The following is a 55670-nucleotide window of genomic DNA, read 5'->3' as shown; positions in this document are numbered from 1 at the left end:
GCGTGGGGCGATACGCCCCCAGGGTCGGCCGCGGTGTGCCCTCGTCCCGGTTCTCGTGCGCCTGATCGCCATCGCCGGATTCGCGTTCGCGGGCTGGCTCGCCCTCTCCGCGCTGAGCGAATCCGCGTCCGCGGCACAGCAGCCTGTGCGCCCGGACGACACCACCCGGAACGCCGCCCCCGCACTCCACGACTCCGAGTCGCGGGGACGCGACGCCTCCGGCGTACCGGAGCGCATACCGCAGCGCGTGCAGGAGCTCGGCGGCCGTCCGTTGCGGCATGTCGGCTCGTGGGACGACGACCTCCGCGGTGTGCCGGAGCATGTGCAGGAGATCGGGGATCACCCCGTCCGGTTCCTCCGGGCGCGGCGGCATGACGTGTTCGAGCGCAAGGACCGGACCGTCCGCCAGGTGAGAGAGCTGGCCGACGCGGCCGGCGTCCCGCGCGTGCGGCTGCCCGCCGTCCGGACGGACGCGCCCATCGTGGACGGTCTCGTCCATGACATCGCGGACTCGCGACCCGGCCTGGACCAGGGGCTGCTGTCAAGCGCCCAGGAGCAGCCGGCGGCGGACGACGAGGCACAGGCGAGTGACGAGGCGGCGTCCGGCGCCGGCACGGCCGCCCGGAGCGGTCATTCGCCGCACGCGCCCGGTCCCTTCGCGGGAGACCGGGAGCAGCGCCACTGCCACGGGTGCCAGGGGGACCAGCACGGTCCCGGGCCCGTCCTGCCGTCGGGGCAGGACAGCCCGCGGAGCGGCGGCAACGGCGGTCATCCGTTCTCGCCCGTCGCCGACCTTCGCGGCGGCCGGTATCCGGCGGCGCCGCCCGCCGCGGAGACCCGCACGTTCCACCGCACGGCGCTGACCGACCTGTCCGCGCCCGGCGGCCCGTCCGTCGTCCCGGACTAGGGATCCCCGGCCGGCCGTAGCGGCCGGCCCCGGCGGCCCGCGCGCGATGAGGCGCGCCGCCCGCCCCCGATCACCCGAGTGATCACTTCCATCGGACTTTCCTCGATCGGCAACGGCCTCGCCGGCCGCTGCCGGCTGCGCTCACCCGGACGGTGCCGCGCAGCGACCACCACCGATTCACCGAATCGCGAAACAGGACAGGAGCAACACCAATGCGCATGTGGGCAAGGAACACCGGCCGCGCCGCCCTGGTGGCCGCGGGCGCCGTCGCAGTCGGAGCCGCCTTCGGCTCCGGCGCGGTCGCGAGCGCCGACACCACGTCCGGCAACTTCAGCGTGCTGGGCGGCAACCAGGTGCAGATCCCGATCTCCATCCCGATCGAGGCGAGCGGCAACGCCGCCGCCCTGCTCGGGGCGTCCCAGGCCCAGTCGATGGGCGGGGCCACGGTCGAGGGCGCCCGGCACGGCGGCGGCGACGGCATGCAGACCTCCGGCAACTTCTCGGTCGGCGGCGGCAACCAGGTCAAGGCGCCGATCAGCATCCCGGTGGACGTCTGCGGAAACGCCATCGCGATCATCGGGCTCAGCAAGGCCCAGTGCAAGGGCGGCGCCATCGTCTCGTCCGGCGGGAAGGACTCCCACCACGAGTCGGGTCACGGCTACCGGACCTCCGGGTGGGGCGACGACGGCGGCTGGGGCGGCAACGGCGGCGGGGGCATGCAGACCTCCGGCAACTTCAGCATCCTGGGCGGGAACCAGGTGTACGCGCCGATCAGCGTCCCGGTGAACGTGTGCGGCAACTCCGTCGCGGTGCTCGGGGCCGCGCGGGCGCAGTGCAAGGGCGGCGCGTCCGTCGAGCGCGGCGGCGGCCGCGACCCGCAGATGAGGACCTCCGGCAACTTCAGCATCCTGGGCGGCAACCAGGTGTACGCGCCGATCAGTGCGCCGGTGAACGTGTGCGGCAACGCGGTCGCGGTCCTGGGCCTGGCGCAGGCGCAGTGCAAGGGCGGCGCGTCGGTCGGGGACGGGCACGACAAGCTGCCGCCCACCCTGCGGACGCCGCCGAAGAAGAAGCACAAGGTCTACAAGCCGTCCAAGGACAGGCCCGCCGCCGGGAAGAAGAAGCTGCCGTCGACGATGCGGGCGAGCGGCTACCGCATGGCGCGGCCGGCCAGCGGCTACCGGAGCGCGGAGGGCCTGCCCGCCGTGCAGGGATTCGTGGACTCGCTCAAGCGGTCCGCGCCGTCGACGGTGCCGGGGGTGGACGTCAAGCCGGGCCACATCGGCCCGAAGCTGCCGATGGACGGGGGGCTGCCGGTCAAGGTCGGCTCCCCGGTCCTGAACTCCTGACGGCACCGAATCGGCGCGGGTGACGATTCGCGGCCGATGAGCTGAGGCGAGGGGGGCGGCAGACGTGCCGCCCCCTTTCCCGTCAGCGGAACCTTCCCGTCAGCGGAACCCAGATCGATGGAGGCGCACCATGCTCGATCGCAAGTCCCTCGCCGCCGCGGCGCTGGCCGCGTGCTGCGGTCTGCCGGTCCTCGGCGTCCCGCAGGCACAGGCGGAGACGCGGGCGCGGGCGGAGACGGCGGCCGTGTCCGCCGCTCCCGCCGGGCCGAGGAAGGGCGCGGTGATCGCACGCATCCGGATCAAGCGGATGGGCTTGAAGGCCAAGGTCAGTGAGGGGGTCGGCGGCTCGGTGCTGCGGCGTGCGGTCGGGCACTACCCGGGGACGGCCCTGCCGGGACAGGAGGGCAACACGGTGCTGCTCGGCCACCGGACGACCCATCTCCGCCCGTTCAACAAGCTCGACATGATGCGGCGCGGCGACCGGATCGTCCTGCGGGTCGGCAGGACGTCCTATGTCTACAAGGCGCGGAGCATGCACGTCATCAAGCCGAGGAACCGGAGTGTCCTGGAGCCGGTGCCCTTCAAGCGGCGCAGCGCGCCCGACGGCGAGTACGTCACGCTGATCACCTGCACCCCGAAGGGGTCGGACCGGCTCCGCCTCGTCGTCATCGGCACGCTTCACCACAAGAAGCGCATCCGCTGACCCCGATCGTCATGGCCGGACGCTGGACGGTGCGCCGACCGCCGCCGCTCAGCGTCCGCCGTAGAGGGCGATGAGCCCGTCGTAGTCGCCCTTGCCGAGGGTGGCGGGGCCGTTGTCGCATGACGCGATCGACGGCGCCATCGTGAGGCCGGCGTGGTCGGCCCCCTCGACGTGAGCGAGGCCGAGGACATGTCCCGCCTCATGCGTCGCGACCGCCTCGGCCGAGTAGCTCCCGGACGGGCACGTGCCGCCCGACCACCACTTCTTCCCCTGCTCCTGCAGAGCCATGTCGGTCTCGACCGTCGTCTCGCCCCGGAACCAGATGCAGGTCGCCGCGAGGACGTCGACCTCTGCGCCGGTCATGGCCAGCCAGCCGAACGTGTTGACCCGGTTCCGGTTCCCGCAGGCGGCCTCCGCGGTGATGTTCGGGGCGCCGTCCGATCGTCCCGCGTAGTGCCGGCCGATGTCCGGCGGTGGCGTGAACCGCCCGTCGTCGTCGCAGTCGGTCCGGGCATCGACCATGTTGGAGATGCCCCGGGTGATGCCGGTCATGGGCAGCCCGCTCGTCCCCGGGTGGTAGCGCCACTGGACGGTGGCGCCCTTCGGCCACTTGCTGGGTTCGAGGCGGTGCACGCCGTCCTCGCAGGGATCCAGCGGCGCACGGGATCCGCGCGGCCTGCCCTCGGGGATCCGCCCGCCCCGCGCGGTGATGGTGATCTCGCCCGCGCGGTCGTCGACCTCGATGCGCAGTTCGGCGCCGCCGGTGGTGCGCAGCGCGTGCGCGACCAGCGAGGTCCCGTCGGCCGGGACGGTCGCGGTGAGCCCGTTCGCGCCGCGGACGGTGCGGCCGCGCAGGTCGCAGTCGGCGATCTCGACCCGCTGCGGCATCGCGTGGGCGGACAGGGTGCCGCCGGGCTTGCACCAGGCGGGAGGACGCCCGGCCGCCAGGGCGGTCCCGGCCGTCACCGTGCACGCGAGGGCGGCGGTCACCGCCGCCGCCACCGCGGCCGGCCGGCACGCGCGTGAGAATCGGTGCATAGCGTTTCTCCGATGTGTGGGAACGTCCTTTCGCAGTGTTTCGCGGTCCACGGAAAGGGAAACCGCCGCTTTCTAAAATGATCACCATCATGGGCATTGTGTCGTCCGCAAATAGGGGGCAATGGGTATTTGCCACCGAAAATGCCGGACGTGCCGCCGGGAGGTGGAAGTAAGTCTTCGGTAAATCATTTACCACAATCGCGTAAACGAGTTTATCGACGGCCTATTCGGAAATGCAGCAAGTAATCCGGCAACTCGGGATCAACAGACCAAGGACTCCGGTGCCGCCGGTGTCCGACCGAGATCCACCGCTACCGAGTGGCGGGCACCACCTCCTCCCCCCGATCCCCCGCCGTCCGGCAGCGTTCACGGAAGCAGAGGTGTTCAACGTGCAGGCGCAGACACAGGTGCGGGAACTGATGGGCATGAGCGTGACCGACACCAACGGCACGAAGGTCGGCACGATCAAGCAGGTTTACCTCAACGATGACTCCGGGACTCCGGAGTGGGTGACCGTGCACACCGGATGGTTCGGGATGCGAGAGAGCTTCGTCCCCCTGTCCGGGGCGCGCAAGAGCCAGGACGTGCTGCAGGTTCCGTACGACAAGGAGACCATCAAGGGCGCTCCGAACGTGGACGCGGACGAGCACCTGTCGCATGCCCAGATCGTGGACCTTTACCGGCATTACGGTGTGCGTCCGCCGGGCGGCCGCCGTACGGGCGAGACGGGCACCCAGGAGGGGACGACGGGTGAACGCCGCTTCACCGGCACCGAGGGCAAGGCCGCCGCCGGCACGTCCGACACGTCCGGCACCGAGGGCGCGGCCGGCACGCAGGGCAAGGTCGGTGCGGCGGGCGTGGCCGGCACCGCGGGCGCCGCCGGGATGGCCGTCCGCCCCGAGAAGGGCAAGCGGGAACGGCAGACCATGCCGCCGCAGTCGGCGCGCGAGGGCGCGGAGGCCCCGATGACCGAGATCACCCGGTCGGAGGAGCAGATGCGCATCGGCACCGAACGGCACGAGTCGGGCCGCGTCCGGGTGCACAAGTGGGTCGAGACCGAGACGGTCGAGCGCACGATCCCCGTCTCTCACGAGGAGATCAAGATCGACCGCGAGCCGATCACGGGCGGCGAGCCGAGCGCGGACGTGTCGCTCTCCGAGGACGACCAGGAGATCATCCTCTACGAGGAGCGCCCGGTCGTGGCGAAGGAGACCGTCCCGGTCGAGCGCATCCGGGTCCGCACCGAGCAGGTGCAGGACGAGCAGACGGTCCGCGGCGAACTCCGCAAGGAGCGCATCGAGGTCACGCGCGACGAGGAGAGCGGGACCGGGCGGGAGACCGGCCGCGGCGAGCGCGGCGACCTGCCCAAGTAGCCTCTCGCCGCACCGGAGGCGCACCGGAGGACGACGCGCCCGGCCGGTCGCTCACCCGCCGACCGGCCGGGCGCCCGGCGCCCCGCGCCGAGGGTGCCGGAAGCGCGGCCGGGTGTGGCCATGGTGCCGGATGGGGCCGCCGCCCGGCCGCACGCGGGGCGCCCGGCGGGCGCCCCCGGCGGGGCCGGGATGATCTCCACCCGTCTGACCAGCGCCGTCCGGGGACGTGACGGGACGTGTGGAGTCGATCACCGTCAACCCTGTGTTTCAGGGTCTTCCACGGCTGCGGACATCATTAATTAGGTTTCTTGACAGATAAGCGGGAGCGGTAGAGGTTCCTGGGTGACGACGTCACCGGCGCAGGGGTCATGGCCGTCCGGGCGAGCCATGACCCCGGGCCCCGGCGCGCGGTCCGCCGGGCCGCGCGGCGTCCACGAAGCGACCCAGGAGGGACGACTTGCGACACCCCCACAGACGCGTCATCAGCCCCCGGATCGGGCGGTCACTGGTCGCGATCGCGACCATCGCCGCCCTCCCGTCGGCCGTCGCGGCGCAACCAGCGCTGGCCGCCGCTCCCCAGGCCGCCCCGGCCGACGCGGCCTACCTGAACCCGCGGCTCCCCGTCTCCAAGCGGGTCGACGACCTGCTCGACCGCATGACCTTGGAGGAGAAGGTCGGCCAGATGACGCAGGCCGAACGCGGCGCCATCGACGGAGACCGCGACCAGATCACGGAACTGGCGCTCGGTTCCGTCCTGTCGGGCGGCGGTTCGGTGCCCGCCGACAACACGCCCGAGGGCTGGGCCGACATGGTGGACGCCTACCAGTCGAAGGCGCTCGCCACCCGGCTGAAGATCCCGCTGCTGTACGGGATCGACTCCGTGCACGGCCACAACAACCTCGTCGGCGCGACCGTGTTCCCGCACAACATCGGGATGGGCGCGACCCGCAACCCCGGCCTGGTCCGACGGCAGCAGGAGATCACGGCCAAGGAGACCAGGGCGACCGGCCCGCAGTGGGTCTTCGGGCCATGCGTCTGCGTCGTCCGCGACCTGCGCTGGGGCCGTGCCTACGAGGCCTACGGCGAGGACCCGAGGCTGGTCATCGAGATGGAGACCGGCATCGAGGGTTTCCAGGGCCGCCACGAACGGGACCTGAAGAGCCCCAGGCACGTCCTGGCGACGGCCAAGCACTACGCCGGTGACGGCGACACGGTGTTCGGCTCCTCCACCACCGGCGACTACACCATCGACCAGGGCGTCACGGTCACCGACCGCCGGACGTTCGCGAAGGTCAACGTGGCGCCGTACGTCACGGCCGTGAAGAGGCACGACGTCGGCAGCATCATGCCGTCGTTCTCCAGCGTGGACTGGAAGGAGGACGGCGTCGGCAACCCCGTCAAGATGCACGCGCACAAGGAACTGCTGACCGACGTCCTGAAGAACAAGATCGGCTTCGACGGCTTCCTCATCAGCGACTGGGCGGCCATCCAGCAGATCCCCGGCGACTACGCCACCCAGGTCCGGACGTCCGTCAACGCCGGCGTCGACATGTTCATGGAGCCCTACAGCGCCCCGCAGTTCATCGAGACGCTGCTCGCCGAGGTCCGCGCGGGACGCGTGAAGGAGTCGCGCGTCGACGACGCCGTCAGCCGCATCCTGAAGGCCAAGTTCGAACTCGGCCTGTTCGAGAAGCCCTACACCGACCGCAGGTACGCCGGGACGATCGGCTCGCCGGCGCACCGCGCGGTCGCCCGCCGTGCCGTCGCCGAGTCGCAGGTCCTGCTGAAGAACTCCGGCCGCGCGCTGCCGCTGAGGCGCAACGAGGAGATCTACGTCGCGGGCACCAACGCCGACGACATCGGCAACCAGGCCGGCGGCTGGACGGTCACGTGGCAGGGGGAGTCCGGCGACATCATCCCCGGCACGACGATCCTGGAGGGCATCGAGCAGAACTCCGGGAACGTCACCTACAGCGAGGACGCCTCGGCGCCGATGTCGGGCAGTGACGTCGGCATCGTCGTGGTCGGCGAGACCCCGTACGCCGAGGGCGTCGGCGACGTCGGCAACGGGCACACGCTGAACCTGTCCGACGCCGACAAGGCCAACATCGACAAGGTGTGCGGCGCGATCGAGACCTGCGTCGTCCTCGACGTCGCGGGCCGGCCGCAGATCGTCACCGACCGGCTGCCGAAGATGGACGCGTTCGTCATGTCCTGGCTGCCCGGCAGTGAGGGCGCGGGCGTCTCCGACGTCCTGTTCGGCAAGCGTCCGTTCAAGGGCCGCCTCCCGGTGAGCTGGCCCCGCAGCGAGGACCAGGAGCCCGTCAACATCGGCGACCGGAACTACGACCCGCTGTTCCCCTACGGCTACGGCCTGCGGACCCGCCGAGGCCACCACCACTGAGTCACGCCCATCCCGCTGACGGGCCGGCCGTCCACCACCCCGGGCGGCCGGCCCGATCCCTCCGGGTTCACGCCGTTTACCGACGGTCTCGCTGGAGAGGCTGCCCTCAGCATCCGAAGGAGGGCGTGTGGATCCGAAGCCGCGGGTCGCGTTCGTGCTCGGGGGCGGCGGTGTGCTCGGCGCGCACGAGGTCGGCATGCTGCGGGCGCTGCAGGAGCACGGCGTCCGGCCCGACGTCGTCGTGGGGACGTCGATCGGCGCGCTGAACGGCGCGTTCGTCGCCGCCGAACCGGCCACGGCGGTCGAGCGGCTCACCGGCCTGTGGGCGGAGGACTCCGTCCGCGACGTGTTCGGCGCCCGGGTCTGGGCGCGGCTGTGGACGCTCGCCCGCTCCGGTACCCACCTGCACTCGAACGAGCAGCTGCGCCGCATGCTGGACGAACTGCTGCCCGTCCGGACGTTCGAGGAGATGGCCGTCCCGTTCCAGTGCGTCGCCGCGGGAATCGAGACGGCGATGGCGCACTGGTTCACCGGCGGGCCGCTCATCCCGGCGATGCTGGCCTCGTCCGCCGCGCCGGGACTGCTCCCGCCCGTCCGGATCGGCGACCGGCACTACTTCGACGGCGGGCTCGTGGACAGCATCCCGGTCGGCCGCGCCGCCATGCTCGGCGCCACCACCATCTACGTCCTGCACGTCGGGCGCATCGAGCGCGACCTGACGCCGCCGCGCCGGCCGTGGGAGGTCGGCATGGTCGCGTTCGAGATCGCGCGGCGGCACCGCTTCTTCGAGGAGATGGCGAGCCTGCCGGACGGCCTGGACGTGCACGTCCTCCCCGCGGGCGGCGGAGCGCAGAAGGCCGGGATCGACCTCGCCCAGATGCGGTACCGGAACATGTCGGGAATCCGGGCCCACATCGAGCGGGCCTACCAGGCATCCTTGGGATACCTCAAAGAACGAGCGTGAGATGCTTCCACCTCCCTTCGTGCGCCGTCTCCTCCTCACCCCGCTGCTGTTCGCCCTCACCCTCCTGATCATCGTGGTGTTCCCGGTCGCCTACCCGGTGGCGTTCGTCCTCGGCCGCGACCGGGGGCGCGCCGCCCGGCTGCTGTGGTTCGCGCTGACGTGGGGGACGCGGGAGTCGGTCGCCGTCCTGGAATGCGGATGGCTGTGGTGCCGGCGCCGCGCCCATGACGACCGGCACTACGACATCATCCGCCGCTACGTCGCCGCCCTGTACGCGGTGGCGGAGCGGCGCCTCGGCCTCCGCGTGCGGATCGAGGGCGACGCCGAAACCGGGACGGGCGGCGACCGCCCGCTGATCGTCCTCAGCCGGCACGCGGGACCGGGCGACGCGCTCCTGCTCGTCCACCACCTGCTCACCGACTACCGGCGGCGGCCCCGCGTGGTCATGAAGTCGCAGCTCCAGCTCGACCCCTGCGTCGACATCGCGGCGAACCGCATGCCGAACGTGTTCGTCTCACCCGGAGGCCGCGCCATCGACGACATCAGCTGCCTCGCCACCGGCCTCGGGCCCCGCGACGCCCTCATGATCTTCCCCGAGGGCGGCAACTTCACCCCGGAACGCCGGCAGCGCGCGATCCGGCGGCTGACCCGGCTCCGCCGCGCGGACGAGGCGGAACGCGCGAGCCGCATGCCGAACCTGATGCCGCCGCGCCCCGGCGGGGTCCTGGCCGCCCTCGAAGCCGCCCCGTCCGCCGACGTCGTGTTCGTCGCCCACATCGGGCTCGACGACATGACCACCGCCGGCGACATCTGGCGGCGCGTCCCGCTCACCGGCGTCGTCCACGCCCACTGGTGGCGGATCCCCGCCGAGGACGTCCCCGGCGACCGCGACGCCCGCACCGACTGGCTGTACACGCAGTGGGAACGCGCCGACGCCTGGATCACCGCCAACCGGGCACCCGAGCCGAAGTGACATCATGGAACACATGGGCGACGAGGGAACGGTGCGGGTCGATCTGTGGCTCTGGTCCGTGCGCCTGCTGAAGACCCGCTCGATGGCGACCACCGCCTGCCGCGCGGGGCACGTCCGCGTGAACGACGAGCGCGCCAAGCCGTCCACCGCGGTGAGGCCCGGTGACGAGATCCGGCTCCGCCACGACGGGCGGGAACGGATCGTCGTCGTACAGAAGATCATCCGCAAGCGGGTCGGGGCGCCCGCCGCCGCCGAATGCCTCATCGACAAGAGCCCGCCCCCGCCGCCGCGCGAGGCGCTCATCCCCGTCGGCCGCCGCGAACGCGGAGCGGGGCGTCCCACCAAACGCGACCGGCGCGAGCTGGAACGCGTCCTGGACCGCTACCGCACCCTCAACAACCCGCCCAAATCGGACTGACCGCCCGGCCGGCTGCAGACCGGCCGCGCGGCCCTCAGACCGTCCGGGGCGCGGAACGGCCGAGGGACGACCCGTCAGCCGCGAGTCCCTCCGCGACGACGATCTGGGACCTCCGCAGCGTGGCGGCGGTCTCGAAGCCGGTCCGCCGCACGGTCCCCGCCACCGCCAGCCGCGACGGGTCCGGCCCCGTCCGGAACCTCCACGCGACCACGTCGGTGGCGCCGTTCCAACTCACATGGACGCGCATCCGGTCGCCGCCCACCGGCGCCACCGCCACGGCGGGGCCCGCCGCGGGCCGCGCCGACCAGGCGGCACGGTAGGCGCGGTACGAGCCGTCACCGACACCCGTGATCTCCAGGACGGGCCTTCCCCCGGCGGTGAACTCCGTCATCGCGGACGTCGAGCCCCATCCGACGAGCGCGTTCCCGCCCGGCAGCATCTGCATGTTCCCCATGTACAGCCCGAAGGTCTTGCCGTCGCCGAACTCGCTGACGAGCGTCACCTTGCGGGCCGTCTCGTCGACCTCCAGGACGAGCCCCCGCGAAGGGCCGTCGCCCACCTTGGCGATGTGGTTGTCGAACAGCGAGATCGTCCCGTCCGGCTGCCGCCTCGCGTCGTGCTGCCAGGCGAACGCCGCGTCCTCGGGGACCGTGAAGTCGCTGCGGTTGCCGCCCATCCGCCAGCGCACGGCGCCCGTGTTCCGGTCGAGGGAGTAGAGAGCGCACGAGTTGCGCGCCGACAGCAGCAGCGTCTCCCCGTCGTCCTGGACGGAGTTGAGGTGAATCGGGTCGAACGGCTTGCCCGCGCTGCCGTCGGCGTTGTCCGCCAGCGGGGTGAGCGTCTCGCCGATGTCCAGATGGTCGAGGGCGCTCCAGTCGAGCAGCACCTCGCCCGTCTTCACGTCGATCTCCTGGACCCGGTTGTCGAGAACACGGCCGTCGCGGGGACCGCCGATCGGGCGCATGTCGGCGGTGACCTCCGGGTAGGCGATGAACAGCGCCGTGCCGCGCTCGGTGAGCAGGAACTCGTGCAGGTCCCCCCGGACGCCGTTCCCGGCGTGCACCTCGGCGACCCGCCGGTAGTCCCGCCCGAGGACGACGCCGACCCCCACCCCGTGCCCGCCCGGTCTGCGCTCGCCCTCCCAGTAGGTGAGCACCGGCTCACCCTCATAGGTCTGCACCCTCAGATCGGTGACGAGCCGGTCCGACCGGTGGATCCAGACCGGCTCGCCCCGGTCGTCCACGATGAGGGCGTCGGCGGCGTCCTTCCCCCGGAACGGCCCGAGGAACAGCAGGCCGGGCGCCGTCCGGCCGAGACGCCGCGCCTTCAGCCCCGGCGGCCGCACACCCGGCAGCGTGACGTAGCCGCCCGCGTCCGTCCCGGGTTCCGCGGCGCCGCGACCGCCGGCCCCGGCACCGCTGAGTAGGGCGGCCCCACCGACCAGGCCGGACATGAAAAAGCCGCGACGTGTGAAGCTCATGCGGCCTTTCTACCCGGTGCATGTAAGAACTTCGTTAGCGCGCCGTAGGAGACGTTCACGAGCCACCGGCGTGCCGCTGCCTCCGCCCGGAGAAGACCCCGACACCGCCCCTCGCCCGCCTGACCGCGTCAGGAAAGAATTCCGGCCGCTCGGGCGGTGACGAGCCAGGACGGGAACTCGTCCATCAGAGAGTCGTAGAGGTCGCTGTCGGCGATGGCGCGCGGGTCGGCCCCGGCCGGGAAGAACGCGGCGTTGTCGATCGCGCGCTTGCGCGGCACGGGGAGGTCGTCGAGCTTGCGCAGGAACTTGCCTCTACGGCACCGATCAATGCACAGGCCCCTGACAGAGCAGCCACGACCACGTCCTCGGCATTAACGACCACGAAACGTATTCAAGGATGGTCTGACTGTTCGATCGGGCCTGATGCCCTGCTGGCCGAATGGCTGGATCGAACCGGCGACGGCCCGACCTCCCCCAGTGCCCCCGGCTGAGACCGCGATCAGGTGCAGTCCGGACGGCGTGCGCGTCAGGTGGGTGTGCCGGCTTTGCGCGCGAGGATGAGTCGGTAGCGCGGGCTGCCGTCCTGGCGTCGTCCTAGGGCGGTCAAGGGGGTTGTCGTCACGGTGAATCCGGCTGCTGTGAGGTCGTTGCGGACCGCGTGCAGCGGGCAGGTGCGGTAGTACATGACGAACGGGGGACGCCACACGGCGTTGCGGGCCCGCATGGCAAGGTCGAATCCGAGCAGCGTCCAGTACCAGCCCGAGGTGACGGGTGGGGGCGCGCCGATCGGGAAGGCGAAGAGTCCGCCGGGTCGCAGCGCGCGGTACACCCCGGCGAACAGGGCGGGTCGTTCGGCGGGCAGGAAGTGTCCGAGGGCTCCGAAGGTGACCGCGAGGTCGAAGGCCTCGGTGAAGGGCAGGGCCCGGACGTCGGCCCGTACCCAGTCGGCGTCCGGGTGTGTGGTGCGTGCTTGGGTGAGCATGCCGGTGCTGAAGTCGACGCCTGTGGCGCGTTCTTGACATAGGGGTTGGAGGACCCGCATGCCCGCGCCGGTGCCGCAGCACACGTCCAGTCCGTGGCGGAACGGTCCGAGCGGGCGCAGTGTGTCGGCGGTTGCGTCGAGGACGCTGTCGGGGGTGCGGAAAGGCGTGTGGTCGAATTTGGGTGCGAGGAGGTCGTAGCCGCGCTCGACCGAGGACAGCGCCTGGATCGCCAGTTCACGCAGAGACGGGCCTTGAGTCGAGAACACGCGCCAAGGGTACTTCTGGATGCCGGGCGGGCCGTCAGTTCCGAGATCGCGATGCTCGGTTCGGTTGCTGGTTGTGCCGATCCTGCTCGAAACCCGAGGGTCACCCACCGATGCGGTGCTAGGCCGAGGGGGTGATGAGTTCGTCGGTGACCCACTGTGCGACGTTGCCGGGGTACGGGTCCGGTAGTCCGAGGACGATGTGCTGGAAGCCGGCGTCGATTGCCTCCCCGATTGCGTCCAGCGTCATGCTGGGCTGGTCGTAGGAGACCAGCAGGTGGATCGAGCGGGTGACCGAGGCGGGGTCTCGGCCGATCTCGGCGCAGTAGCGGTCCAGCAGTGCGCTGCGGCGGATGGCGTCGTCGATGTCCCCGCCGGGGATGTTCCACAGGTCGGCGTGCTCGGCGACCACGCGCAGCACCGGGGCCGACCGTCCGCCGATGAGGATCGGCGGGCAGGGGCGGGAGCCTGCGCCGATACCGAAGTCGAGCCGTCCGCCGGAGACGATGTCGACGGTGGCGGCGATCTTGGCCAGCATCGCGGGCGGCCGGAAGCGGTTGCTGGTCACGAGCAGGCCGAGGCGCAGTCGCCGGGTCTGTGCGGCGAGGGCCGAGAGCATCGTCCAGCCTTCGTGGGTCGGTCCGCTCGGGTCGCCGCCGATCGGCATGAGGTGATCGAACAGCCACGCGTGCTCGATCTCCGGGATCGTGTCCGCCTCGCGCCAGACTCGCAGGACGTCGTGGTAGTCGACCTGCGACGGGGCGGTCATGATCCCGAAACGAGGCCGGGGTGTGTGCGGCGTGGGCGGTCGGTCCTTTCAACACGGGTGGGACACGCTCCAGTTCGGGAGCGGCAGGGCCTTTGAGTCTTCGAAGCTGCCTTTGGGACGGATCAGGCGGCAGGGGGCGCTGCCGCCCGCCTGCCTCCTGATCGCTGACGGGACGAGCGGTCAGCGACGTCGCAGCGCCGCGTCGAGCAGGGCGGGCGGCGTGTCGAACTTCTCGTGCGGGGCGAGGTCGACACCCGGAGCGACGATCGCGTCGATGGCGTCGAGCACGTCGGCGGGGAGCACGGTGTCCGCGGCGGCGAGCTGGGAGTGCAGGTGGTCCATGGTGCGGGGGCCGATGATCGCGCTCGTCACGGCCGGGTGTGCGGTCACGAAACCGAGCGCCAGCTGGATCATCGTCAGACCGGCCTCGTCGGCGACCGTGGCCAGCCGCTCGACGGCATCGAGCCTGGCCCGGTTGGAGGGGATGGCGGTGTCGAAGCGTTGCGGCATGAGTGCCGAGCGGCTGGTGGCGATCTCCCTGCCCTCGCGGACGGCGCCCGACAGCCAGCCCGAGGCCAGCGGACTCCACGCCAGCACACCGAGCCCGTACTCCTCGGTCACGGGCAGGACGTGGGTCTCGATCCCGCGCTGCAGGATCGAGTAGCTGGGCTGCTCGGTGACGTAACGGCTCAGGTGGTTCTCCCGGGCCGCCCATTCGGCCTGCACGATGCGGTACGCGGGGAACGTCGAGGAGCCGAAGTAGCGGATCTTTCCCGCGCGCTGCAGGTCGGTCAGAGCCGACAGCGTTTCCTCGTCGCCGGTCCTCGGGTCCCACCGGTGGATCTGGTAGAGATCAACATGGTCGACGCCCAGGCGGCGCAGGCTGTTGTCCAACTCGGTGACCAGCCAGCGGCGCGAACTGCCCTGGTGGTTGCGTTCGTCCCCCATCGGCATGCCCGCCTTCGTGGCCAGGACGAGGTCGTCGCGGCGGCCGGCGATGGCCTTGCCGACCATCTCCTCTGACTCACCCTGGCCGTACATATCGGCGGTGTCGATGAAGTTGATCCCCTCGTCCATGGCGGTGTCGACCATGGCGGTGACCTCGTCCTGGGTGGTACGTCCCAGACCACCGAAGTTCATCGCGCCGAGCACAAGGGTGCTGACCTGCACACCAGTGCGGCCCAAGGTGCGGTACTGCATGAGTGTTCCTCCCTAAGAGGGGAAGCGACTACGTGGCTGGCTTCGGCTCGCCTGTTCTGGCATCCTGAACAAGCGGAACCTTGTTCCGTTAAATCAACCATACGGAACATGGTTCCGTTTGCCAAGTGGAGTGACGGAGGTAGTGGCGCAGTGGTGGACACCGGTGGCGGATCAGGGTCGTCAGCCCCGCGGAAACGCGCCGACGCCCGGCGCAACGAGCAGACACTGCTGGACGCGGCCGCCGCGGCCTTCGTCTCTTCCGGCGTCGATGCGCCCGTGCGCGACATCGCCGCGAAGGCCGGCGTCGGCGTCGGCACGATCTACCGCCACTTCCCGACGCGGGCCGATCTCATCGTCGCCGTCTACCGGCACCAGGTCGAGGCATGCGCTGAGGCCGGCCCGACACTGCTGGCGAACAGCAGCACGCCGCACGCCGCCCTGGCCCGGTGGATCAACCTCTTCGTCGACTTCCTGGTCACCAAGCACGGTCTCGCCGAGGCGCTGCGGTCCGACGATGCCGCCTTCGAGACCCTGCACGCCTACTTCCTCGACCGCCTCGTCCCCGTGTGCGCCCAGCTGCTCGACGCCGCCGCCGAGGCGGGCGAGATCCGCCCCGACACGGACGCCTACGAACTGCTGCGCGCCGTCGGCAATCTCTGCATCGGTGCGGACAACGACCCCCGCTACGACGCGCGTCGCATGGTCGAACTCGTCATCACGGGCCTGCGCCGCCAGTAGGGAGTGTCACCCACAGGCCCCTCACGTCCGTCGCGCCGCCACCCCGTACGCAAACGGAACGAAGTACCGAAGCCGCGGACGAAGGGGGGCCGGGCCGCGTGCGGACCACCCCCCGGCGGAGCTCCATCCGATCGGACCTACTCGAGGACCGCCTGGTCGCTCTCCTTGCGCAGCGCGACACCGAGCAGCGCCCATAGGACGCCCCAGCCCGCGATGGCGAACAGCGGCGGTTCCGGGCTGGTCGCCGCGAAGGGGATCATGAAGAGGAACGGGTACACGCCGATGCCCAGCGGCACCAGGCGGTGCCACCCGGCCCAGTGACCGGAGCGCAGGACGGCGATGCCGACCAGGATCGTGCGCCGGCATGGGTGATTCGAAGTCGGCCTTGGGGTCATCGTCGATCAACGCGTCGTGGACGATGAGCGCGCCGCCCGGCGGCGGAGCCCGATGAGCGGACCGGGCCCGGCCGGGGAGCGGGCGACGAGGTCGGCGGCGCCCGGGCCGGTGAGACCCTGCAGGACGGTGTACCGGCCGGTCAGCACGAGCAGCAGGGTGGCGATGGGGGCCCGGATGTCGGTGCCCTCCCCGGCCGCCCAGGACACGTCGGTGGCGGTCAGCCGGAAGCCGCGCAACCGCCGGTCGGGGTGGAAGGGAAAGCCTCTCCGCCAGATGTGCTCGGCGGAGACGCGGGCAGCCTCCAGTGGAGAACCGGGTGTTCGCCGCGCTGGCCGCGGCGGGGCACGACGACATCACCCTCGCCCAGGGCAGGCTCCTGCAGCGTGTCGACGACGGCGGCTCCCGGCTCAGCGAGCTCGCCGAGGCCGCCCAGGTGACCAAGCAGACCGCCGGCTATCTCGTCGACCAGCTCGAACGCGCCGGATACGTGGAACGCACCCCCGACCCCACCGACGCCCGGGCCCGGCTCGTACGGCTGACCGACCGCGCCCGGTCCCTGAAACCCATCGGCGACGCGGCGGTGGCCGAGGTCGAGGCCGAGCCGCCGTCTTCGCGGCGCTGGGCCTTGCCGTGGCGCTGTTCGTCCTGACCCGGAACCACCCCGCGGAGGTCGCCGACGGCACCGCGGTCGCCGAACCCGTTCCCACCGCTGGAGAACCCGCATGAAGGCATACCTATGCCGGCGGACTGATTCCCGCCCGCCTCCATGCCTGCCGCCCGTCCAGCGCTCCCGATGCTGGACGGGTGGCTTCCGCCGCACTCGGCCCGCCCACGAAACGACCGAATACCCGCCCGTCAGCGCCGTGAGCGAGAACCAGCCGGATCACCGGGCAGACTTACCGTGTACGGGTAGAGTGCGCCGGGAGGAAGATCCATGACCCCACGAACCGACGCCGACGAGTTGACCGAGGAACCCCGTATTCCGCTGAGCCGGAGGCGGGTGCTGCGGGCGGCCGTGGGGCTGGCCGACCGTGACGGTCTCGACTCGCTCACCATGCGCCGGCTCGCGCAGGAGGTCGGGGTCGAGGCGATGTCGCTGTACCACCACGTCGCCAACAAGGAGGCCGTCTTCGACGGCGTCGTCGAGGTGATCCTGGGGGAGATCATGGCGGCGGTGGACGAGGTCGAGGCTCCGTCCCCGGAAGAGGACTGGCAGGCGGCGCTGCGCGCGCGGATCCTCGCCGCCCGGGAGGTCTTCCTGCGCCACCGCTGGGCCCCGCAGGTACTCGAAACCCGCACCACCACGAGCCCGGTCGTCATCGCGTACTACGACAACGTCGTCGCCATCCTCCGGGCCGGCGGGTTCTCCTTCGATCTGGCCCACCGTGCGCTGCACGTCCTGGGCAGCCGCGCCCTCGGGTTCACCCAGGAGTTGTTCCAGCCCGACGGAGCCCAGACCGCGGACGCCGAGGCCGCCGCGATGATGGAGCAGATGGCCGACCGGTACCCGAACATCGTGGGGATGCTCGCGGACGCCGTCCACGACGATCCGGACGGCACCCTGGGCTTCTGCGACGACCAGTTCGAGTTCGAGTTCGCGCTCGACCTGATCCTCGAAGGGCTGGAACGGCGCCGCGCCGCCGCTTCGTGACCCCTTCCGGATACGACTGAGCGCACCGGACGTCCCGTCACTTCCGGTCAAGGCCGCGCCCGTTTCCGCTGCAACCCTTGACTCCCTTACGGCGTACGATTACCTTACGACGTACGATAGCCTTACTGCGTACGACGGCTGGAGCGACCGGGAGCCGCATGTGAACACCAGCGCAACCGGTCATACCGGGCCCGAGTCCGGCGAACGCACGCAGGAACCGGAACTGAGATCTGAGCCGTACGGGCCGTCCTGACCGACCCCTGTCCCACCCGGGGTGTGAACACCCACCGAAAGGAAGAGGCCATGAAAGCCTGGAGCTGGGACCGCTACGGTCCGCCCGACGTGCTGACCCTCAAGGACGTCGACGAACCCGGCATCGCCCGGGACGAAGTGCTCGTACGGGTGCGGGCGGCGTCGGTCAACCCCTACGACTGGCGCCACGTGCGCGCCGACCCGAAGCTGGTACGGCTCAGCAACGGCCTGCGACGGCCGAAACCGGGCCGGATCCTCGGCGCCGACCTGGCCGGCGTGGTCGAGCGGGTGGGCGACGAGGTGACCGGACTGCATCCCGGCGACGAAGTGTTCGGGGAGGTCCGGCTGGGTTCGTTCGCCGAGACCGTCGCCGTCCCGCACGACCGGCTCGCCGCCAAGCCCGCCCGCCTCACCTTCGAGCAGGCGGCGTCGGTGTCGATGGCCGCGCAGACCGCGCTGCAGGGGCTGCGGGACTCAGGGAGGATCTCCGCCGGGCAGCGGGTCCTGGTCAACGGGGCCTCCGGCGGCATCGGCACGTTCGCCGTCCAGCTCGCCAAGACGTTCGGAGCCGAGGTCACCGGCGTGTGCAGCACCCGCAACGTCGAACTGGTCGGCTCCCTGGGCGCGGACGACGTCGTGGACTACACCCGCGAGGACTTCACCGGACGGGAGGGGCGATACGACCTGCTCATGGACATCGTGGGCGACCGGTCGCTGGCGGGACTGCGGCGCCCCCTGACCTCCCGTGGGACGCTCGTGATCGTGGGCGGCATCGCCTCGCCCCGCGGCGGCCTGCTCGGCCCCGCAGCGCAGATACTCCGCGGGGCCCTGGCCTCCCCCTTCGTAAGCCAGCGCATCGTCGCCGTCAGCTGGAAGCCCAACTCCACGGACCTGCGGTTCCTGGCCGAGCTCATGGAGAAGGAACAGATCGCACCCGTCATCGACCGGACCTACCCGTTCACCGAGATCCCCGAGGCGCTGCGCTATATCGAGCAAGGCCACGCCCGAGGCAAGGTCGCCATCACGTTCTGATCGTCGCGCCCTGCCCGTCGACCTCAGCGGGTAGTACGCGACCTCGACCGCATCCGGCCGCGGATTGCGGAAGAAGACAAACGATTTCCCACCCACTTGGTAGATCGGATTGTCGTCGGGCATGGCCTCAGCGTAGGCGGCACAGCACCCGAGCTCAGCGCGCTGCGAGGCTGTCACCTGCGCGGTACTGCGTGGGTGATACTCCGCGGATGCGTTTGAAGGCGACGCTCAAGGCGAACGCGTTGGCGTAACCGACTCGGTGGGCGATTGTCTCGATGGTGTGGTCGGACGTCCGGAGCAGGTCGGCGGCGAGCGCCATCCGCCAGTGGGTCAGGTAGGTGATGGGCGGTTCGCCGACCAGTGCGGTGAAGCGGCGCGCGAGGGCGGCTCGGGAGCAGCCCACTTTCGCGGCGAGGGCGGCGATGCTCCAAGGGTGGGCGGGGTCGTCGTGCATGAGCCGCAGCGCGGGACCGGCCTGCGGGTCGCTTTGCGCCCGGTACCAGCCCGGTGCCCGCGCGTCCGGACGGGCGAACCACGCGCTCAACGTGGCGACGAGTGCGATGTCGAGCAGCCGGGCGAGCACGACTTCCTGGGCCGGGCCGTCGCGGCCCACCTCCTGAGCCAGCAAGGTCATCACCGGGTTCTGGGCCTCGGCCGCAGGCACCAGCACGATGTCGGGCAAGGCGTTCAGGAGTCGTTCGGTGACGTCGCTGCCGATCTGGTAGGTGCCGCTGGCGACGATCGCCGAGCCGTCGCGGGTGAGTCCGCTGGTACGCGGTCCGAGTCGCAGAGCGTCGGTGACGTCGGTGCCGTCCATGGTGGTCAGGCGATTGTCGTGGTGGACGACGATGTCAGGGACGGTGGCCGGATCGTCACTGACGGTGTAGGGGTGCGGGCCCTTGATGATGGCTACGTCTCCGGTGCGCATCAGTGTCGGTTCTCCGTGGTCCGGCACGATCCATGCGTGCCCGTGCAACGCGGTGGCCAGGGCTAGGGCGGCACCGTCCGCGATACGCAAGGCCCACGGCGGGTCCAGGATCGCCTGGCAGAACGCCGCGGTCCGTGCGCGGACGCCTTCCAGGAGATCGCTCAGGGGATCCACGGCACCCATGGTAGACGCACAGACATGGAAACGCGCGAATCAGATATGGATCGCCTCAGCTGGTGCCGCTTGGCTGGAGAACGAACGACCACCCGAAGCGAGCATGGGAGGAACCGATGTACACGATCACAGGCGTCACCGGGCATGTCGGAGCTGTGACCGCCCAGGAGTTGCTGGACCGGGGCGTACCGGTGCGGGCCGTGGTCCGTGACGCGACCAAGGGTCTGGCCATCGAACAGCGGGGAGCGCAGGCCGTGGTCGCCGACTTCGGTGACCGGGCGGCACTGGCCGAGGCGCTGCACGGCGTGGACGGGGCATTCATCATGCTGCCCACCATCCCGACCGCCGGTGACGCCGCGCATCGCCGGCTGGCCGATTCGATCGCCGGTGCGGTCGGCGACAGCGGTGTCACTCATGTCGTCATGCTGTCCTCGGTCGGTGCCGACCTGGCCGAAGGCACCGGGCCGGTCCGCTGGCTCCACCATCTCGAGAACCGGCTGCGGCAGACCGGCGTGCGGCTGACCGCGCTGCGTTCCCCGCATTTCCAGGAGAAGGTCGAGACGGTGCTCGATGCCGCTCTGGGCGCCGGGATCTATCCCGTCTTCGGCGAGAACGCCGACGTCCCCACCCCGATGATCGCCACTCGCGACATCGGGAAGGTCGCCGCCGCGACACTGCTCGCGCCTCCCTCGACCAGCGAGACCGTCGACTTGTCGGGGCCCGAGTACACCGAAAGGGATGTCGCCGAGCGACTGGCGGCCGTGCTCGGCAAGCCGCTCCAGGTGGTCACCATCCCCCAGGCCGGTTGGATCGGCGCGATGCTCGACGCCGGCCTGCCCGCGCCGTTGGCGCACGAACTCGCGGCACTGTACGACGCGGAACAACGCGGCCTGTTCCACCCTCGCGGTGACCGGGAACACGCGTGCACCACCGAGATCGACGAGACGCTGCGTCACGTCGTCCAGACCGCCACCGGCAGGCCCGCGACATGACACCGCCGACTCCCGCCACCGGTTCGGGAGGCGGTGGCGTGTCCACGATCGTGATGACGGGCGGAACATCGGGATTCGGGGCGATCACCGCGCAGCGGCTGGCGCGCTCCGGCGACACCCGCCTGATCCTGGGGGCTCGCCGGCCGGCACCGGCCGGCGAGCCGATCCCGCTCGACCTGACGTCACTCGACTCGGTACGCGCGTTCGCGGCATCGATCCGCGAACGACTCGGCGGCGCTCCCATCGACGCGCTCGTGCTCAATGCCGGGGTCATCCTCCCCGACGCCGCCGGCCGGACCGTCGACGGCTTCGAGACGACGTTCGCCGTCAACCACCTCGCGCACTATCTGCTGCTGCGACTGCTGTCACCCGCCCTCGCGGACCGCGCGACCGTCGTGCTGACCACCAGCGGCACACACGATCCCGCCACCGGCGCCGGGCTCGCGACCCCCCGCCACGCAAACGCCGAACTGCTGGCACATCCTGACCGGGACCCCGACCGGGCCCCCCGGCCACGCACGGCGGGCCAGCACGCCTACACCGCCTCGAAGCTGTGCGCCGTCCTCACCGCACGGTCGCTGTCCGGACATCTCGACACCAAGCGCCGGCGACTGACCGTGATCGCCTACGACCCCGGCCAGGTGTTCGGCACAGGACTGGCACAACACCTGTCGTTGCCCTTGCGGACGGCCTGGTCACTGCTGGGCACCCCCGTGCTGGGACGACCGCTGCGCAGGCTCAATCCCACGCTCAACGGCCAGACCGCCGCGGGCGACGCCTTGGCCGACCTGGTCCTCGGCCACTTCACGACGCCCCCGCACCGATACTCATACGCGGCTCTAAGACGAGGTCAGCTCACCTGGACCGACCCCTCGGCCCTGGCACGCAGCGATGAGCTGGCCCACGCGCTGTGGAACGACAGCGCCCGGCTCGTCGAGAAGAACCGACTGCCGGCCGCGCTCCACGGCCTGGACGCGTGACACAGAATTTTGAGGGGCCGGTGCATCCTCTCTGCCGCAGAGGCGCTGATGCTGGTTCCTCTCCGGTGGTCAATGGTCGATGATTTCGACGGTCACGGTCGCGATGTCACCGGGGCCGAAACCTTCGGTCGTGCGGACGGCACGCTTTATCGGCAGCACGTAACTGCTTCGTGTGCTGTCGGGGAAGATCGCGGCTGTCCGCAGGATGCCGGTGATCTTGTGGCGCGCAAGAAGGACAGCCCCGCCGAAGGAGCCACACCCGAGTCAGTTGGCGGGCTTGCCGAACCAGCGGGAGAGGTGGTCGTCCAGGTCCTGCTGATCGTCGCCGATCCAGGCGACGTGGCCGTCGGGGCGTAGCAGGACGCACGGAACATCCAGTACCGCAGTGGGATCCGCGAGGTAATCGACCCGGTCTGACCAGCCGCCGGCGGTCAGGCGTTCGGTGCGGTCCAGCAGCAGGCCGCGGCCGCGATGCAGCAGACCGTAGAGATGGCCCTGTTTCACGTCGATGTCGCGCAGGCGGCGGCCGAGCAGGTCGGGGCCTTCGCCGAGGTCGTAGCGGACGCCGATCGCGGTGATCTTCTCGATCAGATGGCGGTTCACCTCGTCGAAGTCCATCAGTTCGGTGAGCAGCCTGCGCAGGGCCTGCGGGCCCGGTTCGGTGGACAGCAGTTCCATCTGGGCGCGGGTGTTGTCCAGCACGTCCCCGGCGACCGGATGACGTTCGGCCTGGTAGGTGTCCAGCAATGTTTCCGGCGCCCAGCCCCGGATCTGTGCGGCCAGTTTCCAGCCGAGGTTGAATGCGTCCTGAACGCCCAGGTTGAGGCCCTGACCGCCGATGGGCGGGTGGATGTGCGCCGCATCGCCGGCCAGCAGCACCCGACCGACCCGATAGCGCTCGGCCAGCCGGGTGGCATCGCCGAAGCGGGACAGCCAGCGCGGGGAGTGCACGCCGAAATCGGTTCCGGCGATGGTGCGCAACTGTTGTTTGAAATCCTCGAGTGTGGGCGGTTCCGCGCGATCGCTGACTCCCGCGGCGGGGACTACGACGCTATGGATTCCTTTGCCGAAGGGCCTGAGCCAGAATCGCTCATGGGTCCCGCTGATTTCGGTCACCCTGGCGGCGATCTCCTCCTGCGGCACCCCCACTTCCATCTCGCCCATCAGGGTCTCGGTCCGCGAGGGCTCGCCGGGGAAGCCGACGCCGAGCAGTTTGCGCACCGTGCTGCGCCCGCCGTCACAGCCGACGAGGTAACGCGAACGCAGCTGTTCCCCGTCGGCCAGCTCGACGGTCACACCCTCGTCGTCCTGCTCGAAATCGGCCACCGCACAACCGCGCCGGACCTGCGCCCCCAGTTCGATCGCATGTTCTTCGAGCAGGCGAACGATGACCGGCTGCGGGATGCCCAGCAGATAGGCGTGCGCGGAATCCAGGCCCTCGGGCGCTGGTTTGGTGATGGCGGCGAAGAAACCGCCGGCCGGACGCTGTCTTCCGTGTTCGAGAATGCGCTCCAGCAGTCCGCGCATTTCCATCAGCTCGAGACTGCGAATATGCAGACCGACTATGCGGACGAACGACACGGGCTCGGTCTCCTTCTCCAGAACGAGTACCCGCACATCGTGCAGCCGCAGTTCGGCGGCCAGCATCGCACCAGTCGGCCCGCACCCGGCAATGATCACGTCGAACATGAGGGGCGCACGATCGGCGCCGGAGGCCGGCGACCAGAGTCCGGGGACGTCGCCCACGGTGAAGTCGCGCTCGACCGTATCGTTGGACGACGGCTCGGCGGTGAACTGCGGAGAGTGCATAGGTGTTGCCTTTCGGGAGTGCCTTGTTGGCGAGGCGCTCCCGGCGACACCTACGTCAATCGCCCGACCGTGACGGGAAGGGGGAGCACCCACATCGATACGGCGTTCATGGGTCTCACCTCCTCGGGCGTGTCACGTTCAACCGCAAGCTACAAGCCCGAGCATCACCCGTCCAATCCTTTTCCAGCCACGTGATCAGGACTCCGAACGGGGATGGCGTGCACGGCGAGACGGTTTACACGGGTGCGGGTTCCGTTGCCCGCAGGCGGCCGGGACTCGCGAGACTCCGCTTCACGGTTCTCTTCCCTCTGAGGGGGAGGGCATGGATGGCTCGCGTGATGGATGTGCGGTCGGTGTGCCGAAACCTATCGTGGCCGTTCATGATCACAAGAAACTCGATGTTCCGGCGTGCGGCGACGGTGGTTCTGGCCTTGACAGTGGCGGCCACGGCCACCCCGGCGGACGCGGCCGGCCCGGCGGAGGCGGCCGGTCACGCCCGGCTGCGGCCGGTGGTGGAGCGGCTCACCGGGCCGGACGGGGCTCCCGGGGCGCTCGCGGAGGCCAACGACCGGGACGGCCGCCAGGTGGCCACCAGTGGCGTCGCCGACATCCGGACGGGCGCACCGGTGAATCCCCGCAGCCGCTTCCGGATCGGCAGCGTGACCAAGCCGTTCACCGCCACCGTGGTGCTCCAGCTCGTCGGCGAAGGGCGGATCGAGCTGGACGCTCCGGTGGAGCGGTACCTGCCCGGGGTGGTGCGCGGCGCCGGCAACGACGGGCGGGAGATCACCGTCCGCCAGCTGCTCCAGCACACCAGCGGGCTGCCGGACGTCCTGGACCACCTGTCCCCGATGGAGGTCCTCGACGACCCGCTCCGGCACTGGGAGGCGCGGGAACTGGTGGACATCGCCCTGCCGCACCCCCGCGAGTTCGACCCGGGCGAGGAATGGGGCTACTCCAACACCAACTACCTGCTGGCCGGAATGATCATCGAGAGTGTGACCGGACGCTCCTACCGCGGGGAGATCCGTCGGCGCGTGATCGTTCCGCTCGGGCTGCACGACACGTTCGTGCCGAGCGACGCGCCCGGCATCCCCGGGCCGCACCCCCGAGGATACGTCCGGCCCGAGTCCGACCTGGTGGACATCACGCGCCTCAACCCGACCGTCGCCGGAGCCGCGGGCGGCATGATCTCCAGCGCCTCCGACCTCAACCGCTTCCTGGCGGCGCTGCTGCGCGGACGCCTGCTGAAGCCGGCGCAGCTGCGGGAGATGCTGGACGGCCGCCTCACGGGAAGCGCATCAGGGTCCAAGTACGGCTTGGGGCTGCAGTGGCTTCCCGCCAAGGATTCCCCCACCTGCGGTGACGGGTTCTGGGGGCACGACGGTGACATGCTCGGCTTCAGCGTCCGCTCGGGTGCCACCATGGACGGCAGGCAGGCCACCGTCATGGTCAACCTCAACCCGGGTGGCGGACCGGCCCTGGATGACGCCATGGCGGAAGCCCTTCCCACGGCCTTGTGCGGCGACTGACCCGTGATCTGTTCAGCGTGCTCGTGGATGGGCTCGCTGCGAGAATGAATTGTTCGTCAAGTCCCTCGCCGGTGCGGCGACGCTGCCGGGATCCCCTCGTGGTCGCAGAGGCGGCCACGAGGGGAGTTCCTCTTGCTCTCGATAGGTGCGCACGGATCCATGACGGGCGAGGGACGGCCGCGGCCTTGCTGTCAAGGTGCGGCGTCTCCATGCTGAGAATGCGCCGGTGCCGACGCCTTCGTGGACAGGAGCGGACATGGAAGCCAGCCCTTGGTACATCGTGGGTCTCGACAATGGCGGAACGACCAACAACGCGACCGTCCTGGACGCTGAGGGCCGCTTCCTGGTGTCGGGGCTGATGGAGTCCGCCAGTTGTGTTCGCGAGGGACCGGAGGCGGCGCTGCGGGCGCTGGGCGCGATCCTGGACGAGGTGCTGAAGGTCACCGGGGTGAGCAGGTCGTCTGTGATCGGCGTGGGACTTGACACGCCGGGTCCGGCGAGCGCTGAAGGGGTCATCTCGGCGAAGGGCTCAACGAACTTCGGTAACGCGGACTGGGCCGGGTACGACATCCGCACTGGGCTGGAAGAGCGGATCGGGCTGCCGGTCGTCTACAGCAACGACGCCAACGCGGCGGCCTTGTACGCCCATCATGCGTACTTCGGTGCCGAGGCGATGGGGCGTTCCTCGGTGTCGGCGATCGTCGGGACGGGGCTGGGCGGCGGGGTGGTCGAATCAGGCCAGGTCGTCCGCGGCGCGTCCGGTATGGCCGGTGAGCTGGGGCACATCCGCATTCCTCTTGATGGAATCGTTGAGGACGGGCAGCCTCTGCCGATGTGCAACTGCGGGAACTCGGGGGATGTGGAGAGCATCGCCTCGCTGACCGCTCTGGAACGGAATCTGCTGCCGCCCTGGCTTCGTCGTTTTCCCGGCCACCCGTTGTCGGAGGTGCCGCTGCCGGAAGCCGCCAAGCAGCTGCGTTCGTACGCCGAACGAGACGACCCCATGGCACTGGCGATCTTCGAGCAGCAGGCGAAGGCGCTGGCCAGGCTCTTCACGATCGCGGCGGATTTCACTGATCCGCACGCCTACCTCCTGGGCGGCGGCGTCGTGGAGGCGAACCCCCGATTCCGGAACTGGCTGCTGTCTCTGGTACGCCGACACACCGGACTGCGTGTCGAGCAGGAGCGGAAGGCGATCTTCGCTCTCGTTCCGAACCTGGACATGGCGGGTGCCCGCGGGGCGGCGATCGCGGCCCGAGAGGCACTTCGCTCGGAGATCCGGGGGCCCGGCATAACGAGCGAGCCCTACCCCATGGGTGGACCGGACCCTGCACCGTCCCACTAGACACCTTGCTTGCGCCTGTAGTTCGCGGCCAGGGCGTGTCAGAACGAATGCGCCTTGCGTAGAGGAGGAAATACAAACGTCCCCTCATGCCACAACCGCGCGGCGCTGCCAATGTGCGGACGATGGCTCAGGGGCGTTTGTGGTGTTGCCCGTTGTCGTTCGGGCTGGGGCGGGCCTGCGCGCGGAAGGTGCGGCGGTAGGTGTCCGGCGGCACGCCGACCGTGCGGTTGAAATGCCGGCGCAGCGTCGTGGCGGTGCCCATGCCGGTGGCCGCCGCGATGATGTCGACACTGTCGCCGGTCTTCTCCAGCAGTTCCTGGGCGTGGCGGATCCGCTGGATCAGCAGCCATTGCAGCGGGGTAGTGCCGGTGACCGCTTTGAAGTGGCGTCCCAGATGGCGTGAACTCATCCCTGCCTGGCGGGCCAGGTCCTCCACCGTCAGCGGCTGGTCAAGCCGTTGCATGACCCAGGGGAACAGGGCGGCGAGCGGGTGGTCGTCCTGCGCGGGCACCGGGGTGGTGACGAACTGGGCCTGGCCGCCGGCCCGGTGCGGGGGCACGACCAGGCGGCGGGCGACGGCGTTGGCGATCGACGAGCCGTGGTCGAGGCGGACGAGGTGCAGGCAGAGGTCCAGCGCGGCGGCCTTCCCGGCGGAGGTGAGGACGCTGCCGTTGTCGACGTAGAGCACGTCCGGGTCGACCTCCACCCGGGGGTGTCGCGTGGCCAGAGCCTCGGTGTGCGCCCAGTGCGTGGTCGCGCGTTTCCCGTCCAGCAGGCCGGCTGCGGCGAGCACGAACGCGCCCGTGCAGAGGGAGACAAGGCGTGCGCCCGCCTCGTGTGCCGCGCGCACCGCGTCGACCAGGTCGGCGGGTGGGTCCTCGTCGACGTCGGCCCAGCCCGGGACGATCACGGTGTCGGCGTCCTGGAGCCGGTCGAGCCCGAGGTCGGGCTCCAGAAGGAATCGGCCGACCCGTACGGCGACCGGCCCGCATACAGTGACGTCGTACCAGGGGACCGTCACGTCGGCCGGGGCGGCGGCGAAGACCTCGTGCGCCAGGGACAGTTCGAAGTGCAGCACGCCCTCGGTGACGGCCAACGCGACAGTACGCATGTCCGGAATTGTATGGGTCGTGGCGTTCCGGACGCTCGCGGTCGGGCGCCGTCCCCGTCAGGATGTCCGCAGTGGATCATTCGAGCGCAGGGGAGAGCACATGGGATCGGGGCAGCCGGTGGCGGTGTTCGGCGCGTACGGGCACACCGGGCGATTCGTGGTGGCGGAGCTGCGGGGGCGCGGATTCGTCCCGGTCATCTCCGGTCGCGACGCCGGCAAACTGCAGGCGTTGGCGGCGTCCCATCCCGGACTCGAGGCCCGGCCGGCATCGGTCGACGATCCGGGCTCGCTCGACCGCGCGCTGGCCGGTGCGGCGGCAGTGATCAACTGTGCCGGGCCCTTCGCCACGACCGCCGCCCCGGTGATCGAAGCGGCCCTGCGGGCCGGGATCCCGTACGTGGACGTGGCGGCGGAGATCGAGGCCAACGTCGACACGTTCGCGCACTTCACGGACCGCGCCCGCGCCGCGGGAGCAGTGATCGTCCCCGCGATGGCCTTCTTCGGCGGCCTCGGCGACCTGGCGGCCACCGCGGCGATGGGCGACTGGACGGCGGCCGACGAGGCGCACATCGCGTACGGGCTGAGCAGCTGGCACCCCACGGACGGGACGCGCGCCGCGGGCAACGTCTCCCGGGAGCGGCGGAACGGCCGACGCGTCCGCTACACGAACGGGCAACTCGAATACCGCACTGACAACCCGCCCACCCTGAAGTGGCCGTTCCCCGACCCGATGGGCACCCGGGCAGTCATCGGGGAGTTCACGATGGCTGACGTCGTCACCATTCCCAGCCACCTTTCCATCCCCGAGGTGTGCACCTACATGGCGGTCGAGGCCGCCAGGGATCTGTCGTCCCCGGACACACCGGCACCGGCCGCGGCCGACGACCATGGGCGCTCCGCGCAGACCTTCCTCGTCGACGTCGTCGTGCGCTCCGGCGGCATTGAACGGCGCGCCGTGGCAAGCGGCCAGGACATCTACGCCGTCACCGCGCCGCTCGTGGTGGAAGCGATCGACCGCATACTCACCGGACGGACCAGGACCGTCGGCGTCGCCTCCGCCGGCAAGATCTTCGACGCCCCCGACTTCCTCCGCGCGCTGTCCCCGCACATCTCCCTGGAACTGCGCTCCTAACGGAGCAGAGCACCCACGTAGTGCGCTGCGTGTCGCCGGCGCTGAAAGTGTCGGCGTGACGCGCTGGGAAAATGCCGGTATCTATTCACGTGCGTTACCGGGTGGCTCGGACCGGCTGAAGTTGAGCAGGCCGATCAAGTCCAGAGCGGTCGGCCGGGCGCCTGTGATGTCGAAGAGCTGCCGCGCCACTTGGTTGAGCGTCTCGGCAGGGCGGTTCACGTCCCAGCCGCCAAGGGCATCGGACGCCGATTCGATCTGAGCTCGTTGCGCCGGCCCCAGGAGCCGGCACGCCTCATCGACCGCTCTGATCACTTTTCCCCTGGACCAAGTCACATGACTTTGCGTAGCGACCGGGGTCACGACCTCGACTCCCACGGCCAGACCTGATCTCCACGGCCGCACGTCCTCGATGACGGGCAGCGGTGTGGATACCGAACCGCGCAACCGGTTGAAGTTGTGCGCCTTGAAGACCAAGCGAAGTGTTGTGACAAGGAGTTGGCCCCCGATCGCCTCCTTCCCCCTCATCCCGACCAGCGGCAGCAACTCGTCGGCGGCGAACCTGGACAGGCCGTGTTGGGACGGGATGATGACGGCGTTCGCCTTGCAGGAATACAGCAGCTTCTCTCCCGGCATCAGCTGCATCTTGGCCACATTCATCTCCATCGTGGAGCCGGCGCGGTCGCGCTCCAATCTACGGCGGACGACGGGGACCAAGCCCTCAGACACATGCCGCAACCGAGGCCGGCGCATCAGACGAGCAGTCAGCCTTGCTGGACGCGACCATCGTCGGCGTCGATGAAAAGACCGTGACATCGAGGCGTTGAGGGCTTCCCCGGTTTCGCTGTCAAGGCGAACGATATGTCGGTACATCCGAGAAGGCGATGGCGCTCGGCGCGGGAACTTCGGGGGCGCGCGGCGTCCCGTCCCGGCTCAGAGCCCGAACGCCCGCATCACCTGCGCGGTGGACTCGCCCTCGTTCATCACGGTGTCGACCTCGATGACGGGCAGGCCGAGGCGCTTCGTCTCCTCGAAGAGACGGTCGGTGAACATCCGGTCGCGTTCGAGCAGGTTGTGCCGGGCCAGTTCAGGATCGCTGGTCTTGCGCGGGATCTCCCAGCCGCGGCCGTCGAACGCGGCCCGGCGGAACCCCGGCGTCGGCAGGAGCCAGACTGCGTGGCCCGGCTCGGCGAGCAGCGGCTTGACGAGGTGGGGCAGCAGCCGGAAGCCCTCGGCGATCACACCGGTATCCGCCGGAAAGCGCAGCAGATCCTCGACGATCAGGCCGAACGCCTCGCCCCGGAACCAGTGGAAGGTCTCCAGCATCGTCTCCGGAGACCGGTTCACCCAGCGCTCGTCCATGCCCATGGTCTTGAACCTGCTCAAGCAAGGGGCCTCCTCCGGCGTGCTGCGGCCGGCGTGGTCCGGCATCACGTCGTCGGTCGAGTACACGCGCAAGCCGTGCTGGGCCGCGATACGCCTGGCAACGGTCGACTTGCCCGCGCCGCTGCCGCCGCCGATCCAGTAGACATGCCGCAACCGTGCCCGCAGCGCCGCAGCATCGGCGGTCTCTTCTCGCACGTCAGGTCGCATTCACCCAGGTAGGTAGCTGGAACCGTGGCCCATCAGGCAGGAGCGCTCACAGTATCCGCACACGCCGATGTGGTCGATCGGGTCTTGTGCCTGATGCGGGCGCAGCGTCGAGGAGTCATCGGCCCAGGCGGGCCGAGTTGGTCAGGTGGCCGTCGTAGGGGCCGACCTTGGTCACCGTACGGCCGTCCCTGAACACCATCTGCAGGCCATGCTCGGGCTCCCAATCGCATTCGCACTCCAGCGACACGTAGACGTGCCGGTCGCTGTGTGAATCGCGGGTGACCATCGGTTCGTTCCCGAGCCGGATGTGGTCGAACACGTCGTGCGGGCCTTCGATCTCGACGTACCAGTCGTCGTCGCCGGAGGCCAGGATGTCGTCCGTGACGTCGCGGTAGTAGGCGAAGATCGACGGTGCTGCCGCGGTCAGCACCGACCGGTCGAGTGCCAGGAACGTACGGATCGCGGTGTGGAAGTCCTCGGGTGAGGGGTCATCGACATAGCCGTCGACGATGAAGCGGCATGGCGCACCGCCCAGTACCGGCACGGGAATGGGTTCGCTCTGATGCCAGCCCAGGTCGGTGTCCTCGACGACCGGGCCGAGGCCGGGGATCTGCATGCCGCCAGAGTACGTGGCGCCGATCTTGTCACCAAGGCCGCCGTACCCAGGGCCTCCGGGCCGCGAGCCCCTTGTGGGGAACCTTGGCCAGCCGTAAACCACCACGCGTAATGGTCGCCGAGCTGATAGTTCTGCCGGTGCGCATGCACGTCTTCGCACTGAGAACGTCAGGGGGCCGCCTCAGCGCCGCCGAACGTCGTCCTCACCTATGGAGATCCGGTGCAGCCGCTCAGGACGCCGAGCCGCGTTTCCGGGCGACCACCAGCAGGTACTCGTAGTGGTACTCGGCAGGCCCGTCAGCCGAGCCCCGGTTGGTGCGGGTCGCGAACTCCAGGAAGTCTCGATCCAGCGCAGCCAGCCGCTCCGGGTCGTCGGCGAGGCTCGCGTAGGTGGCGACCACCGGTCCGAAGGTGCGCTTGAAAAGGTCGACGTAGGCGCCGGGCGACTCCACCTTCTCGACGTACTCGTCGCGGCTCATCTCGAGAGACTCCACGCGATCGCCGAACAGCCCCCGGACGTGCTCCTCGCTGCCCCACAGAGGCGGCGGCAGCGCGTCGGGGGGCGGGGGAGGCATGTACGGCGCGAGCGCTGCGAAGAAGTCGGAGATCAGGCCCGTCGGCGTGAAGTTGAGCATCCCGATCGTGCCTCCCGGGCGGCATACGCGCACCAGCTCGTCCGCCGTCTGCGATGGTGTCCATGCCCTGACGCTAGGTACGGCGGGCGGGGGTTCGCGTCGCCAGATCTGGCTATTCCCGGCCGTGCCGGAGTAGCCCGGATCGGGCGGCGTAGGCGGCGGCCGCGGTCCGCGAGGGCAGGTCGAGCTTCCGCAGGATGTTCGTGACATGCCGGTGGACGGTGTGCTCGGAGACCACCAGACGACCGGCGATCTGCCGGTTCGTGAGTCCCTCGGCCAAGAGCACCAGGACGTCCCGCTCCCGGGTGGATGCGACTGACCGGCCTGATCGAGCATGACAGCGTCCCCTGGCAGGCACTACCTGGACACATGATCGTGGACGAGATCGGCGAATGGCGGCTGGCCGAGCGCCCCGAGCGGCTGGCCGCGAGCTACACCCTGCAAGCGGTCAAGGAGTAAAACCGTCCACCCATGCGCAACGACGTTTCTCATCTGCCGCCGTGCACAGCCGCGCAACTCCCCGTCAACACCGCCCTCAGCGGGTCAGCGCGTATGCCAACCGCGCCGATGCTCAGCAGGACCGCCAGGCCGAACGAGATGGACGAGGTCGCGTAGCGGCGCGCGCCGCGCGGCCGGATCGACTGGAACATGCGGATGGAGTCGATGCCGAGTCTGTCCGCGATGCGGTCCTGTAGATCAGTGAGCGCCGCCGCACCTACTGAGGCCACCTCCTTCTGCCGAAGACCGACCGTGAACGAGACGAGTGGCTGTTGCAGGAGCCTCACCGGGAACTCACGGCGCGCGGCCGCGGTCGAAACCTACGGCGGGCGGATGACCCGGGATGGTGTGGCTAGAGTCTGCGTTCATGACCGAACTCGAAAGGCTGCTCGCGCTCGTACCGCCGCCCGCAGGGCCGGTGGACGCCGACGCCGTCTGGACGCGGGTGGAGGAAGCGCTCGGGCTGACCCTTCCCCCCGAGTTCGTCGAACTCGCCCGGCGGTACGGGCGCGGCGCGTTCTGCGATGAGTTCTCCTGCTTCGACCTCGAAGAGATGATCAATAGAGGCCGCGGGTGGCTGGAGGACAAGCGGCTCCTTCTCCAGGACGACGGTGAGGAATGCCCGCACCCCGTTCACCCGGAGCCCGGTGGGCTGGTGCTGTGGGGATCGGACTCGGTCGGCGGCGCGCTGTGCTGGCTGGCGGAGCCCGTCGGCTCCCCCAAGCGGTGGAAGACCGTCTACTGGACGATCGACGATGAGTTCGCGTATCCCGGGGGTGGCGTGGCCGCCGCACTCACCGGGTTGGTCGGGGACCTGCTGGCAAGGAAGAGGGAACACGGCCAGGACGTCGACGGCGCCTGGTTCGACCCGTACCACAGGAATGTCCACGTATATCTGCAGCTCATTCATGGATTTGTCGAGGGTCGTCGAAGTCGAGGTCTCACCGCGGAGTGCGGACCGGGTGCTGATCGGTTGGCGCCGGGACGGCGGCTGGTCGACGTTCGCCTACGTCGACGAAGACTCCGGCCACGTCGACCCGGAGGACGTGCTCTGGTGGCTGCTCAACCATGGTGCCCACCTTGGGTCGATCCGTCCTGCGCTGACCGCCGCCTACCCCGGCTTCGATCCGGACACCGAGATCGACCATGCCACCATGCCCGACCGCGCCGAACAGCGGGCGAAGGACAAACAGCGCAGACTCGCCGCCCGCGCCGAATTCGAACACGCGCGACACCAACGCTGAACATCCTGTTCTGCCGTGAAGTGCCTGGCCTATGGGGAGGCGGCTCAGCCACGTCTATATCGAAGACGGCGGCATCGTCCGCGCGTTCGGTCTTTCTGCCTCCGCCGTGTGATCCTTGGGTCCGGGAATGTGCCGTCCGGCTCGGGCCTCGGCGGCGGTCTGGACGGGGCGGGGATGAGCGGAAGACGCGAGGTCGACCTGGCCGCGAAGAGGTACGGCGCCAACAACCTCGGGCGTTTCGCCGTCTCCCAGCTCCTGGTCGGCATCGGGCTGCTGATGGTCTGGCCGTTCGTCTTCGGTGTCCTGGCGGAGGAAGTCGCGGCCACTGGTCGCGCCGCGAGAGGTGAGGGGGTTCCGGGCACGTTCATCGCGCACTCGGAGGAGTGCGGACTAGGCGGATGTTCCTGGTACGGCACGTTCACGACCGGCGGCCTCTTTCAGTTGACCGCCGAGGGAGTTGAGCTGAGGGGCGACGGCGGCCATTCCGTTCACGCGGGGGAGGGGGTCCCCGCCCTCCACGTCGGTTCGGGGAGCTTCGTCCACATGAAGGGCGGGTCGCCGGACTGGTCGCGGTCGTACAGGCCCGGGGTCTTCGCCGCTATGGCCGGAGGCCTTGGGGTGGGGTTGAACGCCATGGTGCTGTGGGGCGTTTACTGGACACGGGCTTCTCCCGCGTCGCGCAGGCGGCAGGCGAGGGAACGCGGGCGTTCCGCCCTGCGCGACCTCGCCGACCGAGACCGGTGGGGCTGGTCAGCGCGGCCCGGTTCCTCCACGATCAGGGTGAAGATCGCCAGGTCCACGGCGCGGACCCTGTTCGGGGCGGTCGGTCTGCTCTCGCTGTCGGCGTTGCTGCTGCTGTTCGGTCTGATCTGGGTCGCGTTCAACAAGGAGACCACCCGGGCCGAGTTGGTCGCGAGCGCGTGGTCGCCGCTCTTCGCGGTCGTCCTCGTGGGCGTCGCGATCCAGACGCTCAGGCTGGTGCTGGTACGGCCCCGGATGTGGGTGACCGACGATGAGATCGTCATCTGGGACGGGCTGCTGCTGTGGAAGGTGCTGCGGATTCCGCGCGCCGGAATCGCGGCGGTCCGCTACGGCGACGAGCCGCGGCGGTGCCGGGTCGAGGAGGACGTGGCCCAATTGACGCCGTTCCGGGAGGAAATCAACCTCGTCCTGCGGATGCGAGACGACGTTTCTCTTCCCGCGCGCCGGCTGCGGTGGGGGAACTGGTTCTGGGTCATGTTGACTCTGAAGGATCTGGATCCGCAGACGGGCATGCCTCAGCGGGGGCGTCTGGTCCGCCGGTTGTGCCTTCGGGTGAAGGAGCCGCGCAGGGTGGCCACCGAACTCGACCGCTGGCTGGTGGGGGGCGAGACACCGCCGCCGGAGTTCGCGCCGGTCGATCACGCCCATTACGGCACGGTCCGTGGCGTCGGCGGTACGCGCGTCAAGATCAAGGGACGGCTTCCCCAGCCGGTGCTGGCCGAGTTCGGGAACGAGGGCCCCGGGACGCTGCGGGCCTGGCTTCGATGTACCGAGTTCGGCCGGGGGACCCCGGTCGTGGTGTGCGGCCCCGGAGCCCCGCCCGCCACGACCGTCCTGGACGACCGGTTGGTATCCGACAAGGCGCTCACGAAGAGGTTCCTGTACGTCGAGTCCGAGGGGCGGTGGACCGTCACGATCAGCGGACCGGAACGCGCACGCAAGTTCACCGGCTCGGCCACGGGCAGCGGGCCCGAAGTGCTCAACTACCAGGGGCCGGCCGGAATCGCCGTCGTGACATGCCCAGGTGGACGACCCCACCGGGTTCACCTGCACGGGCCGAACCTGGCCGCGCTCCACGGCTGCGATCCGGTCGTGTCCACCGCCGTGCTCAGCCCGCTGCCGGAGGGCGGGTCCCCGCCGAGCCGGAGCACGTTCGCCGTTCCGGCGCAGGCGGTAATCCAGGTGAGGACCGCCGGGGCGGACTGGCGGGTCGACGTGACGCCCCTGGACCAGGCCGACGTGGACGCATTTGCCCAAGCCGGAGAACAGAAGGCCATCACCGTGCCGCCCACCGGTCACGTCCGACCGTTCGAGCACTCCATAGCGGATGACCGAACCGCAGTAGTGCGCTACCTGGGCCCGCCGGGACCTGTGCTGTTCCGCAGCGGAGACGCCTTCGGCCTCCTGCACCTCGACGCCACTCTGACCCCTATCCGGACGCTCGCGCTCCCGGACGGCGACACGGAAATCCGACTCCGCTCCCACGCACTCCTCCAGGTCACCGGAGGCCACGGCACCTGGTCCCTGGAAGAGGCCCACATCCTCCACCCACCTGACTGACAGGCCGGGCTCAGACCGCTCCCCCCTTGAGCCCCGTGTCGCCGGAGAACATAGCCGCCTTATGCAACCCCGCGGGCGTCCCACTTTGAATCGGCCGTGCTTGTTCTGGGATGAACAGAATTACATGGAATCCGTTACGTCACATTTCCGTGGGAAGGCCTGCTTGTACTCCATGGGGAGTCACCTAAATTCACAGGAGGTCGCTATGGGCCCGGAAGCGATCGCGGCAACCCGAACCATGGGAGCACGCTGTTGTCGAAACGGGTCATGGCGCAGATCCGGTCGCCGGTGAGGGTGAGGACGTAGAGGCCGGTCCCGTGGCGGATGCCGGTAGGGCCGCGCAGGTAGGCTCCGAACGCCGGTTGACCATTGGCTCGCGTCGGCACGAGGTCGAATCTCCGACCTGCGCGGAATATACCGTCGCAGAAGCGGGCCACGACGTCTCGGCCCTCGTATTCGAAGGGCATCGGCGGCATCGATATGAAGACGTCGTCGGTCAGGAGAGCCACCAACGCATCGAGATCGGCGGACTCCCACGCGCGGACGAATTTCGCCACGATCGCGTCCTCGGAGGCGGGCGTCGGTTCGCGGTCCCCGGTCGTGGGCCGCCGGCTCTGCAGACCGGCGCGAGCCCGTTTGAGGGCGCTTTTGACCGAGTCGACGGTCGAGTCCAGCATGTCGGCCACCTCGGCTGCGCGAAATCCGAGGACGTCGCGCAGGATGAGCACGGCGAGCTGGCGAGGCGGCAACACCTGAAGGGCGGCCACGAAGGCCAGGGAGATCGACTCGGTCTGCTCGTACCGGGCCTCCGGGCCGAGCGGCACGTCGATGGCCCCTTCGAGCAGGGCGTCGGGGAACGGTTCGAGCCAGACGACCTCGCCGAGCCGGGTCGGCTCGGGCGGTTCGACATTGGGCACGTCCCACTCCTTGGCCCGGCGCCGGCCGGCCGACCGGCGCGCGTTGAGGCACCGGTTGGTGGCGATCCGGTAGAGCCAGGTACGCAGCGAAGCGCGCCCCTCGAACCCTCCGAAGCCTCGCCAGGCGGCCAGCAGCGTCTCTTGCGAGGCGTCCTCGGCGTCCTGGAGGGATCCGAGCATCCGGTAGCAGTGGACCAGCAACTCCCTCCGGTACGGCTCGATCAGCTCCCGGAACGCGTCGCCGTCCCCAGCGCGCGCCTGGGACATCAGGTCGCCGGTTGCCACCCCCACGTCACCTCCTTCCCCGGACCCTGCGGCGCCGCCTTCGGATACAGACACCGGCCGGAGGACGAACGGGGCGGTCGGCGGGCGCCACTTTCCCGATGTCTCGGTGTCCATATCAGTGGTAGTTGACGACGCCGACCAAGGAGTACCCGAAATGGGAAAGATCATCATCAGCGAGAACGTCTCGCTCGACGGAGTCGTCCAGGACCCGACCGGCGAGGAGGGCTTCAGGCACGGCGGCTGGTTTCTCCGGATGGGGGACAAGGACCGTGAAGCGTGGGCCGAGCTTGAGCTGGACGAGGCACTGCGCGCCGAGGCCCTGCTGCTGGGTCGGCGGAGCGACGAGTGGTTCGCCGCGCGATGGCTCTCCCGCAGTGGCGCGTGGGCGGACAGGTTGAACAGCCTGCCCAAGTACGTCGTGTCGTCGACCCTCCAGGAGCCCGAATGGAGCAACTCGACGGTTCTCAGGGGCGACGTGGTGGACGAGGTCTCGAAGCTGAAACAGGAGCTGGACGGGGACATCGTCGTCTACGCCAGCCGTCAACTCGTGCATACGCTGATGGAGCATGGCCTGGTCGACGAGTTGCGGCTCATCGTTCACCCGGTCGTGCTCGGAGCCGGCGACCGACTCTTCGGCGAGACCAGCGACAAGAGCCCCATGCGCCTCGTCGACATCCGCACCGTCGGTGACAGCCTCGCCTTTCTCACCTACCAGCCCGTCCGAGACGGCTGGACATAGTCCATTGCCGTTCCGCAGCCTGGGCAGTCGGGGTAGGCGGGGTCCTGGATCCAGTACGTTCCCGCTCAGGCGGGATGGCCCGGTGCACCGCCGGATCCGCCGCCGCGCGGTCAGCCAGTTCTTCGACGACCGCGTCTTCGCCGGGATTCCGCCCGTGCCACCAGATCCTCGATCACGCGGTGACGCTACCCCGGCCCGACACAAGCCGGGGGCGATCGTAGGCTCCGTTGAACGCGTCCACGTTCGGCCCGCCGCCCTCTTTGGTCAGAGGGCTGCGGTCCGACGTTGGTCGCGGGTGTTGTCAGTCTCTTCGCGGTGGCGTGGTGTGCCGCTCCTTCCCTGCCGAGGCTCCCGCCTTCTGCCGGCCGATGTGGAAGGGGCTTCGCCTGCTCCGCTGTGCCGGGACGGCGGTCGCCTCCGGGCGGTCATCGGCGGCGACGCGGTCATCGACGGGGCGGCGTTCCCTGTCCGCCTGCCGTGCCTCGCGCACGCCGACCACAAGGAAGCGTCCCAGTGCCAGCCCTGCCAGCAGGACCATGGCGGCGCCGAGGCCTTCGAAGAACGACAGCCGTTCGGCGACCTGGCGCGCCTCACCGCCGAGTGGCGTTCCCACGCCCATGTTCCAGAGCGCGGCGATCGTGGTGCCGACGACGAACCACAGTCCGCCGAGGACGGCCAGCCAGCCGCCGAACTGGGCCACGGGCCGGTTCGCCGCGATCATCAGGATCAGCCCGCCGAGGCCGACGGCGATCGCCGGAAGGATGGACAGCACCAGCCGGTCGTTGCTGTAGACCCACGCCTCGCTCGAGCCGAAGCCGAAGTCGAAGTAGGGGCCGAGGAACGGAATGAGCCCGCCCCAGATCGCGAGGAGCACCAGCAGCAGCCCGCTGAGCATGCCGCGGCTGCGGGGCGCTCGCATTTTCCCAGTCATGAGAATCCCTCCTGACCAGGTGATAGTCCGATATTTCAGGCCAAGCCGTACCCGGTATGTCCGGACCCAACCGGCTCGGCCGGCTCGGCGGATCAGTCGGGGCGCGCGCCCGAACATCGTGAACTCGTCCCTCGCCGCGTCCTCGACCGCCGCGGGCCGCAGCTCGTCCAGCCTGCAAGGCGGGCTGCGTCCTACCAGTCCCAGACCTCACTCACCGGCACCAGGCGTATTTCGGATTCCGCCGGCAGGCGCTCCGGGCCCTCCCACTCGCGACCGGCTTTGCCGTCGGTGGGGTAGTGGACGCAGACCGCTTCGACGTCCTCCTGGATGTCGAAGGCGCACAGGATGCCCGCGGGCATGTAAACGAACTCGCCCTTCCGGGCGTTGATGGTGTCCTCGCCGACCCGCACGGTGAGACTTCCACTGGTCACGACCGCGACCTCGTCGTAGGCCCAGAGAAAGTCGAACTTCACTCCGGCACGGAAGCGGATGTAGGCCATGCCGATGTTCGAGCCCTCCTCCTCGTCGGCGATGTAGCCCACGTAGGCTCGATGGGTACCGATCTGCAGCCAGACCGGCGCGTCCGCTGCGGTGAACTTCTGAACGGCCTTGGGATCGAATGCCATTGAAGGGCCCTTCCGTCTTGTCAGTCGAGTGCGGTGGTCAGTCGAGTGCGCTGGTCAATCGAGTGCGCTGGTCAATCGAGTGCGCTGGTCATCGCCCTTGGATGGCGTCGGCCAGGAGGTCGACCTGGCCGAGATCAGGATTGGCCGGGGAGAGGAGAACCTCGTCGCATCCCGCGGCCTCATAGGCGCGGAGCGTGGTGCGGATCGCCTCTCCGTCCGTGAGCGCGCCCTCGGCGATGGCCTCCGCGGTCTCTTCGCCCAGCCACGACGAGTAGTAGTCGATCAGGTATTCCGACGCGTGCCGTGATGCGTCCGGCCCAAGTGAATAGTAGAGCTGGGTGGCCAACCGCGGGAGCCCTTCGCGGTCGGCATCCGCCCACGCTTTGCGCACGTCAGCGGCCTTCCCGGCGAACTCCGCGGGCGGGGTCTGACCGTCGATCCAGCCGTCGCCGAACCGGGCCACGCGTGCGAACGTCTTGGCGACCCCGCCGCCGATCATGACCTGCGGGCGGGAGACGGGACCGATCCGGCCCTTCCGGCCGCGGAGCTCTCCGGACCAGACTTCCTCCATCTCTTCCAGGATCTCGTCGAAGACCCGCCCCCTGGTGTCGAAAGAGGCTCCGGCCGCGGTGAAGTCGTCCTTCCTCGCGCCCGGGGCGAGCCCGAACACCAGCCGACCGCCGGAAAGCACGTTCAGGGTCGCCGCTTCCTTGGCCAGCGTCGCGCCGTTGCCACGAAGGTTCGGCAGCAGGATCCCCGTCACCAGGCGGATTCGGCTGGTGACGCCCGCCGCCACCGCGAGGGTTATCAGTGGGTCTGCGTTGTCGTACGCCAGACGGTCGATGGTGCCGAGCGAGGAGAACCCGCGCCCTTCGGCCTTGCGCGCCCATTCCGTAACCTGCGACGGGATGAACTCCGGGATGGTCGTTGGAAGCCCGATCCCCACTTTCATCGGCCCCGCCCCCTGCTCCAGGGCGAAGAAACCCACATCCTGAGCGCCATGGCGAACGCCTTTCTCAATCGGCTTTGAACCGAACGTTAGAGGGAGGGGGCGATCACCAAATCCGTCATGAGATCCGTAATCGAGGAGTTCCGGTCCGCCAGGGCGCGTTCGGGAAGGACGCTCCGCGCCGCGCGGTGGACGGCATCGCGGTCGAGCGCGTCCACGATCTCGACGTCGCCCGTTCCTGCCGCGTCCCTGGCCATCCCACAGGCTTCCTGACCGGCGTTGGCGGCGCAGGCATCAGCCTGCCGGCCGACGACGCCTGTTGCCCCTGCGGCAAGAACGCGCACGGTCTCTCCTGCAACTTGTCGGATACCCATGGGGGCGAAGTGTCCGGATGTCAACGTAGGACGGCCCGACGGGCCGCCGAATCTGTGTGCGTATCAGCAACATGCGAGGACAGGGAACGAACGGCTAGGTTTCGTCCTGTGCTGTATGGACGCCCCGGCGAACTGGACGTGGTAGGCGATCTCGTCGCCGGCGCGCGGGAGAAGCGCGGCGGTGCGCTGGTCGTCCGCGGCGAGGCCGGGATCGGCAAGACCGCACTGCTGGAGCACGCGGCGTCCACGGCCGACGGGCTGCGCGTCATCTCGGCCACGGGTGTGGAGGCCGAGACGGAACTCACCTTCGCTGGGCTTCACCTGCTGCTCGCGCCGTTCCTCGATCGCGTCGACGCGCTGCCCGCGCCTCAGGCCACCGCGTTGCAGATCGCGTTCGGCCGTATCAGCGGGATACCCGTGGACCGGTTCCTCATCGGGCTGGCCACGCTCTCGTTCTTCGACGAGATCGCTAATGAGGCGCCGCTCCTGGTCATCGTCGACGATGCCCAATGGCTGGATCACGCCTCCTCGACCGCGCTCCTGTTCGCGGCCCGCCGGATCCATGCCAGTCCGGTCGTAGTGATCTTCGCGGTGCGCGACGGGTGCGCGTTCCCCGCCTCGGGGGTGCCGGACCTGCGGCTGGGCAGCCTCGACCGTACGGCCAGCGCACAGCTTCTGGGCGAGCACTGGGACCTGGCGGCGCACGTTCGCGATCGGATTCTGGACGAGGCCCGCGGAAACCCGCTCGCGCTGCGCGAACTGCCCCGGACGCTGACCCCGGCGCAGCGGTCCGGGGACCTGCCGCCCGTCCCCCTCCACATCGGGACGGAGCCGGTCACCGGACGGGTCGAGGAAGCCTTCGCCGCTCGGGTGGACGCTCTTCCCGAGGGGACGCGGATCATGCTGACGATCGCCGGTGCCGACGACACCGGCGATCTGCACACCGTGCTGACCGCGGCCGCCGCCATGGGGGCTTCGCCGCAGGACCTTGGAGCCGCCGAGCGGGAGCAGCTCGTCCGCGTCACGGATCAGCGGATCTTCTTCGGTCACCCGCTGATGCGCTCCGCCGCCTATCGGCGGGCGCCGGCATCATGGCGCATCGACGCGCACCGGGCCCTGGCGGAAGCCGCCACGCCGGACCGGCGGGCCTGGCATCTGTCCGCCGCGGCCACGGGGCACGATGAGGAGGCCGCGACCGCGCTGGAGGGTGTGGCCGAACAGGCGCGGTCGTACGGTGACTCTTCCGTGGTCGCCGCCGCCTACGAGCGGGCCGCGCAGCTCACCGCCGACCCGAAGCGCCGCCTCAGCCGATGGGCGGCCGCCGCGGATTCGGCGCACGACGCCGGTCAGCCCGAACGTGCCGCGCGTCTGGCCGCGAAAGTCAGCGACGAGCCGGCTGATCCGCTGGCGAAGGCACGCCTGGCGCGGGTGGCGGCGGCGATCGCCTACGAACGGAACCTGCCGGGAACCGACCATCTCCAGGTGGTCGAGGCGGCCCTCGGCGTTCGGGACATCGCCCCCGACATGACCGCCTCCATGATCACCGACTCCATTCTGGCGGTGCGGGCCGACCGCGACATCGAGACCGCCCGGCGGCTGGCGCGTCGCGTGTCCGGGATCCGGTCGCGCTCGCCCTTCCTGGAATGGGTCGGGACCGCGATGGAACAGGTCGTCGGCGCCGAACTCGATGCCGACGTCCCCTCCCTGCGACGTCACCTGACCGCCATCGACACGTCCGGGTTCAGCCTTTGCCAGGGGATCAGCGTCCTGTGGTTCCATTACTGGCTCGGGGACCTGAACGCCGCACTCGACTCGGCCGCCGGGCTCGCGTCCGACTGCCGGGAACGCGGTGCCGCCGGGACGCTCGCCCGCGTCCTGGTGCTTCACACCCGGATCCTCGTCATGTCCGGGCGCATCGGCGAGGCGGCCACCACCGCCGCGGAGGGCAGGAGTGTCGCGACGGCCACCGATCAACCCCATTACGTCGCGCTCTTCTCGGGGCTGCAGGCCTACGTCGCGGCCATCGCAGGTGATGGGGAACGGTGCCGAGCCCTCAGCGACGATCTCCTCAACGAGGCCCCCGGTGAACACGCCTCCGAGGCCGTCTACGCCCGCAACCTGCTCGATGCGTCCGCGGGACGGTACGAGGACGTGATCGGCAGGACGGAGATCCTCGCCGCTGATCCCGTCCAGGGCCTCAACATCGAACGACTCCTCGGCCTCCCCGTCTACGCGGAGGCCGCCGCGCGCTGCGGCCGCCCGGAGCTCGTCACCGAGGCCTGCGCGCAGTTCGGCCGGTACGCGCGCGCCACCGGACAGGCGTGGATCATGGCCTTGGACGCGCGCTGCCGCGCCCTGCTGGCCGATCCGGCAGCGGCCGGCGACCACTATGCGCAGGCCCTGCGCCTGCACCGCGACGACGACAAACCATTCGAGCGGGCCCGCACCGAACTCCTCTACGGTCAGTGGCTGCGCCGCCGGCTCCAGCGCAACCAGGCACGGCCGCTGCTCCGCTCCGCACTGGAAACCTTCGAGCGGCTCGGAGCACCGCAATGGGCGGAGCAGACCCGAACCGAACTGCGGGCCACCGGCGAGACACCCGCGGCGGCGTCCCGATCGAACGGACTGCTCGATCGGCTGACCCCGCAGGAGTTGCAGGTCGCACAGCTGGCCGCGGAAGGGCTCACCAACCGGGAGATCGCAGCCCGGTTGTTCCTCAGCCCGCGCACCGTGGGCTACCACCTGTACAAGGCCTATCCGAAGCTGCAGATCGCCTCGCGCAACGATCTGGTCAGATTGGATCTGACCTGAATCGATCACCCCGACCCAGCGCCAGAACACTCACCGCGGCCATGGCGGCGGCCGGCCGCGCGCACTCCGCCCGTGCGCACTCCGCCCGCCGTGCGGCCGGCCAATGCCCCCCGCCTGCGGTCGGTCATGTCGCAACGTCGGCCGGGCCGTGAGTCACCGCGATTCTGCGGGCGTTGACGGTTGCGGCGCCCGGCCAAGCCTCAGCGGCCCTCACCGGCCGATTCGGCTATCGCCTCGCGCAGTCCGCTGTCGTCTCGCTTGTCACGCGCCCAGGCGACGTATCCATCGGGGCGTACCAGAACGGAGGTGTCACGATCCCAATGGGCACGGACTATGTGATCCGGGACGGAAACATGGCGGGGAGAGCGGCTCGGTGTGATCAGGACGAAACGGCGCTCGCGCAGCACCTCATAGAGTCGCCCTTCGGTGACTTCCCAGTCGGGGGCGCGCTGGCCGGTGAGTGGATGGGCTCCTCGCTCGGCAGGGTACGCGTGGCCGATACCCGAGATCATGGATGCCATCCGGTCAACCAGGGGCCGGATCCTCGTGACGATCGAGGCCGCGGTCCACCGGAACGCCCTCGCGGCGGGATTCCTCAGGAGAGCCGCGCGCACCAGCGCACCGCTGAGGCGCAGGACGACCTTGCCGATGGAGTGCCGCTCGGTTTCGTAGGTGTCGAGCAACCGGCCGGGTGCGCCGTGGCGCATCACGGCAACGAGCTTCCAGCTCAGGTTCGCGGCGTCCTGGAGCCCGACGTTCATGCCCATGGCGCCTGCCGGTGAGTGCACGTGGGCCGCGTCCCCGGCGAGGAACACCCGGCCGACCCGGTAGTGCGGGGCCTGGCGCTCGTCGCTGTGGAAGCGCGACTTCCAGCGGATCTCGGCGATCTTGTAACGGGACCCGAACACCATGTCCAGCAATTCCTGAATCTCGTCGTCCTCGAGGGGACTGTCGTCGGGCAACTGGTGGTGACGATTCCAGCCGGTCACCCGGTGCCACCCCTGCCCCATCTCGCTGAGCAGGCAGAATCCGTCCGGGACGGCGTTGACGCTGAAGGGCTGCTGCGGAGGGTCGGCGAGCCGCACATCGGCCAGGATCAGCGAACTGAGCATCGTCTTGCCGGGGAACGGCAGGCCGGCGAGGTCACGGACAGTGCTGTGCACCCCGTCGGTGCCGACCACATAGGACGCCCGGAAGGTCCTGGACGGAGCGGCTTCGTCGCCGGTGCCGGCCTGGACCGTGACCCCGGAGTCATCCTGTTCCAGGTCCACCACGCGGGTGTCGTGGACGACGTTCACTCCGGCCTCGCCGGCACGGCGCGCCAGCACGCGCTCGACTTCGTACTGCGGGTGGAACAGCACGTACGGGAAGCGTGTGGGCAGGCGGGAGAAGTCGGGCCGGGCCCGCTGGAAGATCTGCAAGCGCGGGATCTGATGGCCGCCCTTCACGACCTCATCGGCGATGCCCCGCGCGTCGAACTGCTCCAGCGTGCGCGCATGCACGACCAGCGCCCGCGAGAGGTTGCTGATCTTGTCGGGGCGGCGCTCGACCAGGGTGACGTCGAGGCCCGCCTGGGCCAGATCACCCGCGAGCAGCAGCCCTGTGGGGCCGGCGCCGACAACGAGGACGTCCGTAGTTGTCGTCATAACCATCTCCAGCACTTCAGGTGAAGTCTCTTGAAGTCTCTGTCCGAGTTCGTCGAGGGCGCCTTGGGCTCACTGTAAGAGCCTGCGGAAACATCCAAATCCGTCATCTGATAAAGACCCGCAGACACATGGCGACTGGGGCCTGTGGAGGCGGGGTTCCCGGGCTGAATCAGGGGGTTGGCGGCGGGGGCCGTCTCGGTCACTTATCCCGGCCCTGGTCATGGTCCGGTTGCCCAGCGCCGAATCGACCCCGGAACCCGGTCACGTGACTGATGCCGATGGTGATCACCCGTCCTTACCATCGTCACCGAAACAACCCCGGGTGATGAGAGGTTCGCCATGCCGTTCACTGCCGTAGGCCCCGATAAGGTTCACTATGAGATCGACGGTGAGGGGCCTGGGCTAGTTTTGGTCCACGGCGCCGGAGGTGACGCCGCCAAGGTGTTCGGTGGCGCCGTTCCGCACTTCGCCGATTCGCGCACGGTCATCCGTCCCAACCTCAGCGGCAGCGGACAGACCACCGACGACGGCGGGCCCCTGAGCATCGAGCGACTCGCCGGCCAGGTCGTCGCAGCCGCGAAAAGCGCCGCCGACGGGCCGGTGGATCTGCTCGGATTCTCCATGGGGGCGTGTGTCGCCGCCGCCGTTGCGGCCACCAACCCCGAACTGGTGCACAGGCTCATCCTCATGGGCGGTACGACTCACACCACCGATCCGCGCGACCGGTTCAACTTCGCGTTCTGGCAGGACCTGCTCACCGCTGACTTCGCGCTCTTCGAGCGCTTCGCGCTGCTTCAGGGATTCAGCCCGGCAATGCTCGACACCTTCGGCCACGACGGCCTTGCCGCCTCGCTCGGCGCCGAATGGCCGCCCGGGCTCAGGAGGCAGGTCGCACTCGCCACCGGCCTCGATATCCGAGACCTGCTCCCGATGATCCAGGCACCGACCCTGGTCATCGGCTTCGGAGGTGACCAGATGCTCCCCATCAAGAACGCACGCGAGCTGCACGAGGCCATTCCGGGCAGCGATTTCGTGGAGATTCCGGATTGGGGCCACATGGATTTCCTCGTCCGACCGGACCTGATCGTGCCGCAGGTACACCGGTTTCTTGGATCAGAAACCTCCCACCCCCTCGACGAAACCACCGCCTGACCCGGCCACTCCAAACCTCCGCTCCGATAAAGGCAGCACCACAGCATGCACGCACATTGAGCCCAGAACTCGGATCGTCCCCGGCTTCCGTGCCGCAGTTGCGTAGCTCGTTGTGTTCCAGGGTGTCGACGAGCGGCCGTCCCAGCGTCGGCCGCGATTGCCGTCAGCCTGTCGATGGCCTGCTCATCGAGACTGCGGTGTCCACCCCGGTTTCAGACAGCCCGAGGAACCGACTCCCGACGGGTTCGAGGACGTCCCAGGGTCAGCGGTAGTCATTCTCCTTCAGTTCGATGACCCAGGCACGACGCTCGGCGATCTTGCCGTCACGCATGACGAACACCTCCGCCATGGACATGCGGAGCTCGCCGCCCGCGGCCCGCTTCACCGTCCCGGTGAGTTCCGCCATGACGACATCGCCCTGCTCGACCATGCGCACGACCTTCAGGTTGGGCGGGTTGACGAGTTCGGGCGGGCCGTCGATGGCTTTGTCGTAGGCGTCTTTGCCGGTCAGGTGGAAGGCGCCGAAGACGGTCCACTCGATGTCGTCGGTCAGGCAGGACAGGATCTGCTCGTGATCGTTCTTACGGAAACCGTCCAGGTAGGTGTTAACGGTCTCGATGTTCCGTGACATGTCCGCTCCTTCGAATCAGGTGCCGTCGATGGCGCACCGCCGTGCGAACCGGCGGTTCCCTGATAGGTCGGAGCGGTCAGAGCGTTCTCGACATCACCCCGACAACCAACCCTTACCGCCGACACAAAGAGCTGAACGCCGAGGCGTTCAACCGCCCCCGGACACTGGTCGCGTCGGCGTCGGCTTGGTCGCGGACGACCACGCCCTTGCCCTGCTGGCCGATCACGGGCCCTCGGTCCGCAACACGCTGATGGCGGCCTTCACCACTCCGGCGGATACGTCGTACCCGCCGGGCCAGGCGGTGGACGGCAAGGACTGGCCCGGCGCGAGTCGCCCGTCGTTGATCTTTGCCGCGGGTCCTCGGCTATCTGGAGGTACTCGGTCAGCCGGTTCGGGCGAGGGCGTCGATCGCGGTGACGTCCTCCTTCGTGAGGCTGAATCCTTCCAGGTCGAAGTTGGTGGCGATGCGCTCCCGTCGCGAGGACCGGGGGAGGATCACGACGTCGTGCTCCAGATGCCACCGGAGGACGACCTGGGCGGGAGCGACTCCGTGCCGCTGAGCGATCTCGGTGAGAACCGGGTGGCGCAGATCGGTGTTCTTCAGGCCGCTGTAGCCCTCGACAACGATCCCACGGCGTCGATGCTCCGCCAGTGCGGCCGGGTCGTGCTGCGCCGGGCTCCACGAAATCTGATTGACCGCGGGCTGCTGCCCGGTGGCCTCGGTCAGCTGGTCGATCAATGCCGGACTGTAGTTGCTGACCCCGGCGTTGCGGACCAGTCCCGCGTCCTTGGCCCGCAACAGCTCCTGCCACGTCGGGACGAGCTCTTCCCGCCCGGTCGGCCAGTGGATCAGCCACAGGTCCACGTAGCCGGTGTCGAGCAGGCGAAGGCTCGACTCCAGGGTGCGACGGGCATGCCGCGCGTCCTGCGGGCGCAGCTTGGTGGTGATGAAGACCTGCTCCCGGTCCACGCCGCTATCCTTGACGGCTCTGCCGACGTCCGCCTCGTTCCGATACAACGTCGCGGTGTCGATGTGCCGGTAACCGACGTCAAGCGCCGCACGCACCGACTCGTACGCCGTCTTGGACCCCAGCTGCCAGGTCCCGAAACCGATCATCGGTAGCGCAGTACCACCGGGCAGGTTCACAGTCTGAGTCATGCCTGCGATTCTGCCCGCCAACCCCCTCCCGTGCTCGGCGGTCCGTCGCCAATTCGCGACAGCCTAAGTGAACTTGCAGGCCCGCCGGCAGGTTCGTTGCCTGGACCGAGCCTGGCCGGGCACCGGTCCTCAGGCAATGGGGGTACGCGCGAGTCGTGCATGTACCGGCCGGCACCGATACCGCGGTCGCAGAACCCCCCGACTCCGAGTTCGTCGGCAAGCAGTTCGACGTCAGCGCCACGCTCCTCGCAGAGCTGCCTGATTGGTTCGCGGAGCCCGACGACGAGGACGAGGACGACCTGTCGCCCTTCCAGCAGCAGTTGGCCCGTGACCTGGAGCGTGACATGCCGCACCTGGATGAACTCTGCGCTCTGACCAACGACCTTTGGCCGCCTGACGAAGGGCTCGCAAGCGCCTACATCGGCGGGTATGTCGACGATGAGGTGATCAGGAGCATTGCGGAGCAGACCCTCGCGGGGCGCGAGGAAGGCCGGAGAGATCGTCATCCCGATGGCGAAATGGTATTCCCATGTGGAGAGGGAGAAGCACCGGCTGACGAGTGAGTGGATGTCGCTCGCCCGCTTTCCCGTGGCCGACGAGTTCTATTACGGGAGCTTTGTGATCCGCCACGACGATCTGGCCGCCGGCCGACTGGACAAGGCGTTTTCCGTGACCGAGTTCACCGAGTAGAAGCCCAGGGTGCCGAGTGCGGCCGCGGATCTGCGTTGCCCGTGGTCGCCGACGTCAGGTACTGGACATCCCTCCTGCCGCAGATCGGGTGCGTATTCGTGCAGATGAGCGGATGCGTCAATCGGATCCACGCCTCACTCGCGCCGTCGCCCGCTACCGGTCAGCGCACTCCACCGCTTCACCGCCGCGACAGGTTCGCGTCGCTCCCGGAGGCGGCCACGTACAACCGGACACGTTGCCTCCCCTGCGGGGCGGGAGATCGGCGGGACGCCTTGTGGCCTTTCGCAGGTACTTCCGACGAAGATTGCAGAAGGACAGGCGTATCACTCGGGAGGCAACGGTGCTGTTCAGGCGGGAGGTCCTTGAGGGGATCGCGGGCGGGCGGATCGATCGGGTGTTCCGGGTGTGGGCCGAGCCCCGGGTCCGCGCGGGGAGCACCCAGCGCACCTGGGCGGGGGTCATCGTCATCGACTCGGTCACGGCCGTCACCCCCGAGGAGATCACCGAACAGGACGCCCTGCGTTCGGGCTTCAAAGACCGCGCGGCGCTGCTCACCGCCCTGTCCAAGAGCACCAAGGAGGGCGGCTACCACCGCGTCATGCTCCATCTGGGAGGCCCCGACCCCCGATCGGAGCTGGCCGGCAACGCCGACCTGACCGACCAGGAATTGGCCGACCTCAAAGCCGCCCTGGACACCATCGACACCCGCAGCCGCCGCGGCCCCTGGACCCGCGAGGTCCTGCGCCTGATCGAGGAACGCCCCGGCCTGCGCGCCCTGGACCTGGCCGAACACCTGGACCGCGACAAACTCCCTTTCAAGGCGGACGTCCGCCGCCTCAAAGCCCTCGGCCTCACCGAAAGCCTGGAGACCGGCTACCGCCTCTCCCCGCGCGGCCAAGCCCTCATGGCCTACCTACGCTCCTTGACCGAATGACCTATCCCGGCTGCTGCTCCAGCCCGGTGGGTAAAGGGATGTCGGCAGATCCGCGCCATGAATCTCTCCGTGGCCGGGCAGGACCACACCGCCGACCAGGTCGATGCCAACCAGGCGGGTCTGTCGGTGATGGGCGCCGCCTCGGTGATCGGCACAGACACGTTCAGCGAGACGGTCATGGGACTGACCGAACTGCAAGTCACGCAACTGGGCCGGGGGCGATGTCGTCGCGCCCCGGACCATCTGTACCGGATAGAAGCACACTCCCGAACCCCGGGAATGGCGTCCAGAGCGCCCCGGCAGTCGTGATCAACGGAGGCGTGTCCCGAGAGCATGCTCTCGCCGTAAGGAGGCAGAGACCGCCACCGCCACAAGGTACTGCGAGCACACCACGGCGCCTCCTTCGCCGAAAGATCGACATCAGAACCTGACCAGGCTTGGGCTACTGCGCCGCTGTCTTGCTGCGGCGTTCGGGGAGGATGACGCCGCGTCAGCCTCCGTGGTGTCGGCCGATACGTACGCGGACGCCGATGGTGCGGAATCCGGCGCCGTGGTGGAGGGTGAGGCGGGCGGTGTTCTCGGAGAAGACCCCGGATCTGGATGGTTCAGATCCCGGCGGCTTCGGTCGAGGTGATGAGCGCGTTCAGGAAAGCGGCACCACCTTGGCCTTGGGCGTCAGGGTGGACGTAGACGGAGTGCTCGACCACTCCGGCGTAGACGGGCCTGGAGATGGGCTGACCGCGTTCCAGCTCAGGAGCGTGCTCCCACCCGCCGGTGCGCTACCCGCATCCAAAGATTCGTTTGCTTCACCGTCCTGGGACTCGCGGTGATCCCACAAGGCGAGCACCTTGAGGGTGCGCGTTTCACGTGTCATCGGGAAGCCAGCGGCTCAGGTGGGCCCTCGGCACGCTCGCTGCGACGTGCCAGAGCTGGTGCCTGGGGTCCCACCTCGCCTGCACGAGACGCTTGGCCTCGTCCTTCTCCTCGTATGGCACACGGAGATAGAGGCGGCCGTCGACCATGTCGCCGGGGGAGATCCCATCTGCGGGTGGTGCCTTAGCGGATCGAGGGGGCGCCGGGCGCCAAGAGCGTGCGGGCCGCTCCATCCGGGCGCGATCGACGATGCGTCTGACGCGTTCGCAAGACGTCGGGTCGGTGATCCGCATCATCAGGTCGGTCGAGCCGCCGTGGGCCAGCAGGTTCAGGGAGCCGTGCCAGAGGACGGTGTCGTCGACGATCAGGACTTTCTCGTGCATGCGCTCGCGGGCCTCGATCCGGCAGCCGGCCGACCGCAGCGTCGCGACGAGGTCGGCCTCCTTTGTACCGGGTTCGTGCTGCCGGGTGTGGACGGTGACACGCGCTCCGGCGGCGATCTGCGGTTCGAGGCGCCGAAGCCAGTACCGCACCGGATTCGTGGCGAGGAAGGCGCAGTAGATGTCGATACTGTGGCGGGCATGCGCGATGTCCCATTCGACGCCGCGGGAGACCTCGTCGGCGGGGAAGAACGCGGGCCGCGCCAGTTCTTCAGGGGCGAGGCCGCTCAGATCGGCGGCGCTGCGCACCGGGATGAGTTCCTCGACCGGCAGCCGCTGGGCGTGCCGCTCGAAGTATTCGAGCATCCGGGCGGCCTCGCTCGCGGGGCTGAGCTTGTGGTGCATGAACTCGGTGTTGGCGACCAGGACGAGATGGTCCTGCGCACGGCTCAGCGCGACGTTCAGCAGCCGGCAGGTCGCCGAGGACAGCCCGATGCCCTCGTAGAAAAAGCCGAGCCGGTCACCGGCTCCCGCGACGGTATCGATCACCACGAGAGGGCGCTGGCTCCCCTGGAAGCGGTGGACAGTGTCCACCACACCGTCGTAGGGCTCGCCGAAGCGGTGGGTCAAGCTCGTGTTCAGCGCCTTCTTCTGGTTCTTGTAAGGGCAGATGACGGCGAGTCGGTCGGCCGGTCCTTCCCCCTCGGCGAGCCCGGTGTGCTTGCGGGCGGGCAGAACCGTGTCGTACTGCAAGCCCCGGATCAGCTCGTGGATCACGGCTTCATGGACGGCGTTGGTGGTGTGGGCGTTCCTCCTGCCCCGGTCCGGGACCCGGCTGGAGGTGTCGATGAGCACCAGCGGGCCCTCGATCAGGGCTGAGGGCGGCAGTCGCGTCCCCTCCTTCCGGCCGGTCAGCAGCGGCGCGTCCGGATAGGCGACTTCGTTCACCACCGCGCAGATTGCCCGGCGCATGCGGTACTGCTCGTTGAGTGTGACCATCCTGAGGTCGCCAACGCGGGCGCCGCCCTGCATATCGACGAGCCCGGCGGCGTGGAACGCGTCCCGGTCCATCCACAGCCGGGAGTGCTCCGTGTCCTGGGCCGGTGCCTTGCGGTTGTTCGAACCGCGTGTGACGGCGGGCAACTGCCGGAAGTCACCGGCCAGCACGACCCGCTTGTGGGCCAAGCCCGCCGTGTACCAGGCGGACGGCAGGTTCACCATCCCTGCCTCGTCGATGACCACGACATCGACTTCGTCCAGCAGTCGGCGGGTCTGAACCGCCTTGGACACCGTCGTGCCCAGTACCCGGCAGCGGCTCCGCACCGTGTCCGCGATCTTCTGGCGTTCCTTTTGCAGGTTGTCGAGTCGCTGCTGTAGCAGGCCGGCGTCCTCCCGCAGCCGCGCCACCGGAGCCAGCCCCTGCACTCGGGCCAGGATGCCCGGCAAGGCCGAGTCGATGGCGGCCAGTTCGGCTTCGCAACCCTTATAGTCCGCCCGAGCGTCTCCGAGTCGCTGCTGGCAGGTCTCCCAGGTGTGGCGGTGGTGATACAGCTCGTTGTCGAGCGCATCCAGCTTCGCCTGCTTGCGTTGGGCGAACAGCCTCGTAGGGATCCCGATCTGGGCCATCTGCTCCTGGACCCACGCGATCTGCCCGGCGGCGGCGCTCACTCCCCCCTCGGCGCTGAGGACGGACTGGCCGGCGGCCGCCAGCCGCCGCTCGAGCTCATGGCACTCAGTGGTGGCGCGCGCCGCTTCCTCGTGGCGGGCGATGCCTCCGCGTACCCCGGCGAGTTCCGTCGTGACCCGCGCGATCTCGGCGTCCAGCTCGCCGGCCAGCCTGTCGGCGATGCGGCCCCGGTCGATCTGCTCCCCGTACTTCGTGGCGAGGGACGCGACGGCGATGTCCCCGGCGCGCTGCACCAGCCCCGACTCGAACTCGGGTTCCCGAGCCAGCAGGTCGCACATCCGCAGCAGCGCCTGGTCGACCGCGACGTGCGTCGGCGCCAGAAAGAGCACACGCAGACCCTGCCGGTAGCAGCCTTCAACGATGCTCGCGACCACTTCGGTCTTCCCGGTGCCGGGTGGTCCCCAAACGAAGGTCAGTTCGCTGCCGAGCGCCTGTTCCACGGCGCGTCGCTGCCGGGTGTTCAGCTGGCGGTTCCGATAACCCGGAACGAACCGTTCCGTGTCGGCGCACCGGCCGATCTTCGGCTTGCCCTGACCGACCAGCCACCCCGCGGCGGTGAGGTTCATCGCTGGTGCGCCGGTGCCCCTCTGCTCCAGTCGCTCGGTCAGCGCCACCAGGCCCGCGGTGTCGTCCTCGACCAGCTGCGCGTTCACCGGCTGGGCACCCAGGTCCGCCTCCGTGGTCACCCGGATCTTCCCATCCGGCGACCGAGTCGCCTCGGCGCGCTCCCACGGGCTGCGGGACCGCGACGTCCGGACCAGCAGGTCCCTGCTGCCGAAGGCTTCCTTCCACCCCTTGCAGGAGAACAGATACTCCCGCTCGGAGCCGGACTGCCGAACGAGTCGACCGTCATGCAGGGACACTTTCTCTGCATTCGTCATGTCGCTGTGCAGGGTCGCCGCGATCTCCAACTGCACCGCACGGTGCAATTGGGCTACGGGCGATGGCCCGGCTTGCCTCTCCGCCATCGATTCCTTTCCGAACGCCGTGGAACGTGACGAGCGCGACCGAACCGCACCTCGTGGTGGGCTTCAGTGGGGGCGCCCACCTGAGGGCGTCTCGCTGTCGCTGCTTCCTGCAGAACAGCCCCATACATAGGACTTTGCTCGGTGTCGAACGGTTTGCAGTGTGCCAGAACCGGAGCTCTATGCCGACATCCTCTGACTGCGAATTGACCTAGAGTCGAATAGGCGGTGCCGACTCGCTGGATGACCCGTTCTCCTGCGGTCTAGATGACCGGGAGGACGTCGTCGCAGGCTCGGGCGCTTTCGGTGTGGAGTGGTCCGTGCACGCGTCGTCCGTCAGCCGGAACGACTGTGCCGACCGACGGACGAAGCCCATGATGGGACGCTCTTGATCACTCGGGGGCGGGTCTTTCCAGTAAGCCTTGGGCGAGCTTGGCCCACTCCTGGAGGAAGGGGAACGCTTTCTCCACCCTGGTGATCGCGTCAGACATTCGCTTGAACGGCTTTCGAAACGCCGTGGAGATGTTCCCTGCCCAGTTCAAGAAGGCGACGGCCTCCCCGACTTCGTGGGGCTTCTCCTCGTAGGCCGCGGCGAAGGAGACGATCTCGTGGAGGAAGCTTTCGAACTCGTCCGGCCACTCCGCGCGAGGAGTGGACCCCATGAAGTCCAGGATTCCCCGGATCCCTGTGTCCAGACTCCGTACCCGCTCGAAGAAGCGGGACGCGGCGCCGTCCAGGGAGTCTGCCGGTCCGCTGACCGCTGCGGCATAGCGGATGGCCACCGCCCGGCCCTCCTTGGGCGAGGCCCGTCCCCCATCCGGGCGAAGTCCGCTCCGAACGCCTCGCTGGCGGATCCGAGCGCTTCGAACGCGGCATCGATCTCCGCCATGTCCTCGGGAATCGCCTCGAGATCTTCCTCAATGCGGACCATGGCATCGAGGAGCCCGAGACGGTCCTCATCATCGGGAGTGCCGGGCGGATCGCCCGGCTTCGCGACGATGACACCGTTGAGGATCCGGGCCGGGGTGAGGATGTCGAACCCGTCGCGCAGACCCGCCTCCAGGGTTCGCTGAAGTTCCTGGCGTGCTTGGACCATCCCGTTCGGGGTGCGTTGGAATCGGATGGTCCGCACCTTTGAGAGGTAGTAGGGAAGTTCGCCGCCGTCCGACAGTTGGATCGTGGGCTTGCCGGTGCCCTGCCGCAACGCCGACTCGAAGACCACGTTGGGGTTGAGGCCGCTGAGGTCGGCGATGACCAGGTCGGCGTCCTTCACCTGCTGGCACACCTGATCGAGTATCTCTCCGGTTCCGGGAAGTTCGTCGGCCCTGAACGGGGTTATCCCGAATGGCTGGCAGGCGACCGTGCCCCTGCCGGTAGCCGGGAGAGTCGATCGCTGAGGATGTCGCGCCCGGCCTCGTGACGGGGGGGCGTGAGCACTGCTTCATTAGGTCGCTGATGGTTCTCCCGAACGGCTGCCGGTAGGTGACCGGCATCGAGGGCGGGAGATGTGTTGCGACTGTTCGTCGGTGACGACTTTCATGAGGTCGGTTGGGTCACGGAGCGACCCGTCGCCGCGGTCGGGCCGCAGGCCGGCGCAGGTGACGATCAGCTGCCGGGCGCCCAGGCCGCGCAGCCGCTCGCGCAGCTCGTCGGGGGCGGTGACGAGCCCGGATCCCGGCCTCAGTGATCGCCCAGCCGTTTCTCTTGGTCATCCAGCCGATCGACGCTGCCTCCCCGGTACGGAACCCCAGCTGTGAATGCCAGCGAATCTGACCGTGCGCGTTGGGCTCCTCATGCTGTGGATCGATGGTGACCGCGCTGCGACCGCTTCTCGCACCTCGGCGGGCTTCAGCGGACGCCCCTCGTCCCGCAGGATCTCCATGGCCGCGCGGAAGATCGGCGCGATGTGCTCGGCGAAGGACATCGGGGGACTCCTTGACGTCGGGGGGACAGCTCTCCGGCGCATCGACAGACAACGCTGGTCCCGCCCCTTGAGAGGGTTGTTTGTTAGGGATTGCTCGGTTTTGTGGTGAAGAGTCCGGGTTCGGGTTCAGTGGCGAGGTCTCGGCCGACGAGGCGCTTGAGTTTGGCGCGGACGCCTTCGACGATGTTCTTGCTGGT

General features: G+C 69.3%; 55 protein-coding genes and 1 pseudogene. 28 read left to right on the top strand and 28 right to left on the bottom strand.

Annotated features, from left to right (window positions below; translation table 11 throughout):
• Window positions 1-55 precede the first annotated feature (55 nt).
• The 3 genes from ACTWPP_RS39100 (at window position 56) to ACTWPP_RS39090 (ending at window position 2959) form a co-directional block, all read left to right on the top strand.
• Window positions 56-907, top strand: coding sequence for a hypothetical protein (locus ACTWPP_RS39100; RefSeq protein WP_443109496.1), 852 nt, complete (start codon window positions 56-58; stop codon window positions 905-907).
• A 212-nt stretch (window positions 908-1119) separates the two neighbouring features.
• The gene (locus ACTWPP_RS39095) at window positions 1120-2256 is read left to right on the top strand and encodes a chaplin family protein (protein ID WP_443109495.1); all 1137 of its coding nucleotides are present in this window, start codon (window positions 1120-1122) and stop codon (window positions 2254-2256) included.
• 130 nt (window positions 2257-2386) lie between these two features.
• On the top strand, window positions 2387-2959 hold the full coding sequence (locus tag ACTWPP_RS39090) for a sortase (protein WP_443109494.1): 573 nt from the start codon (window positions 2387-2389) through the stop codon (window positions 2957-2959).
• A 48-nt stretch (window positions 2960-3007) separates the two neighbouring features.
• On the opposite strand, the gene ACTWPP_RS39085 is transcribed toward ACTWPP_RS39090, so the two are convergent.
• On the bottom strand, window positions 3008-3997 hold the full coding sequence (locus ACTWPP_RS39085) for a matrixin family metalloprotease (protein ID WP_443109493.1): 990 nt from the start codon (window positions 3995-3997) through the stop codon (window positions 3008-3010).
• A gap of 380 nt (window positions 3998-4377) precedes the next feature.
• Here ACTWPP_RS39085 and ACTWPP_RS39080 point away from each other — a divergent pair, with 380 nt between their 5' ends.
• From ACTWPP_RS39080 to ACTWPP_RS39060, 5 genes are all read left to right on the top strand, one after another.
• Window positions 4378-5370 (top strand): PRC and DUF2382 domain-containing protein, encoded by a 993-nt coding sequence (locus tag ACTWPP_RS39080; protein WP_443109492.1) that lies wholly within the window; start codon window positions 4378-4380, stop codon window positions 5368-5370.
• A 457-nt stretch (window positions 5371-5827) separates the two neighbouring features.
• The gene (locus ACTWPP_RS39075) at window positions 5828-7774 is read left to right on the top strand and encodes a glycoside hydrolase family 3 protein (RefSeq protein ID WP_443109491.1); all 1947 of its coding nucleotides are present in this window, start codon (window positions 5828-5830) and stop codon (window positions 7772-7774) included.
• Between the two features lie 127 nt (window positions 7775-7901).
• Window positions 7902-8738, top strand: a complete 837-nt coding sequence (locus ACTWPP_RS39070) for a patatin-like phospholipase family protein (protein ID WP_443109490.1) — start codon at window positions 7902-7904, stop codon at window positions 8736-8738.
• A 1-nt stretch (window position 8739) separates the two neighbouring features.
• Window positions 8740-9711: a 1-acyl-sn-glycerol-3-phosphate acyltransferase gene (locus ACTWPP_RS39065; protein ID WP_443109489.1), complete on the top strand. Its 972-nt coding sequence runs from the start codon at window positions 8740-8742 to the stop codon at window positions 9709-9711.
• A gap of 13 nt (window positions 9712-9724) precedes the next feature.
• Window positions 9725-10129 carry an RNA-binding S4 domain-containing protein gene (locus ACTWPP_RS39060; RefSeq protein WP_443109488.1) on the top strand — a complete coding sequence of 135 codons (405 nt, stop codon included), beginning with the start codon at window positions 9725-9727 and terminating at the stop codon, window positions 10127-10129.
• A gap of 34 nt (window positions 10130-10163) precedes the next feature.
• Here the strand turns inward: ACTWPP_RS39060 and ACTWPP_RS39055 are convergent, their stop codons facing one another.
• The 5 genes from ACTWPP_RS39055 to ACTWPP_RS39035 form a co-directional block, all read right to left on the bottom strand.
• Entirely contained in the window at window positions 10164-11609 is a 1446-nt protein-coding gene (locus ACTWPP_RS39055) for an arylsulfotransferase family protein (protein ID WP_443109487.1), read from the bottom strand.
• Between the two features lie 128 nt (window positions 11610-11737).
• Window positions 11738-11911, bottom strand: coding sequence for a VWA domain-containing protein (locus ACTWPP_RS39050; RefSeq protein WP_443109533.1), 174 nt, complete (start codon window positions 11909-11911; stop codon window positions 11738-11740).
• Between the two features lie 224 nt (window positions 11912-12135).
• Window positions 12136-12858, bottom strand: coding sequence for a class I SAM-dependent DNA methyltransferase (locus ACTWPP_RS39045; protein ID WP_443109486.1), 723 nt, complete (start codon window positions 12856-12858; stop codon window positions 12136-12138).
• Between the two features lie 118 nt (window positions 12859-12976).
• Entirely contained in the window at window positions 12977-13624 is a 648-nt protein-coding gene (locus tag ACTWPP_RS39040) for an LLM class flavin-dependent oxidoreductase (RefSeq protein WP_443109485.1), read from the bottom strand.
• Between the two features lie 180 nt (window positions 13625-13804).
• Window positions 13805-14824: an aldo/keto reductase gene (locus tag ACTWPP_RS39035; RefSeq protein WP_443109484.1), complete on the bottom strand. Its 1020-nt coding sequence runs from the start codon at window positions 14822-14824 to the stop codon at window positions 13805-13807.
• Window positions 14825-14974: 150 nt separating this feature from the next.
• On the opposite strand from ACTWPP_RS39035, the gene ACTWPP_RS39030 reads away from it, so the two are divergent.
• The gene (locus ACTWPP_RS39030) at window positions 14975-15562 is read left to right on the top strand and encodes a TetR/AcrR family transcriptional regulator (protein WP_443109483.1); all 588 of its coding nucleotides are present in this window, start codon (window positions 14975-14977) and stop codon (window positions 15560-15562) included.
• 137 nt (window positions 15563-15699) lie between these two features.
• On the opposite strand, the gene ACTWPP_RS39025 is transcribed toward ACTWPP_RS39030, so the two are convergent.
• On the bottom strand, window positions 15700-15957 hold the full coding sequence (locus ACTWPP_RS39025; RefSeq protein ID WP_443109482.1) for a hypothetical protein: 258 nt from the start codon (window positions 15955-15957) through the stop codon (window positions 15700-15702).
• Between the two features lie 6 nt (window positions 15958-15963).
• Complete coding sequence (locus ACTWPP_RS39020; RefSeq protein ID WP_443109481.1) at window positions 15964-16194, bottom strand: hypothetical protein; 231 nt, start codon at window positions 16192-16194, stop codon at window positions 15964-15966.
• A gap of 80 nt (window positions 16195-16274) precedes the next feature.
• On the opposite strand from ACTWPP_RS39020, the gene ACTWPP_RS39015 reads away from it, so the two are divergent.
• From ACTWPP_RS39015 to ACTWPP_RS39005, 3 genes are all read left to right on the top strand, one after another.
• A complete protein-coding gene (locus ACTWPP_RS39015) occupies window positions 16275-16607 on the top strand; it encodes a MarR family winged helix-turn-helix transcriptional regulator (protein ID WP_443109480.1) in 333 nt (110 codons plus the stop codon).
• 285 nt (window positions 16608-16892) lie between these two features.
• On the top strand, window positions 16893-17609 hold the full coding sequence (locus ACTWPP_RS39010; protein ID WP_443109479.1) for a TetR/AcrR family transcriptional regulator C-terminal domain-containing protein: 717 nt from the start codon (window positions 16893-16895) through the stop codon (window positions 17607-17609).
• 303 nt (window positions 17610-17912) lie between these two features.
• Window positions 17913-18893 (top strand): NAD(P)-dependent alcohol dehydrogenase, encoded by a 981-nt coding sequence (locus tag ACTWPP_RS39005; protein WP_443109478.1) that lies wholly within the window; start codon window positions 17913-17915, stop codon window positions 18891-18893.
• Window positions 18894-19047: 154 nt separating this feature from the next.
• On the opposite strand, the gene ACTWPP_RS39000 is transcribed toward ACTWPP_RS39005, so the two are convergent.
• Window positions 19048-19995 carry an AraC family transcriptional regulator gene (locus tag ACTWPP_RS39000; RefSeq protein WP_443109477.1) on the bottom strand — a complete coding sequence of 316 codons (948 nt, stop codon included), beginning with the start codon at window positions 19993-19995 and terminating at the stop codon, window positions 19048-19050.
• A gap of 116 nt (window positions 19996-20111) precedes the next feature.
• On the opposite strand from ACTWPP_RS39000, the gene ACTWPP_RS38995 reads away from it, so the two are divergent.
• Window positions 20112-20987 carry an NmrA family NAD(P)-binding protein gene (locus tag ACTWPP_RS38995; protein WP_443109476.1) on the top strand — a complete coding sequence of 292 codons (876 nt, stop codon included), beginning with the start codon at window positions 20112-20114 and terminating at the stop codon, window positions 20985-20987.
• A 38-nt stretch (window positions 20988-21025) separates the two neighbouring features.
• Window positions 21026-21967: an SDR family NAD(P)-dependent oxidoreductase gene (locus ACTWPP_RS38990; protein WP_443109475.1), complete on the top strand. Its 942-nt coding sequence runs from the start codon at window positions 21026-21028 to the stop codon at window positions 21965-21967.
• Window positions 21968-22036: 69 nt separating this feature from the next.
• On the opposite strand, the gene ACTWPP_RS38985 is transcribed toward ACTWPP_RS38990, so the two are convergent.
• Together ACTWPP_RS38985 and rox are read right to left on the bottom strand one after the other, a co-directional pair.
• Complete coding sequence (locus ACTWPP_RS38985; RefSeq protein WP_443109532.1) at window positions 22037-22171, bottom strand: DUF1905 domain-containing protein; 135 nt, start codon at window positions 22169-22171, stop codon at window positions 22037-22039.
• 60 nt (window positions 22172-22231) lie between these two features.
• The gene (rox, locus tag ACTWPP_RS38980) at window positions 22232-23656 is read right to left on the bottom strand and encodes a rifampin monooxygenase (protein WP_443109531.1); all 1425 of its coding nucleotides are present in this window, start codon (window positions 23654-23656) and stop codon (window positions 22232-22234) included.
• Window positions 23657-24156: 500 nt separating this feature from the next.
• Between rox and ACTWPP_RS38975 the strand changes: the two genes are divergently transcribed.
• Complete coding sequence (locus ACTWPP_RS38975) at window positions 24157-25308, top strand: serine hydrolase domain-containing protein (protein WP_443109474.1); 1152 nt, start codon at window positions 24157-24159, stop codon at window positions 25306-25308.
• A 256-nt stretch (window positions 25309-25564) separates the two neighbouring features.
• The gene (locus ACTWPP_RS38970) at window positions 25565-26653 is read left to right on the top strand and encodes an ROK family protein (protein WP_443109473.1); all 1089 of its coding nucleotides are present in this window, start codon (window positions 25565-25567) and stop codon (window positions 26651-26653) included.
• A 127-nt stretch (window positions 26654-26780) separates the two neighbouring features.
• Here the strand turns inward: ACTWPP_RS38970 and ACTWPP_RS38965 are convergent, their stop codons facing one another.
• A complete protein-coding gene (locus tag ACTWPP_RS38965) occupies window positions 26781-27764 on the bottom strand; it encodes a helix-turn-helix domain-containing protein (protein ID WP_443109472.1) in 984 nt (327 codons plus the stop codon).
• A gap of 100 nt (window positions 27765-27864) precedes the next feature.
• On the opposite strand from ACTWPP_RS38965, the gene ACTWPP_RS38960 reads away from it, so the two are divergent.
• Window positions 27865-28896: a saccharopine dehydrogenase family protein gene (locus ACTWPP_RS38960; protein ID WP_443109471.1), complete on the top strand. Its 1032-nt coding sequence runs from the start codon at window positions 27865-27867 to the stop codon at window positions 28894-28896.
• 81 nt (window positions 28897-28977) lie between these two features.
• On the opposite strand, the gene ACTWPP_RS38955 is transcribed toward ACTWPP_RS38960, so the two are convergent.
• From ACTWPP_RS38955 to ACTWPP_RS38935, 5 genes are all read right to left on the bottom strand, one after another.
• Window positions 28978-29547 (bottom strand): hypothetical protein, encoded by a 570-nt coding sequence (locus tag ACTWPP_RS38955; protein WP_443109470.1) that lies wholly within the window; start codon window positions 29545-29547, stop codon window positions 28978-28980.
• 279 nt (window positions 29548-29826) lie between these two features.
• Window positions 29827-30474, bottom strand: coding sequence for a hypothetical protein (locus ACTWPP_RS38950; protein WP_443109469.1), 648 nt, complete (start codon window positions 30472-30474; stop codon window positions 29827-29829).
• Between the two features lie 127 nt (window positions 30475-30601).
• The gene (locus ACTWPP_RS38945) at window positions 30602-31102 is read right to left on the bottom strand and encodes a DUF6985 domain-containing protein (protein WP_443109468.1); all 501 of its coding nucleotides are present in this window, start codon (window positions 31100-31102) and stop codon (window positions 30602-30604) included.
• Window positions 31103-31331: 229 nt separating this feature from the next.
• Window positions 31332-31736, bottom strand: a complete 405-nt coding sequence (locus tag ACTWPP_RS38940; protein ID WP_443109467.1) for a hypothetical protein — start codon at window positions 31734-31736, stop codon at window positions 31332-31334.
• 112 nt (window positions 31737-31848) lie between these two features.
• The gene (locus ACTWPP_RS38935) at window positions 31849-32094 is read right to left on the bottom strand and encodes a response regulator transcription factor (RefSeq protein ID WP_443109466.1); all 246 of its coding nucleotides are present in this window, start codon (window positions 32092-32094) and stop codon (window positions 31849-31851) included.
• Here ACTWPP_RS38935 and ACTWPP_RS38930 point away from each other — a divergent pair.
• Window positions 32046-32195: a hypothetical protein gene (locus ACTWPP_RS38930; RefSeq protein WP_443109536.1), complete on the top strand. Its 150-nt coding sequence runs from the start codon at window positions 32046-32048 to the stop codon at window positions 32193-32195. The genes ACTWPP_RS38935 and ACTWPP_RS38930 overlap by 49 nt on opposite strands.
• Before the next feature lie 29 nt (window positions 32196-32224).
• On the opposite strand, the gene ACTWPP_RS38925 is transcribed toward ACTWPP_RS38930, so the two are convergent.
• The gene (locus ACTWPP_RS38925) at window positions 32225-32521 is read right to left on the bottom strand and encodes a hypothetical protein (RefSeq protein WP_443109465.1); all 297 of its coding nucleotides are present in this window, start codon (window positions 32519-32521) and stop codon (window positions 32225-32227) included.
• A 56-nt stretch (window positions 32522-32577) separates the two neighbouring features.
• Between ACTWPP_RS38925 and ACTWPP_RS38920 the strand changes: the two are divergent.
• From ACTWPP_RS38920 to ACTWPP_RS38910, 3 genes and pseudogenes are all read left to right on the top strand, one after another.
• Window positions 32578-32934, top strand: a pseudogene (locus ACTWPP_RS38920) (SMI1/KNR4 family protein); the annotation flags it as partial.
• Between the two features lie 208 nt (window positions 32935-33142).
• Complete coding sequence (locus ACTWPP_RS38915) at window positions 33143-33478, top strand: hypothetical protein (RefSeq protein ID WP_443109535.1); 336 nt, start codon at window positions 33143-33145, stop codon at window positions 33476-33478.
• Window positions 33479-33652: 174 nt separating this feature from the next.
• The gene (locus tag ACTWPP_RS38910; protein ID WP_443109464.1) at window positions 33653-35800 is read left to right on the top strand and encodes a hypothetical protein; all 2148 of its coding nucleotides are present in this window, start codon (window positions 33653-33655) and stop codon (window positions 35798-35800) included.
• 203 nt (window positions 35801-36003) lie between these two features.
• On the opposite strand, the gene ACTWPP_RS38905 is transcribed toward ACTWPP_RS38910, so the two are convergent.
• Window positions 36004-37008, bottom strand: coding sequence for a sigma-70 family RNA polymerase sigma factor (locus ACTWPP_RS38905; protein ID WP_443109463.1), 1005 nt, complete (start codon window positions 37006-37008; stop codon window positions 36004-36006).
• A 148-nt stretch (window positions 37009-37156) separates the two neighbouring features.
• Between ACTWPP_RS38905 and ACTWPP_RS38900 the strand changes: the two genes are divergently transcribed.
• Window positions 37157-37741 carry a dihydrofolate reductase family protein gene (locus tag ACTWPP_RS38900; RefSeq protein WP_443109462.1) on the top strand — a complete coding sequence of 195 codons (585 nt, stop codon included), beginning with the start codon at window positions 37157-37159 and terminating at the stop codon, window positions 37739-37741.
• Between the two features lie 301 nt (window positions 37742-38042).
• Here ACTWPP_RS38900 and ACTWPP_RS38895 read toward each other — a convergent pair whose 3' ends face one another.
• The 4 genes from ACTWPP_RS38895 to ACTWPP_RS38880 form a co-directional block, all read right to left on the bottom strand.
• Window positions 38043-38672, bottom strand: coding sequence for a hypothetical protein (locus ACTWPP_RS38895; protein WP_443109461.1), 630 nt, complete (start codon window positions 38670-38672; stop codon window positions 38043-38045).
• A 191-nt stretch (window positions 38673-38863) separates the two neighbouring features.
• The gene (locus tag ACTWPP_RS38890) at window positions 38864-39298 is read right to left on the bottom strand and encodes a cupin domain-containing protein (protein ID WP_443109460.1); all 435 of its coding nucleotides are present in this window, start codon (window positions 39296-39298) and stop codon (window positions 38864-38866) included.
• A gap of 88 nt (window positions 39299-39386) precedes the next feature.
• On the bottom strand, window positions 39387-40286 hold the full coding sequence (locus ACTWPP_RS38885; RefSeq protein ID WP_443109459.1) for an LLM class flavin-dependent oxidoreductase: 900 nt from the start codon (window positions 40284-40286) through the stop codon (window positions 39387-39389).
• Window positions 40287-40336: 50 nt separating this feature from the next.
• A complete protein-coding gene (locus ACTWPP_RS38880; RefSeq protein ID WP_443109458.1) occupies window positions 40337-40591 on the bottom strand; it encodes a hypothetical protein in 255 nt (84 codons plus the stop codon).
• Window positions 40592-40729: 138 nt separating this feature from the next.
• Between ACTWPP_RS38880 and ACTWPP_RS38875 the strand changes: the two genes are divergently transcribed.
• Window positions 40730-43432: an ATP-binding protein gene (locus tag ACTWPP_RS38875; RefSeq protein ID WP_443109457.1), complete on the top strand. Its 2703-nt coding sequence runs from the start codon at window positions 40730-40732 to the stop codon at window positions 43430-43432.
• 200 nt (window positions 43433-43632) lie between these two features.
• Here the strand turns inward: ACTWPP_RS38875 and ACTWPP_RS38870 are convergent, their stop codons facing one another.
• Window positions 43633-45078: an FAD-dependent monooxygenase gene (locus ACTWPP_RS38870; protein ID WP_443109456.1), complete on the bottom strand. Its 1446-nt coding sequence runs from the start codon at window positions 45076-45078 to the stop codon at window positions 43633-43635.
• Between the two features lie 339 nt (window positions 45079-45417).
• On the opposite strand from ACTWPP_RS38870, the gene ACTWPP_RS38865 reads away from it, so the two are divergent.
• Entirely contained in the window at window positions 45418-46230 is an 813-nt protein-coding gene (locus tag ACTWPP_RS38865; RefSeq protein ID WP_443109455.1) for an alpha/beta fold hydrolase, read from the top strand.
• Between the two features lie 262 nt (window positions 46231-46492).
• Here ACTWPP_RS38865 and ACTWPP_RS38860 read toward each other — a convergent pair whose 3' ends face one another.
• Together ACTWPP_RS38860 and ACTWPP_RS38855 are read right to left on the bottom strand one after the other, a co-directional pair.
• Window positions 46493-46861: a nuclear transport factor 2 family protein gene (locus ACTWPP_RS38860; protein WP_443109454.1), complete on the bottom strand. Its 369-nt coding sequence runs from the start codon at window positions 46859-46861 to the stop codon at window positions 46493-46495.
• 382 nt (window positions 46862-47243) lie between these two features.
• A complete protein-coding gene (locus ACTWPP_RS38855) occupies window positions 47244-48020 on the bottom strand; it encodes an aldo/keto reductase (RefSeq protein ID WP_443109452.1) in 777 nt (258 codons plus the stop codon).
• 155 nt (window positions 48021-48175) lie between these two features.
• Here ACTWPP_RS38855 and ACTWPP_RS38850 point away from each other — a divergent pair, with 155 nt between their 5' ends.
• From ACTWPP_RS38850 to ACTWPP_RS38835, 4 genes are all read left to right on the top strand, one after another.
• The gene (locus tag ACTWPP_RS38850) at window positions 48176-48583 is read left to right on the top strand and encodes a hypothetical protein (RefSeq protein WP_443109451.1); all 408 of its coding nucleotides are present in this window, start codon (window positions 48176-48178) and stop codon (window positions 48581-48583) included.
• Between the two features lie 4 nt (window positions 48584-48587).
• On the top strand, window positions 48588-48710 hold the full coding sequence (locus ACTWPP_RS38845; protein WP_443109450.1) for a hypothetical protein: 123 nt from the start codon (window positions 48588-48590) through the stop codon (window positions 48708-48710).
• A 340-nt stretch (window positions 48711-49050) separates the two neighbouring features.
• Window positions 49051-49644, top strand: coding sequence for a hypothetical protein (locus ACTWPP_RS38840; RefSeq protein ID WP_443109449.1), 594 nt, complete (start codon window positions 49051-49053; stop codon window positions 49642-49644).
• A gap of 57 nt (window positions 49645-49701) precedes the next feature.
• Window positions 49702-49953, top strand: coding sequence for a hypothetical protein (locus ACTWPP_RS38835; RefSeq protein WP_443109448.1), 252 nt, complete (start codon window positions 49702-49704; stop codon window positions 49951-49953).
• Between the two features lie 554 nt (window positions 49954-50507).
• On the opposite strand, the gene ACTWPP_RS38830 is transcribed toward ACTWPP_RS38835, so the two are convergent.
• Together ACTWPP_RS38830 and ACTWPP_RS38825 are read right to left on the bottom strand one after the other, a co-directional pair.
• Window positions 50508-53465 (bottom strand): AAA domain-containing protein, encoded by a 2958-nt coding sequence (locus ACTWPP_RS38830; RefSeq protein ID WP_443109447.1) that lies wholly within the window; start codon window positions 53463-53465, stop codon window positions 50508-50510.
• Window positions 53466-53941: 476 nt separating this feature from the next.
• Window positions 53942-54331 carry a hypothetical protein gene (locus tag ACTWPP_RS38825; protein WP_443109446.1) on the bottom strand — a complete coding sequence of 130 codons (390 nt, stop codon included), beginning with the start codon at window positions 54329-54331 and terminating at the stop codon, window positions 53942-53944.
• Between the last annotated feature and the right edge of the window lie 1339 nt (window positions 54332-55670).

It is taken from the genome of Actinomadura sp. 3N407, assembly GCF_052245875.1.
In the GTDB taxonomy this organism is placed as follows: domain Bacteria; phylum Actinomycetota; class Actinomycetes; order Streptosporangiales; family Streptosporangiaceae; genus Spirillospora.
Note: the sequence above shows the minus strand (reverse complement) of the source record. Positions and strands in the feature narration are given on the sequence as shown.

Bases quoted from the DNA above. Each gene is read 5' to 3' on its own strand.
- ACTWPP_RS39095 (WP_443109495.1), top strand. From the start codon at position 1,120: ATGCGCATGTGGGCAAGGAACACCGGCCGCGCCGCCCTGGTGGCCGCG.
- ACTWPP_RS39090 (WP_443109494.1), top strand. From the start codon at position 2,387: ATGCTCGATCGCAAGTCCCTCGCCGCCGCGGCGCTGGCCGCGTGCTGC.
- ACTWPP_RS39085 (WP_443109493.1), bottom strand. From the start codon at position 3,997: ATGCACCGATTCTCACGCGCGTGCCGGCCGGCCGCGGTGGCGGCGGCG.
- ACTWPP_RS39065 (WP_443109489.1), top strand. From the start codon at position 8,740: ATGCTTCCACCTCCCTTCGTGCGCCGTCTCCTCCTCACCCCGCTGCTG.
- ACTWPP_RS39060 (WP_443109488.1), top strand. From the start codon at position 9,725: ATGGGCGACGAGGGAACGGTGCGGGTCGATCTGTGGCTCTGGTCCGTG.
- ACTWPP_RS39055 (WP_443109487.1), bottom strand. From the start codon at position 11,609: ATGAGCTTCACACGTCGCGGCTTTTTCATGTCCGGCCTGGTCGGTGGG.
- ACTWPP_RS39040 (WP_443109485.1), bottom strand. From the start codon at position 13,624: ATGACCGCCCCGTCGCAGGTCGACTACCACGACGTCCTGCGAGTCTGG.
- ACTWPP_RS39035 (WP_443109484.1), bottom strand. From the start codon at position 14,824: ATGCAGTACCGCACCTTGGGCCGCACTGGTGTGCAGGTCAGCACCCTT.
- ACTWPP_RS39025 (WP_443109482.1), bottom strand. From the start codon at position 15,957: ATGACCCCAAGGCCGACTTCGAATCACCCATGCCGGCGCACGATCCTG.
- ACTWPP_RS39010 (WP_443109479.1), top strand. From the start codon at position 16,893: ATGACCCCACGAACCGACGCCGACGAGTTGACCGAGGAACCCCGTATT.
- ACTWPP_RS39005 (WP_443109478.1), top strand. From the start codon at position 17,913: ATGAAAGCCTGGAGCTGGGACCGCTACGGTCCGCCCGACGTGCTGACC.
- ACTWPP_RS38995 (WP_443109476.1), top strand. From the start codon at position 20,112: ATGTACACGATCACAGGCGTCACCGGGCATGTCGGAGCTGTGACCGCC.
- rox (WP_443109531.1), bottom strand. From the start codon at position 23,656: ATGTTCGACGTGATCATTGCCGGGTGCGGGCCGACTGGTGCGATGCTG.
- ACTWPP_RS38975 (WP_443109474.1), top strand. From the start codon at position 24,157: ATGATCACAAGAAACTCGATGTTCCGGCGTGCGGCGACGGTGGTTCTG.
- ACTWPP_RS38970 (WP_443109473.1), top strand. From the start codon at position 25,565: ATGGAAGCCAGCCCTTGGTACATCGTGGGTCTCGACAATGGCGGAACG.
- ACTWPP_RS38965 (WP_443109472.1), bottom strand. From the start codon at position 27,764: ATGCGTACTGTCGCGTTGGCCGTCACCGAGGGCGTGCTGCACTTCGAA.
- ACTWPP_RS38960 (WP_443109471.1), top strand. From the start codon at position 27,865: ATGGGATCGGGGCAGCCGGTGGCGGTGTTCGGCGCGTACGGGCACACC.
- ACTWPP_RS38945 (WP_443109468.1), bottom strand. From the start codon at position 31,102: ATGCAGATCCCCGGCCTCGGCCCGGTCGTCGAGGACACCGACCTGGGC.
- ACTWPP_RS38940 (WP_443109467.1), bottom strand. From the start codon at position 31,736: ATGCTCAACTTCACGCCGACGGGCCTGATCTCCGACTTCTTCGCAGCG.
- ACTWPP_RS38930 (WP_443109536.1), top strand. From the start codon at position 32,046: ATGCGACTGACCGGCCTGATCGAGCATGACAGCGTCCCCTGGCAGGCA.
- ACTWPP_RS38915 (WP_443109535.1), top strand. From the start codon at position 33,143: ATGGATTTGTCGAGGGTCGTCGAAGTCGAGGTCTCACCGCGGAGTGCG.
- ACTWPP_RS38910 (WP_443109464.1), top strand. From the start codon at position 33,653: ATGAGCGGAAGACGCGAGGTCGACCTGGCCGCGAAGAGGTACGGCGCC.
- ACTWPP_RS38900 (WP_443109462.1), top strand. From the start codon at position 37,157: ATGGGAAAGATCATCATCAGCGAGAACGTCTCGCTCGACGGAGTCGTC.
- ACTWPP_RS38895 (WP_443109461.1), bottom strand. From the start codon at position 38,672: ATGACTGGGAAAATGCGAGCGCCCCGCAGCCGCGGCATGCTCAGCGGG.
- ACTWPP_RS38890 (WP_443109460.1), bottom strand. From the start codon at position 39,298: ATGGCATTCGATCCCAAGGCCGTTCAGAAGTTCACCGCAGCGGACGCG.
- ACTWPP_RS38870 (WP_443109456.1), bottom strand. From the start codon at position 45,078: ATGACGACAACTACGGACGTCCTCGTTGTCGGCGCCGGCCCCACAGGG.
- ACTWPP_RS38865 (WP_443109455.1), top strand. From the start codon at position 45,418: ATGCCGTTCACTGCCGTAGGCCCCGATAAGGTTCACTATGAGATCGAC.
- ACTWPP_RS38860 (WP_443109454.1), bottom strand. From the start codon at position 46,861: ATGTCACGGAACATCGAGACCGTTAACACCTACCTGGACGGTTTCCGT.
- ACTWPP_RS38855 (WP_443109452.1), bottom strand. From the start codon at position 48,020: ATGACTCAGACTGTGAACCTGCCCGGTGGTACTGCGCTACCGATGATC.
- ACTWPP_RS38845 (WP_443109450.1), top strand. From the start codon at position 48,588: ATGTCGCTCGCCCGCTTTCCCGTGGCCGACGAGTTCTATTACGGGAGC.
- ACTWPP_RS38835 (WP_443109448.1), top strand. From the start codon at position 49,702: ATGAATCTCTCCGTGGCCGGGCAGGACCACACCGCCGACCAGGTCGAT.
- ACTWPP_RS38830 (WP_443109447.1), bottom strand. From the start codon at position 53,465: ATGACGAATGCAGAGAAAGTGTCCCTGCATGACGGTCGACTCGTTCGG.